The 44431-nt window shown below is 68.2% G+C and carries 36 protein-coding genes (1 of these 36 running past the window's edge); 21 read left to right on the forward strand and 15 right to left on the reverse strand.

What is annotated here, in order from left to right:
- The 10 genes from rpoC to priA form a co-directional block, all read left to right on the forward strand.
- On the forward strand, positions 1 to 1837 hold the end of the coding sequence (gene rpoC / locus SRAH_RS02975) for a DNA-directed RNA polymerase subunit beta' (RefSeq protein ID WP_029461865.1). Its footprint begins 2375 nt before the window's first position; the window shows 1837 of its 4212 coding nt (coding positions 2376–4212); its start codon lies beyond the left edge, outside the window; it ends in the stop codon at positions 1835 to 1837.
- Complete coding sequence (rsmB, locus tag SRAH_RS02980; protein WP_029461866.1) at positions 1834 to 3255, forward strand: 16S rRNA (cytosine(967)-C(5))-methyltransferase RsmB; 1422 nt, start codon at positions 1834 to 1836, stop codon at positions 3253 to 3255. The genes rpoC and rsmB overlap by 4 nt, the downstream gene beginning before the upstream one ends.
- Complete coding sequence (locus tag SRAH_RS02985; protein ID WP_082210038.1) at positions 3218 to 3907, forward strand: DUF4390 domain-containing protein; 690 nt, start codon at positions 3218 to 3220, stop codon at positions 3905 to 3907. The genes rsmB and SRAH_RS02985 overlap by 38 nt, the downstream gene beginning before the upstream one ends.
- A gap of 21 nt (positions 3908 to 3928) precedes the next feature.
- Positions 3929 to 6196, forward strand: a complete 2268-nt coding sequence (locus SRAH_RS02990) for a sensor histidine kinase (RefSeq protein WP_029461868.1) — start codon at positions 3929 to 3931, stop codon at positions 6194 to 6196.
- Positions 6197 to 6237: 41 nt separating this feature from the next.
- Positions 6238 to 6933 carry a response regulator gene (locus SRAH_RS02995; protein ID WP_029461869.1) on the forward strand — a complete coding sequence of 232 codons (696 nt, stop codon included), beginning with the start codon at positions 6238 to 6240 and terminating at the stop codon, positions 6931 to 6933.
- Between the two features lie 115 nt (positions 6934 to 7048).
- Positions 7049 to 9202, forward strand: a complete 2154-nt coding sequence (locus SRAH_RS03000; RefSeq protein WP_082210039.1) for a protein-disulfide reductase DsbD family protein — start codon at positions 7049 to 7051, stop codon at positions 9200 to 9202.
- 8 nt (positions 9203 to 9210) lie between these two features.
- On the forward strand, positions 9211 to 9603 hold the full coding sequence (locus SRAH_RS03005) for a rhodanese-like domain-containing protein (protein ID WP_045475972.1): 393 nt from the start codon (positions 9211 to 9213) through the stop codon (positions 9601 to 9603).
- Positions 9600 to 10037 carry a CoA-binding protein gene (locus SRAH_RS03010; protein WP_029461872.1) on the forward strand — a complete coding sequence of 146 codons (438 nt, stop codon included), beginning with the start codon at positions 9600 to 9602 and terminating at the stop codon, positions 10035 to 10037. The genes SRAH_RS03005 and SRAH_RS03010 overlap by 4 nt, the downstream gene beginning before the upstream one ends.
- Positions 10038 to 10193: 156 nt before the next feature.
- Entirely contained in the window at positions 10194 to 11312 is a 1119-nt protein-coding gene (gene hemE, locus SRAH_RS03015; RefSeq protein WP_029461873.1) for a uroporphyrinogen decarboxylase, read from the forward strand.
- A 331-nt stretch (positions 11313 to 11643) separates the two neighbouring features.
- Positions 11644 to 13815: a replication restart helicase PriA gene (gene priA, locus SRAH_RS03020; protein WP_045475974.1), complete on the forward strand. Its 2172-nt coding sequence runs from the start codon at positions 11644 to 11646 to the stop codon at positions 13813 to 13815.
- Between the two features lie 13 nt (positions 13816 to 13828).
- Here priA and SRAH_RS03025 read toward each other — a convergent pair whose 3' ends face one another.
- Positions 13829 to 14821 (reverse strand): AEC family transporter, encoded by a 993-nt coding sequence (locus tag SRAH_RS03025; protein WP_029461875.1) that lies wholly within the window; start codon positions 14819 to 14821, stop codon positions 13829 to 13831.
- A gap of 244 nt (positions 14822 to 15065) precedes the next feature.
- On the opposite strand from SRAH_RS03025, the gene SRAH_RS03030 reads away from it, so the two are divergent.
- The 3 genes from SRAH_RS03030 (at position 15066) to SRAH_RS03040 (ending at position 19641) form a co-directional block, all read left to right on the forward strand.
- The gene (locus SRAH_RS03030) at positions 15066 to 17165 is read left to right on the forward strand and encodes an ATP-dependent helicase (RefSeq protein WP_029461876.1); all 2100 of its coding nucleotides are present in this window, start codon (positions 15066 to 15068) and stop codon (positions 17163 to 17165) included.
- A 104-nt stretch (positions 17166 to 17269) separates the two neighbouring features.
- A complete protein-coding gene (locus SRAH_RS03035) occupies positions 17270 to 17788 on the forward strand; it encodes a putative pterin-binding protein (protein WP_045475977.1) in 519 nt (172 codons plus the stop codon).
- A complete protein-coding gene (locus SRAH_RS03040; protein WP_052369061.1) occupies positions 17785 to 19641 on the forward strand; it encodes an ATP-binding protein in 1857 nt (618 codons plus the stop codon). The genes SRAH_RS03035 and SRAH_RS03040 overlap by 4 nt, the downstream gene beginning before the upstream one ends.
- A 34-nt stretch (positions 19642 to 19675) precedes the next feature.
- Here the strand turns inward: SRAH_RS03040 and SRAH_RS03045 are convergent, their stop codons facing one another.
- Genes SRAH_RS03045 through def form a run of 4 tightly spaced genes read right to left on the reverse strand, consistent with a single transcriptional unit; the run spans position 19676 to position 22392 of the window.
- Complete coding sequence (locus SRAH_RS03045; protein WP_029461879.1) at positions 19676 to 20011, reverse strand: AzlD domain-containing protein; 336 nt, start codon at positions 20009 to 20011, stop codon at positions 19676 to 19678.
- Positions 20004 to 20771, reverse strand: a complete 768-nt coding sequence (locus tag SRAH_RS03050) for an AzlC family ABC transporter permease (protein ID WP_029461880.1) — start codon at positions 20769 to 20771, stop codon at positions 20004 to 20006. Before SRAH_RS03050 ends, SRAH_RS03045 begins: the two co-directional genes overlap by 8 nt.
- Positions 20771 to 21799, reverse strand: coding sequence for a methionyl-tRNA formyltransferase (gene fmt, locus SRAH_RS03055; protein WP_029461881.1), 1029 nt, complete (start codon positions 21797 to 21799; stop codon positions 20771 to 20773). Before fmt ends, SRAH_RS03050 begins: the two co-directional genes overlap by 1 nt.
- Before the next feature lie 14 nt (positions 21800 to 21813).
- Positions 21814 to 22392, reverse strand: coding sequence for a peptide deformylase (def, locus tag SRAH_RS03060; protein WP_045475979.1), 579 nt, complete (start codon positions 22390 to 22392; stop codon positions 21814 to 21816).
- Positions 22393 to 22608: 216 nt separating this feature from the next.
- Between def and SRAH_RS03070 the strand changes: the two genes are divergently transcribed.
- Entirely contained in the window at positions 22609 to 23883 is a 1275-nt protein-coding gene (locus tag SRAH_RS03070) for a LysM peptidoglycan-binding domain-containing protein (protein WP_082210040.1), read from the forward strand.
- Positions 23858 to 25072, forward strand: coding sequence for a DNA-processing protein DprA (gene dprA / locus SRAH_RS03075; protein WP_045475983.1), 1215 nt, complete (start codon positions 23858 to 23860; stop codon positions 25070 to 25072). The genes SRAH_RS03070 and dprA overlap by 26 nt, the downstream gene beginning before the upstream one ends.
- A gap of 7 nt (positions 25073 to 25079) precedes the next feature.
- Here dprA and secF read toward each other — a convergent pair whose 3' ends face one another.
- From secF to SRAH_RS03110, 7 genes are all read right to left on the reverse strand, one after another.
- Positions 25080 to 26033 carry a protein translocase subunit SecF gene (gene secF, locus SRAH_RS03080; RefSeq protein WP_029461885.1) on the reverse strand — a complete coding sequence of 318 codons (954 nt, stop codon included), beginning with the start codon at positions 26031 to 26033 and terminating at the stop codon, positions 25080 to 25082.
- Between the two features lie 19 nt (positions 26034 to 26052).
- A complete protein-coding gene (gene secD, locus SRAH_RS03085) occupies positions 26053 to 27948 on the reverse strand; it encodes a protein translocase subunit SecD (RefSeq protein WP_029461886.1) in 1896 nt (631 codons plus the stop codon).
- Positions 27949 to 28025: 77 nt separating this feature from the next.
- Entirely contained in the window at positions 28026 to 28343 is a 318-nt protein-coding gene (yajC, locus tag SRAH_RS03090; protein ID WP_029461887.1) for a preprotein translocase subunit YajC, read from the reverse strand.
- Between the two features lie 81 nt (positions 28344 to 28424).
- Positions 28425 to 29390, reverse strand: a complete 966-nt coding sequence (locus SRAH_RS03095; RefSeq protein WP_029461888.1) for a DMT family transporter — start codon at positions 29388 to 29390, stop codon at positions 28425 to 28427.
- A 48-nt stretch (positions 29391 to 29438) separates the two neighbouring features.
- On the reverse strand, positions 29439 to 33098 hold the full coding sequence (locus tag SRAH_RS03100) for an indolepyruvate ferredoxin oxidoreductase family protein (RefSeq protein WP_029461889.1): 3660 nt from the start codon (positions 33096 to 33098) through the stop codon (positions 29439 to 29441).
- Positions 33099 to 33281: 183 nt separating this feature from the next.
- Positions 33282 to 33971, reverse strand: a complete 690-nt coding sequence (locus tag SRAH_RS03105) for a dienelactone hydrolase family protein (protein ID WP_029461890.1) — start codon at positions 33969 to 33971, stop codon at positions 33282 to 33284.
- 46 nt (positions 33972 to 34017) lie between these two features.
- The gene (locus SRAH_RS03110) at positions 34018 to 34464 is read right to left on the reverse strand and encodes a universal stress protein (protein ID WP_029461891.1); all 447 of its coding nucleotides are present in this window, start codon (positions 34462 to 34464) and stop codon (positions 34018 to 34020) included.
- Between the two features lie 127 nt (positions 34465 to 34591).
- Here SRAH_RS03110 and SRAH_RS03115 point away from each other — a divergent pair, with 127 nt between their 5' ends.
- Entirely contained in the window at positions 34592 to 35887 is a 1296-nt protein-coding gene (locus SRAH_RS03115) for an MFS transporter (RefSeq protein ID WP_082210041.1), read from the forward strand.
- A 35-nt stretch (positions 35888 to 35922) separates the two neighbouring features.
- Here the strand turns inward: SRAH_RS03115 and SRAH_RS03120 are convergent, their stop codons facing one another.
- The 3 genes from SRAH_RS03120 to SRAH_RS03130 are packed head-to-tail and all read right to left on the reverse strand — an operon-like array spanning position 35923 to position 38512.
- Entirely contained in the window at positions 35923 to 36735 is an 813-nt protein-coding gene (locus SRAH_RS03120; RefSeq protein ID WP_029461893.1) for a metallophosphoesterase, read from the reverse strand.
- 20 nt (positions 36736 to 36755) lie between these two features.
- Positions 36756 to 37586: an ABC transporter permease gene (locus SRAH_RS03125; RefSeq protein ID WP_029461894.1), complete on the reverse strand. Its 831-nt coding sequence runs from the start codon at positions 37584 to 37586 to the stop codon at positions 36756 to 36758.
- Positions 37583 to 38512, reverse strand: a complete 930-nt coding sequence (locus SRAH_RS03130) for an ATP-binding cassette domain-containing protein (protein ID WP_029461895.1) — start codon at positions 38510 to 38512, stop codon at positions 37583 to 37585. Before SRAH_RS03130 ends, SRAH_RS03125 begins: the two co-directional genes overlap by 4 nt.
- Before the next feature lie 228 nt (positions 38513 to 38740).
- On the opposite strand from SRAH_RS03130, the gene SRAH_RS03135 reads away from it, so the two are divergent.
- From SRAH_RS03135 to SRAH_RS03155, 5 genes are all read left to right on the forward strand, one after another.
- Positions 38741 to 39628, forward strand: a complete 888-nt coding sequence (locus SRAH_RS03135) for a DUF4394 domain-containing protein (RefSeq protein WP_052369063.1) — start codon at positions 38741 to 38743, stop codon at positions 39626 to 39628.
- Positions 39625 to 40251 carry a methylamine utilization protein gene (locus SRAH_RS03140; protein WP_045475985.1) on the forward strand — a complete coding sequence of 209 codons (627 nt, stop codon included), beginning with the start codon at positions 39625 to 39627 and terminating at the stop codon, positions 40249 to 40251. The genes SRAH_RS03135 and SRAH_RS03140 overlap by 4 nt, the downstream gene beginning before the upstream one ends.
- The gene (locus SRAH_RS03145; RefSeq protein WP_232840972.1) at positions 40248 to 42608 is read left to right on the forward strand and encodes a putative bifunctional diguanylate cyclase/phosphodiesterase; all 2361 of its coding nucleotides are present in this window, start codon (positions 40248 to 40250) and stop codon (positions 42606 to 42608) included. The genes SRAH_RS03140 and SRAH_RS03145 overlap by 4 nt, the downstream gene beginning before the upstream one ends.
- 32 nt (positions 42609 to 42640) lie before the next feature.
- Positions 42641 to 43546 (forward strand): archaetidylserine decarboxylase, encoded by a 906-nt coding sequence (asd, locus tag SRAH_RS03150; RefSeq protein WP_082210042.1) that lies wholly within the window; start codon positions 42641 to 42643, stop codon positions 43544 to 43546.
- Between the two features lie 178 nt (positions 43547 to 43724).
- A partial coding sequence (locus tag SRAH_RS03155; RefSeq protein ID WP_171816020.1) for an efflux RND transporter periplasmic adaptor subunit occupies positions 43725 to 44431 on the forward strand: 707 nt, incomplete at its 3' end.

Here is a 44431-nt window from a genome sequence, read left to right on the forward strand (position 1 = left end):
GGGCTACCTGACGCGCCGCCTGGTGGACGTGACGCAAGACCTGGTGGTGACCGAAGACGATTGCGGCACCGCCAACGGCACCCTGATGCGCGCCATCGTCGAAGGCGGCGAGGTGATCGAGTCGCTGCGCGACCGCATCCTGGGCCGCACCACGGTCGATGACGTGCTCAATCCCGAAACCCAGCAGGTGGTGATTGCGGCCGGCCAGATCGTCGACGAAGACGGCTGCGACCTGATCGACGCCCTGGGCATCGACGAAGTGCGCGTGCGCACCGCCCTCACCTGCGAAACCCGCTTTGGCCTGTGCGCCAAGTGCTACGGGCGCGATCTGGGCCGTGGCGGTCCGGTCAACATCGGCGAAGCGGTGGGCGTGATCGCGGCGCAGTCGATCGGCGAGCCGGGTACCCAGCTCACCATGCGCACCTTCCACATCGGCGGTGCGGCATCGCGTGCGGCGGTGGCTTCCAGCGTGGAGGCCAAGTCGAGCGGCAGCGTGGGCTTCAACGCCACCATGCGCTACGTCACCAACACCAAGGGCGAGCTGGTGGTGATTGCGCGCTCGGGCGAAATCGTCATCCACGACGAACAAGGGCGCGAGCGCGAGCGCCACAAGGTGCCCTACGGCGCCATTCTGGCGATCCGGCCCGACCAGGCCATCAAAGCCGGCACCATTTTGGCCAACTGGGACCCGCTGACGCGCCCGATCATCACCGAATTCGCCGGCACGGTGAAGTTCGAAAACGTGCACGAGGGCCTGACGGTGGCCAAGCAGGTCGATGACGTGACCGGTCTGTCCACCCTGGTGGTGATCGACCCGAAACGGCGCGGCGCCACCAAGGTGGTGCGGCCACAGGTCAAGCTGATCGACGCCGCGGGCAACGAAGTCAAAATCCCCGGCACCGACCACTCGGTGACGATCGGCTTCCAAGTCGGCGCGCTGATCCAGGTGCGCGACGGCCAAGATGTGGGTCCCGGCGAGGTGCTGGCGCGCATTCCGGTCGAAGGCCAGAAAACGCGCGACATCACGGGCGGCTTGCCGCGCGTGGCCGAGCTGTTCGAGGCGCGCTCGCCCAAAGACAAAGGCATCTTGGCTGAAATCACCGGCACCGTCAGCTTTGGCAAGGAAACCAAGGGCAAGGTGCGGCTGCAGATTACCGACCCCGACGGCAAGGTCTGGGAAGACCTGGTGCCCAAAGAGAAAAACATCGTGGTGCACGAGGGCCAGGTGGTCAACAAGGGCGAGTCGGTGGTCGACGGCCCGGCCGACCCGCAAGACATCCTGCGCCTGCTGGGGGTCGAAGAGCTGGCGCGCTACATTGTCGATGAGGTGCAGGACGTGTACCGCCTGCAAGGGGTGAAGATCAACGACAAGCACATCGAGGTGATCGTGCGCCAGATGCTGCGCCGCGTGGTGGTCAGCAACCCGGGCGACTCGGGCTACATCGGTGGCGAGCAAGTGGAGCGCTCCGAAATCCTCAACACCAACGATGATTTGCTCAAGGCCGGCAAAACCCCGGCCAGCTACAACAACGTGTTGCTGGGCATCACCAAGGCCTCGCTCTCGACCGACTCGTTCATCTCGGCTGCTTCGTTCCAGGAAACCACGCGCGTGCTCACCGAAGCCGCCATCATGGGCAAGAAAGACGAGCTGCGTGGCCTGAAAGAGAACGTGATCGTCGGGCGCCTGATTCCGGCCGGCACCGGCATGGCCTTCCACCAGGCCCGCCACGCCAAAGAGCGCATGGACGACGAAGAGCGTCGCGCCATCGCCGAGGCCGACGCGGAGGCACTGGCCACCAGCCTGGCCGACGCGGGCGGCGACAGCAGCGCCGAGTGAAGCCTGCGCTGGCCGAGCAATTGGCTGGCGCGGCCCGCTTGCTGGCGGGGGTGGCGGCCGGTCGTTCGCTGAGCGAGACCTTGCCGGCGCTTCCTGCAGCCCTGCGGCCGGGGGTGCAGGCGCTGGTCTTTGATGCGCTGCGCCATTGGGGCTTGTCGATGGCGCTGCGGCGGCTGCTGTGCCGCCAGGCGCCCGCGCCGCTGGTGGCGGCCTTGCTTGAGCTCACGCTGGGCCTGCTCGATGCGGCAGCCTTGGCAGCAGAATCGCAACCAGCGGCTGCGGCCGAGTCTGTGCGGCCGACGCACGGGCCGCGCCCGCTCTACCCCGCCCACACCCTGGTCGATCAGGCGGTGGCGGCCTTGCGCCCGCTGCAGGCGCCGGCTGCACTGCGCGGCTTTGTCAATGCCTGCCTGCGCCGCTTTTTGCGCGAGCGCGCCGCCTTGCGCGAGCAGGTGCTGCGCGACCCAGAGGCGCGCTGGAACCACCCGCTCTGGTGGATCGAGCGCCTGCAGCGCGACCACCCCCAGCACTGGCAAGGCCTACTGAGCGCCAACCAGCGCGCCGCACCCATGGTGCTGCGCGTGAACCGGCGCCGTTGCCGCCGCGACGACTACTTGCAGCACCTGCATCAGGCCGGCCATGCGGCGCAGGCCTGGGGCACGGACGGCGTGGAGCTGGCGCAGCCGCTGCCCGTCGAGCAGTTGCCGGGCTGGGCGCAGGGCTGGGTGTCGGTGCAGGATGGGGCTGCGCAACTGGCGGCGCCGCTGCTGTTGGAGGGCTTGAGCCCGCGGGCGGGCGCGCCAGCAAGGGCGGCCCGCCCACGCCTGCTCGACGCCTGCGCCGCCCCCGGCGGCAAGACCGCGCACCTGCTCGAATGCGCCGACGCCGACGTGTGGGCACTCGAGCTCGACCCCGGGCGCTGCCCGCGCATCGCGCAAAACCTGCAGCGCCTCGGCTTGCAGGCCGAAGTGCGCTGCGCCGACGCCGCCCAAGCCGCCACGTGGTGGGATGGCCAGCCCTTCGACGCCATCTTGCTCGACGCCCCGTGCAGCGCCAGCGGCATCGTGCGCCGCCACCCGGACGTGCGCTGGCTGCGCCGACCCACCGACGTGGCGCAACTGGCGGCGCAGCAACAGCGCCTGCTGCAAGCCCTGTGGCCGCTGCTGCGCCCCGGCGGGCATTTGCTCTACGCCACCTGCTCGGTGTTTGTGGACGAGGGCGAGGGCGTGATGCAGGCCTTTGCGCAGCAGCACCGCGAGGCCGAGCGCCTGCCGGCTCCGGGGCAGTTGCTGCCCGGTTGTGGCGCTGAAGCCACAGCCATCCGGTTGGCAGGCATCGGCCAGGCGGGGGGGATCGGTGACAATCTGGCGCGTGAAACCGATGGATTTTTCTACGCGCTGTGGCGCAAGCCCGCCTGAGGCCGCTGGCCCCTTGGCCGGCCTGCGGGCACCGTGCCCCAAGCCCACGCCGGCGGCGCGGTGGCGCGCCCGCGCGTGGCGCCAACTGACGCAGTGGCTGCTTGGGCTGCTGTGCCTGGGCCTGGCAGGGGGCGCTTGGGCCGCTGGCCCGATCGATTTGCAGCGCGACGCCGAAGGTCTGCGCCTGAGCGCGCGGTTGGCGCTCGATTTCCCGTCCGACCTCGAAGCGGTGCTGCTGCGCGGGGTGCCGGTGCATTTTGTCTGGCAGGCCGAGGTGCGGCGCCCGCGCTGGTACTGGACCGCCGACTACATTGCCACGGTGCAGCGCGTGGTGCGGGTGGCCTACCAGCCGCTGACGGGGCGTTGGCGCGTCAGCGTCACCTCTGGGCCGCTCAACCAGCCCGCGCTGGGCACTGCGCTGCACCAGAACCTCGACAGCTTTGCCGACGCCATGGCGGCGGCCACCTCGGTTTCGCGCTGGCGCTTGCTGGACGCCCACGAGCTGCCCCAAGGCAGCGCCTTGCGGGTCGAGTTCGAGTTTCGGCTCGACGACGGGCTGCTGCCGCGCCCGTTCCAGCTCATGGCACCGCAAAACGATGCCTGGTCGGTGCTGCACCGCCAAACCCTGCGCCTGCCTGCGGGCAGCCATTGAGCCCCTGATGTCTGGCCGCGCATGAACCCCGTCACCGGTCGCCCCCTGAGTGCCGCCGCCCGGGGCTGGCTGGCGGCTTTGCTGGCGGTGATCGTTGGCGGCGTGGTGCTGGTGCTGTTTTTCATGCTCACCCTGGCCACCGACCACCGCGCCTTCGAGGCCGAAGGCTACGTCTATCTGGTCTGGCTCAATGTGGGCGTGGCCGCCCTGCTCGGCTTGCTGCTGCTGTGGCTGGCTTACAAACTGGCCAGCCGCTGGCGGCGCAAGCGCTTTGGCAGCCGTTTGCAGCTCAAGCTGGCCGCCATTTTTGCCTTGGTCGGCTTTTTGCCCGGTCTGCTGATTTATGTGGTGTCGTATCAGTTCGTTTCGCGCTCGATCGAGACTTGGTTCGACGTGCGCGTTGAGTCCGCGCTCAGCGCCGGGCTCAACTTGGGGCGCACCACGCTCGACACCCTAGCGGCCGATCTGGCCTCCAAGTCGCGCAGCGCTGCGCTGGCGCTGAGCGAGCAAGACGATGTGGCGGCCGCGCTCAGCCTTGAGGGCCTGCGCGCCCAGTTGCAAGCCGACGACGTGGTGTTGTGGAGCGCCGCCGGGCGCGCCATCGGATCGGCAGGGGAGTCGCGCTTTGAGCTGCTGCCTGCCCCGCCCGCGCCCGAATTGCTGCGCCAGGTGCGCGCCCAGCGTGTGTTTACCCGCATCGAGGGCTTGGAAGAGCTTGAAACGCTGACCGACCCGCAGCAGGTGCTGGGCCTGCCGGCGGCGCAACTGCCGCGCATGCGCGTGCTGGTGCTGGTCGAGCCGCACGGTTTTGGCATTGGGCACGAACCGCGTTACCTGCAGGTCTTGTCCAAGCTGCCGGTCGCCCTGATCGCCGACGCGCTGGCGGTGCAACTGGCCAACCGCGAATACCAGGAGCGGGCGCTGGCGCGCGACGGCTTGCGCAGCATGTACATCGGCACTCTGACGCTGGCGCTGTTTCTGGCCACCTTTGGCGCCGTGCTGCTGGCGCTGCTGCTGGGCCAGCAACTCATGCGCCCGCTGCTGGTGCTGGCCGAGGGCATGCGCGACGTGGCGCGCGGCGACCTCACGCCCAAGCAAGCCCTGCCCGCCAAAGACGAACTGGCCGGCCTGACGCGCACCTTCGCCCACATGACGCAAGAGCTGCTGGAGGCGCGCCAGGCGGTGCAGCGCAGCATAGGCCAGGTCGATGCCGCGCGCGCCAACCTGCAAACCCTGCTCGACAACCTCAGCGCCGGGGTGGTGGTGCTGGACGCGCAGCAGCGGCTGGTGAGCGCCAACCCCGGGGCCACGCGCATCTTGCGCGCTCCGCTGGCCGATTACATCAGCCAAGGCATGCAGGCCGTGCCCGGTCTGCACGGCTTTGCCGAGTTTGTGCAGCAGCAGTTCGACCGCTTCTTGGCCGATCCGGCGCAGCAAGAAGGCCAGCACTGGCAGCAATCGGTGGATTTGCATCCCGGTGTGGGGGCGACCGCTCCCTCTGAAAGCCAGCGCCCGGGCCTGACCCTGATCGCCCGTGGCGCCTTGCTGCCCAGCGGCGAGCAGTTGCTGGTGTTCGACGACGTCTCGGAAATCATCTCGGCCCAGCGCGCCCAGGCCTGGGCCGAAGTGGCGCGCCGGCTGGCGCACGAGATCAAAAACCCGCTCACCCCGATCCAGCTCGCGGCCGAGCGGCTGGCCATGAAGCTGCAACCCAAGCTCGAAGGCAGCGAGCGCGCCTTGCTCGACAAATCGGTCAAGACCATCGTCGATCAGGTCGATGCCATGAAGCGGCTGGTCAACGAATTCCGCGACTACGCCCGCCTGCCCGCCGCGCAACTGGAGCCGATTGACCTCAACACCCATGTGCGCGACATCGTGGCGCTCTACGAGGCCGCCGAGGTGCCGGTGCGGCTGGACCTGCAAGCCAGCCTGCCGCCGGTCTTGGCCGACGCCCAGCAACTGCGCCAGGTGGTTCACAATCTGGTGCAAAACGCGCAGGACGCCACCCCACCGGGTGCCCCGGCCGTGCTGCTGCGCACCCGCGCCTCAGAGGGCGGGCGCTGGGTGCGGCTGCAGGTGCTGGACCATGGGCCGGGTTTTTCCGAGGCCATCCTCAAGCGCGCCTTCGAGCCCTATGTCACCAGCAAGGTCAAGGGCACCGGCTTGGGGTTGGCGGTGGTGAAAAAAATCACCGACGAACACGGCGGCCGCATCGACATCGGCCACTGGGAAGATGAGGACGGTCAGGGCGGGGCGCAAGTCTCGCTATCATTGCGGGTTGCAAATTAGCAACAAAATCGGGCATGACACGGTAAGACTGGCGGGGCAGCATGGCAAACATCTTGGTGGTTGACGACGAGCTCGGCATACGCGAGTTGTTGTTCGAAATTCTGAACGACGAGGGGCACGCGGTCGAGTTGGCCGAAAACGCCAGCAGGGCACGCGAGCTTCGGCAAGCCGGCTGTCCGGACTTGGTGTTGCTCGACATCTGGATGCCTGACACCGACGGCGTGACCCTGCTCAAAGAATGGGCCAGCGCCGGTCTGCTCACCATGCCCGTGATCATGATGAGCGGCCACGCCACCATCGAAACGGCGGTGGAGGCGACCCGCATCGGGGCCATGGCCTTCTTAGAAAAGCCCATCACCCTGCAAAAGCTGCTGCAAACGGTGGAGAAGGGCCTGAGCCGGGCCCAGACCCGCTCGGCGCCGCCAAGCAAGCCAGCCAGCGCAACCGGTGCCGGCGGCATCAGCGCACCGCTGCCGAGCCCGGAAGCCGCCGCCCCCCCCCAAGCGGCAGGCCGCTTGCCCGATGAGGTGCCGGGTCTGCAGCGCTTCAATTTTGAGGCGCCACTGCGCGACGCCCGCGACGCCTTCGAGAAAGCCTATTTCGAATTTCACCTGAGCCAGGAAAACGGCTCCATGACCCGCGTGGCCGAAAAAACCGGGCTCGAACGCACCCACCTGTACCGCAAACTCAAGCAGCTGGGGGTGGATTTGAGCAAGCCCAAGCGCGGGGCAGAGTAGCGCGGGCCGGTGCACCGCTTGGCCCGACCGGTCATGGGCGTCAATCCCCCTGGGGGTACGGGAACTTTGCCCTTGGGCGCTTGCTCCCTACTGGGGAGTGTTTACACTGATTCGCATGTTCAAAATTTTCTGGGTTTTTCTGCTGGGTGCCTATCTAGGGCTGGGCGCGCCGCTGGCCGGCGCCCAGGTGTCGGAGCCAGTGCTCACGCCCGAGTCGCGCACGTCGTTGTTGGTCCATGCCCCGCAGGGCGTGGCGCCGGGGCAGCCGCTGTGGCTGGGTTTGCAGATCGAGCACGCGCCGGGCTGGCACAGCTACTGGAAAAACCCCGGCGACTCCGGCTTGCCGACCGAATTCGAGTGGCAGTTGCCGGGGCACGTGGTGCCCGGCTCCATCGAGTGGCCGACGCCGCGCAAATTTCCGCTCGGTGAGCTGGCCAACTACGGCTACAAGGACACGGTGCTGCTGCCCATCCCGCTCGAGGTGCGGCCGGGTTTTGCGGCGGCGGCGCTGGAGCTCGAGGTGCTGGCCACTTGGCTGATCTGCCGCCAAGAGTGCATCCCGCAAGAGGCGCGCTTTCAGGTGCGCATCCCAGCGCAAATGGCCACGGTGGCGCACGCGGCGGCCTTCGAGGCCGCTTGGGCTGCGCGACCGCAGCCGCTTGTGGCTGGGGCCAGCCAGTTGGCGGTGCGTGAGCAGGCGCTGCAAGCCACGCTGCACGGCCTGCCCGCCGCTTGGCAGGGGCGTGCGCTGGAGTTTTTCCCCGAAATCGGTGCCCTGATCCAGCCCGGTGCCGCTTGGCAGCAGCGCTGGGAGGGAGGGGTCTGGCACGCCAGCATCCCACTCAACCCCTATCGCTCTGCCTCGCCCGAGCAACTGGCGCTGGTGCTGGCGCTGGCCGACCCGCCGCCCGGTGCGGCCGGGGTGCGGCTGGAGCTGCCGGTGCCCGGCGGCTGGCCCGCCGTGGCGGCCCCGACCGGGGTCTCGGACGCGCTGGCCGCAGCCCTGGCTGCCGAGGCGGCGCGCGCCACGGCTCCGGCTCCGGGTCTGACGCTGTGGGCGGCGCTGCTCGGGGCCTTGATTGGCGGCATGATTCTCAACCTCATGCCCTGCGTGTTCCCGGTGCTGGCGCTCAAGGTGCTGTCGTTTTCGCAGCACGCCGAAGACCGGCGCCGCCTGCGCCTGGGCGGGCTGGCCTACACCGCGGGCGTGGTGCTCTCGTTTCTGGCGCTGGGCGCCCTGCTGCTGGGGCTGCGCGCTGCGGGCGAGCAACTGGGCTGGGGCTTTCAGTTGCAAAACCCGGCCGTGGTGGCGGCGCTGGCCGCGCTCTTTACCCTGATCGGGCTCAACCTGGCCGGTCTGTTCCAGTTCGGCCCGATGTTGCCCAGCGCGCTGGCCAGCCTGCGCGTGCGCAACCCCAATGCCGACTCCTTCCTCACCGGGGTGCTGGCCACGGCAGTGGCCTCGCCCTGCACCGCGCCCTTCATGGGGGCGGCACTCGGGCTGGCGGTCACGCTGGCCCCGGCGCAGGCGCTGGCGGTGTTTGCCGCGCTCGGTTTGGGCATGGCGCTGCCCTACTTGGCCGCGACTTGGGTGCCGGCGCTGGTGCGCGCCCTGCCGCGCCCCGGTGCGTGGATGGAAACGCTGCGCCAGTGGCTGGCCTTCCCGATGCTGGCGACCGTGGTCTGGCTGCTGTGGGTGCTGGGGCATCAGGGCGGGGTCGATGCCGCTGCGGGCCTGCTCATGCTGCTGCTGCTGCTGGCCTGGATGCTGTGGGCCGTGGGCCGTGGCGGCCTGATGCGGCGTTGGATGGCCCCGCTGGCGCTGCTGGCGCTGCTTGGCGGGCTGTGGCTGCTGGGTCCCATGCTGCAGGCCCAGGCGGCCGGCCAGCAGCCCAGCGCCGCGCTCAACACCCCGAGCGCCGTGGCCGGGGCGCAGTGGGAAGCCTGGAGCCCGCAGCGCGAGGCCGAACTGCTGGCGCAAGGGCGGGCGGTGTTCGTCGATTACACCGCCGCCTGGTGCGTGAGCTGCCTCTACAACAAGCACAACGCACTGGCCGACGAATCCTTTTTGCTCGACGTGGCGGCGCGCAACGTGGCGCTGCTGCGCGCCGACTGGACGCTGCGCGACCCCGCCGTCACCGCCTCGTTGGCGCGGCTGGGGCGCAACAGCATTCCGGTCTATGTGCTGCACGCACCGGGGCGCGCGCCGCTGCTGCTGTCCGAAATCCTCAGCGTAGAAGAGCTGCGCGCCGCACTGGCGCAACTTTGACCCGTCTTATGTTCACCCTCCTCAAAGCGGCCTTGCTGGCCCTCACCCTCATGACCCTCAACGCCTGCTCTCCCACCAATTCCGCCCTCGAAGTGAGTCTGGACGAAGGCCGTGCGCTGCTCGAATCGGGCCGCGCCGTGCTGGTTGACATCCGCGAGCCCTCTGAGCATGCGCACGGTGTGGCACCGGGCATGGTGCTGCTGCCCATGTCGCAACTGGCCAGCCGCATCAACGAGCTGCCGCGCGACCCGGCCCAGCCGCTGCTGCTGATCTGCAACACCCAAAACCGTTCGGCGCGCGTGGCCGAGCAACTGCACGCCGCGGGCCTGACGCACGTGCGCTTCGTCGATGGCGGCATGAGCGGCTGGGCGCGGCGCGGCTGGCCGATGGTGCGCCCATGAACGACACCGAACTGCGCGCCTTGCTGCGCCACAGCCACACCGTGGCCGTGGTGGGGTTCTCGCCCAAGCCCGAGCGGCCCAGCCACAGGGTGGCGCAGTACCTGCTGCAGCAGGGCTACCGGGTGCTTCCGGTGAACCCGGTGCTGGCTGGGCAGACCATTTGGGGCCAGCCTTGCCACGCCAGCTTGGAGCAGGCCGCCGCCGCCTTGGCGGCCGAGGGGCTGCGGCTGGACATTGTGGATGTGTTTCGCCAAAGCGCCGAAGTGCCGCCGCTGGCCGAAGCCGCGATCGCGCTCGGGGCCGCCACGCTGTGGCTGCAACTGGGCGTGGCGCACCCCGAGGCCGAAGCCCGCGCCGCCGCTGCGGGCTTGGCGGTGGTGAGCGAGCGCTGCATCAAGATTGAACACCAGCGGCTGCTGGGGGCGGCCAGCTAGGCGCTTGGTCTGACCCGCAAACCGTGATCAGACGCCACGCTATGCAGCGGGCCCTGCAGCGGGCCCTGCAGCAGGCCCTGCGGGGGCATTGAGCCCCAAGCGATGCGCCCCCAAGCTGTGCGGGCATCCACCCGCCGCTGCGCGACAATCGACCCCATGAACACCGCCTACGCCCCTTTGCAAAACGACACCTTCCTGCGCGCCTGCCTGCGCCAAGCCACCCCACACACTCCGATCTGGCTCATGCGCCAAGCTGGGCGCTACCTGCCCGAGTACCGCGCTTCGCGCGCGCGTGCCGGCAGCTTCATGGGCTTGGCGACCAACCCCGATTACGCCACCGAGGTCACGCTGCAGCCGCTGGAGCGCTACGCGCTGGATGCGGCGATCTTGTTTTCCGACATCCTCACCGTGCCCGACGCGATGGGGCTGGGCCTGAGCTTCACCCAGGGCGAGGGGCCCAAATTCGAGCGCCCGCTGCGCACCGAGGCCGATGTGGCGGCGCTGGCGCTGCCCGACATGGAGCGGCTGCGCTATGTGTTCGACGCCGTGACGTCGATCCGGCGCGCACTGGCCGGCCGGGTGCCGCTGATCGGTTTTTCCGGCAGCCCCTGGACGCTGGCCTGCTACATGGTGGAAGGCGGCGGCAGCGACGACTACCGGCTCGTCAAAACCATGCTGTACCGGCGCCCAGACCTGCTGCAGCGCATTTTGGAGCTCAACGCCGACGCGGTGGCGCTGTACCTGCGGGCACAGATCGAGGCCGGGGCGCAGGCGGTGATGATTTTCGACAGCTGGGGCGGGGTGCTGGCCGACGGCGCGTTCCAGCGCTTCAGCCTGGCCTACACCGCGCGCGTGCTGGCGCAACTGCCGCGCGAGCACGCCGGGCAGCGCATCCCGCGCATCGTGTTCACCAAGGGCGGCGGGCTGTGGCTGGCCGAGATGGCGGCGCTGGACTGCGATGTGCTGGGGCTGGACTGGACCGTCAACCTCGGCGCGGCGCGCGCGGCGGTGGGCGGTGTGGCCGGCGGCCCGGGCAAAGCGCTGCAAGGCAACCTGGACCCGAACGTGCTCTTTGCCGCGCCCGAGCAGGTGGCGGCCGAGGCGGTGCGGGTGCTGGAGCAGTTTGGTGCCCCGCACACCGACCCGAGCCGCCCCGGCCCGACGCACATTTTCAACCTCGGGCATGGCATCAGCCAGCACACCCCACCCGAGAGCGTGCAGGCGCTGGTGCAGGCGGTGCACCAGCACTCGCGCCAAATGCGCCAGCGCGGCTGAGTGGCCCGCATGCCAAGGGGGAGGGCAGGAGCTAACACAAAAATGGGGCATGAAACAGCCGGGTGGCGCGCCTTATGCACAAATTTTGTGAGCGCTGCAAGGGCCGGTTCAACTTCCCCCTGCTGCCCCCCGCATCCCCAGTATGCCACGCAACTCATTGATTTGAATGGCTCTTGATCGGCTGCCTGTTTTCTGGGCAGTGCAATCAAGGCATTGATTTTCAAGGTCTTGGCGGCTCGATTCAAGGGCTATCCACAAAGTTATCCACAGAAGCGCTGAGCAACTGTTGCAACCCCAAGGGAATCAGAGACTTGGCCTCGTTTTCAACGCCATGACTGAACTGTCGCCGCCAATTGCAGCTTGTTGGGTCGAGGTGGTGCTGGCTACCCCGGCCCACAGTGGGCTGGGCGATAGCCTGAGCTACTGGAGCCCGGAGCGGCTGCAGGAGGGGGCTTTGGTGCGCGTGCCCTTGGGGGCGCGCGAGCTGCTGGGGATCGTTTGGCGGGTGCGCTTGCAGCCACCCGAGGGCTTGCTGCCCGACTCCCTGCGGCCTGTGCTGGAAACCTTTGCGGCCTTGCCGCCCTTGTCGGCCAATTGGCGTGTGCTGCTCGAGTTTGCTGCCCGTTACTATCAGCGCGCGCTGGGTGAGGTGGCGCTGGCGGCGTTGCCGCCCCAGTTGCGCGAGCTCGACGCCGCCGCCTTGCAGCGGCGCTTGAAGAAGCTGGAGGGTGCCGGCTTTAAAGTGGGCGCGGCCCCGGGTGGCGGCCCGGGCCCTGCTGCGTTGGAGCCCAGCCCGGCCCCGTCTTGGGCCGCTCCCATGCCCGACTTGAGCCCCGAGCAGGCCGCCGTGTTGGCCGCGCTGGAGCAGGGCACGCAGCCGGTGCTGCTGTTTGGGGCCACCGGCAGCGGCAAGACCGAGGTCTATTTGCGCGCCGCGCAAACGCTGCTGCAGCGCGACCCGCAGGCGCAGGCGCTGGTGCTGGTGCCCGAGATCAACCTGACGCCGCAACTGGAGGCGCGCTTTTGTGAGCGCTTTGGCGCGCACACGGTGGCCTCCTTGCACAGCGGCCTGACCCCGGCGCAGCGGCTGCGCCACTGGCTGGCGGCGCACAGCGGACAGGCGCGCATCGTGCTGGGCACGCGCATGGCCATCTTTGCCAGCCTGCCGCGCTTGCGCCTGATCGTGGTCGATGAAGAGCACGACCCGAGCTACAAAAGCCAGGACGGCGCCCGGTATTCGGCGCGCGATCTGGCGGTGTATCGGGCGCAGCTTGAATCGCGCACGGCGCGCTGCCAGGTCATCTTGGGCTCGGCCACGCCGGCGCTGGAAAGCTGGCACGCCGCCGAGCAGGGGCGCTACCAGCGACTGCATATGCCTGGGCGAATCGCCGGGGCGGTGCTGCCTAGGCTGCGTTTGCTGGACTTGAACCAGCAGCCCAAGCAGTGCCTGATCGCCCCGCCGCTGCTGGCGGCGCTGGCCGAACGGGCCGCGCGCGGCGAGCAAAGCCTGGTGCTGCTGAACCGGCGCGGCTATGCCCCGGTGCTGGCCTGCCACGCCTGCGGCTGGAAGAGCGACTGCCCGCACTGCAGCGCGCACGCCGTGTTTCACAAGATCGACCGCAGCCTGCGCTGCCACCACTGCGGCCACGCCAGCCACGTGCCACGCGCCTGCCCCGCATGCGGCAACCTCGACATCGCCCCGGTTGGGCGCGGCACCGAGCAAGTGGAGGAACACCTGGCTGAGCTGCTGGCCGAGGCGCGCCGCCCCGACGGCGGCCCGGTGCGGGTGGCGCGGCTGGACGCTGACAGCACGCGCGCCAAGGGCAGCCTGCACCAGCGCCTGAGCCAAATGCACGAGGGCGAGGTGGATGTGCTGGTGGGCACCCAGATGGTGGCCAAGGGGCACGACTTTAGGCGCATCACGCTGGTGGCGGGCCTGAATGTGGACAGCGGCTTGTTCTCCAGCGACTATCGCGCCCCCGAGCGCCTGTTTGCGCTGCTGCTGCAAGCCGCTGGGCGCGCCGGGCGCGACGCCGCTTTCGTGGCCGCGCAGCAGGCCGCGGTGGAACTGTGGGTGCAGACCTGGTACCCGCAGCACCCGCTGTTTGCGGCGCTGGCGCGCCACGACTACCCGGCCTTTGCGGCGCAGCAACTGCGCGAGCGCGCCAGCGCCCAGATGCCACCCTTTAGCTTTCAGGCGCTGCTGCGCGCCGAAGCCCGCAGCCAAGCCACGGCGCAGGCGTGGTTGCAAGCGGCCCAGGCCGCCGCGCAAGCCGCAGATCTGCCCGGCTTGGCGCAGCTCACGCTCTACCCGCCGCTGCCGCTCACGGTGCAGCGCGTGGCCGGCGTCGAGCGCGCCCAGATGCTGCTCGAGAGCCCCTCACGCCCGGCGCTGCAAGCATTCCTGCAGGCCTGGCAGCCGCTGCTGCACGCGCTGCGCCGCCAGCCCGCCGGGCGCGGCCTGCTGCGCTGGGCCATCGACGTGGATCCGGTCAGCCTGTAGCCGCACCGGCGCCCTACGGGCTGGCCGGCCCCAGCCACGCCACCGCCGCCGCAAAGCTGAGAAACGAGAGCGCGGTCGAGAGCAAGATGATGCGCGCGATGCGCCCACTGTCGGCCCCGAAGCGCTCGGCCAGCAGCACCACGTTGCTGGCGCTGGGCAAGGCGGCCACCAGCACCATCACCGTCAGGGCAAAGGGGTCAAGCGCTAGGCCCAGCGCAATCGCCCCCGTGCCCGCCAGCCACACCAGCAGCGGGTGCAGCAGCAGCTTGAGCAAGGCCAGTTGCAGCGGCTCGACCAGCGCTTGCCACGGTCCCTGCGTGGGTTGCGCCTGCTGCACCGCAGCCGACTGCAGATACGCCCGCGCCAGAACGGCGCCCAAGGTGAACAGCGCCACCGGAGTCGCCGCATCGGCCAGCAGCCACACCGTTTGCTGCAGCGGACCCGGCAACTGCACGCTGTAGGCCGAAGCCAGTGCGCCGAGCACGATCGCCCACGGCATCGGGTTGGCCAGCACCCCGCGCAGCGCCTGCCCGGCTGCCGCCAGCGCCCCGCCAGCCTGCCCGCCCAGGCGCGAGAGCGCTATGCACAGCGAGCTGGTGAGCACCATGTCAACCACGATCAGCACCATCACCGTGCCCACGCTATGCGGCCCCAGCAGCGTGGCCAGGAGCGGCACGCCCATGAAGCCGGTGTTGGGGAAGGCCACCACCAGCGCGCCAAAGGCGGCGTCGTTCCAGCCCAAGCCGCGCCGGCGCGACAGCCACACCACCAGCGCCACCAGCAGCAGCGCCACCAGCAGATAGACGCCAAACACCGCCGTGTCCAGCAGTTGCGCAATGGGTGTGGTGGAGCCAAAGCGAAACAGCAGCGCCGGCAGGGCGAAATAGAGCACGAAGGCGTTCAGCCCCGGAATCGCCTGCAGGGCCAGCCAGCCCCGGCGCGTGGCGGCGTAACCGGCCAGCACCAAGGCAAAAAAGGGAAAGGTGACGAGCAAAATGTCAAACACGCGGCTGATTGTCGCTGCAAGTCGCGGTGCTTGGTGCTTGGTTGCCCTTCGACAAGCTCAGGGCGAACGGATCCAGGGTTGGACTGAGCAGCTTGGTGCGCCGATGCTGATGCCGGGGCTGGGGCTGGGGCTGGGGCTGGGGCTGGGGCGCATATGATCGCCGCTCTTGCCTGTCCGCCCTGCGGGCTCACCCATAATCCGCTTCCGCTGCCAGCTTCACGCACCCCGCCACCCCGCCCACCCCATGTCCTCCGGCCTCAACCCCGCCCAACTCCAGGCCGTCGCGCACCACGGCGGCCCGTGCTTGGTGCTGGCCGGGGCCGGTTCGGGCAAGACGCGCGTGATTACGCACAAGATCGCGCGCCTGATCCAGCACGGGCTGGCGCCGGAGCGCATCGCCGCCATCACTTTCACCAACAAGGCCGCCGCCGAAATGCGCGAGCGCGCCCGGGCGCTGGCCGGCCGTGCCGCGCAGCAGGTGCTGATCTGCACCTTTCATGCGCTCGGGGTGCGGCTGCTGCGCCAAGACGGGGCGGTGCTGGGCCTCAAGCCCCAGTTCTCGATCCTCGACAGCGACGACGTGGCCTCGCTGCTCAAAGACTGCGGTGCCAGCACCGATTCGGTCACGGCGCGCCACTGGCAGTGGACCATCAGCGGCTGGAAAAACGCCGGCCTCGATGCCGCGCAGGCGCTGGCCCAGGCCAGCGACGAGGCGCAGCGCCAGATCGCCCTCGTCATGGCCAAGTACCAGGAGCGGCTGGCGGCCTACCAGAGCGTGGATTTCGATGATTTGATCGGCCTGCCGCTGCTGCTGCTGCAGCGCCACCCCGAGGTGCGCGCGCGCTGGCAGGCCCAACTCGGCCACGTGCTGATCGACGAATACCAGGACACCAACGCCACCCAGTACGAGCTGCTCAAGCTGCTGGTGGGTGCGCGCGCGCACTTCACCGCCGTGGGCGACGACGACCAATCCATCTACGGTTGGCGCGGCGCCACGCTGGACAACCTCAAGCGCCTGCCGCAGGATTTTCCGGCGCTGCAAGTGATCAAGCTGGAGCAAAACTACCGCTCCACCGGCGCCATCTTGCGCGCCGCCAACCACGTCATCGCCCCCAACCCCAAGCTCTACCCCAAGCGGCTCTGGAGCGATCTGGGCGAGGGCGAGCCGGTGCGGGTGCAAGCCTGCGACCACGAGGAACACGAGGCCGAGCGCGTGGTGGCGCGCATCCAGAGCCTGCGCGGCCCGGCATCCGACAGCCTGCACAAGGCTTACAAAGACTTTGCCGTGCTCTACCGCGCCAACCACCAGTCGCGCCCGATCGAAACCGCCTTGCGCAAGGCGCAGATTCCGTATCAGGTGTCGGGCGGCACCGGCTTTTTTGAGCGAGCCGAAATCAAAGACCTGTGCGCCTGGCTGCGCCTGCTGGCCAACCCCGACGACGACCCGGCCTTCCTGCGCGCCGCCACCGCACCCAAGCGCGGCATCGGGCACCAGACGCTGCAGCAGCTCGGCGCCTTTGCCAGCCAGTACAAGCTCAGCCTCTACGAAGCCCTGTTTGCGCACTCGCTGGGGGCGGCGGTGGGCGCGCGCGCCATCGCCACCTTGCACGAATTCGGGCGCTGCCTGTCCGATTTGCAATACCGCGCCCGCCACTGCCACGGCCAAGAGGCGGCGACGGCCTTGTTGGCCGACTGGCTGCAAGGCATAGGCTACCAGCAGCACCTGCTCGACCACGCCGACAGCCCGCAGCAAGGCAGCGCGCGCTGGAGCAACGTGCTCGATTTTTGCGACTGGATGGCGCAGCGCTGCGCCACCCCAGTGTCAGAAAACGAAGCCCCGAGCAGCGCCAGCGCCGCCAAGGGTGCCAAGCAGCGCGCGCAGCAAACCTTGCTCGACGTGGCGCAGACCGTGGCCCTCATCACCACCTTGCAAGAGCGCCAGCAAGAGCAGGACGTGGTCACGCTCTCGACCCTGCACGCCGCCAAGGGGCTGGAGTGGCCGCATGTGCAGCTGGTGGGCGTTAACGAAGGGCTGCTGCCCATGCGCCCTGAAGACGACGACGCCGCCGCGCTGGCGCTGCGCCTAGAGGAAGAGCGGCGCCTGATGTATGTGGGCATCACGCGCGCCCAGCACACCCTGGTGGTGAGCTGGCTCAAGCGGCGCAAAAAGGGGCGCGAAACGGTGCCAGCGCAGCCCAGTCGCTTTATTGCCGAGATGCAGCTCGACGCCGCCAGCGCACGCGAAGACCCGCGCGCCAAGCTGCGCGCGCTGCGCGCCGAGTTCGCCCTGCGCGCCCAAGCGCCAGCCAGCGCCAGCGCCGCCCAGCCGCCGGCGCCTACCTAGGCAGACTCTGCTATATCCGTGCCATGAACCAAGGGGTACAACCGATAGCAAGCGCAGCAAAGCCTGACTAAAATAACCCGCGTCTTCAATTTTGCACACCCGCCATGAAAATTTTTATCACCCAGTGCGTTCGATTTTGTGTGGGTTTGAGCTTGCTGGCGGCCAGTGCGCTGCCCGCGCTGGCCTTGGAGCGGCCGCGCGAGCGGGTGGTGCTGACCATCACCGGGCAGATAGCCGTGAGCAACCAGGGCGGGGCGGCGGTGTTCGACATGGCCATGCTCGAAGCCCTGCCGCAGCACCGCTTTGCCACCCGCACCCCGTGGGAGCCGGGCGTGGTGCGCTTCAGCGGCCCGCTGCTGCGCGACGTGCTGGCGCTGGTGCAGGCGCGCGGCCAGCGGCTGCATGCCACCGCCCTCAACGACTACCGCATCACCATCCCGCTGCAAGATGCGCGCGACTTCGACGTCATCATTGCCACGCGCATGAACGAGCAGCCGATGCCCGTGCGCACGCGCGGCCCCTTGTTTGTGATCTACCCCTTTGACTCCGATCCGCAGTTGCAAAATCCGCGTTTTTACGAGCGCTCGATCTGGCAACTGCGGTCGATCGAAGTCATCGAATGAGCGTGGCGGCCGGTTTGGCAGGCCGTTCGGGCGGCCGTCGCTTCGTTTTTTGGCTGGCCCTGACCACATTCATCATGGCGGTCGGTTTGGCCGTCATGATGGCGGTTTTTGTGCGCCAAACCCAGGCGGTCGAAGACACCGCGCGCCTGCAGGCCGACTCCATCACCGCCCTGACGTTTCAACTTGAGCGCGAGTTTTTGCGGCTGCGCCATCAGCTCCACCTGAGCCTGGCGCAACCCGAGCAGGCGAACTGGGAACAGTTGCAACTGCGCTACGAGATTTTTGCCAGCCGCGTGGGGCTGTTACACGGCGGGGCCACCATCGACGTGCTGCGCCAGCGCCCCGAGTTTGACGCCACCGCCCCCCAGATCAAGGCCTTGTTGGAGCGCGCCGACCCCTTGCTCGCCGATCCGGCGCGCCACCCCGCCGAGCTGCACCAGGTGCTGCTCAATATGGAGGCGCTGGGCCCCGAGGTGCAGGCCCTGAGCCTAGCCGCCGACAGCCTCATGACGCACCTGATGCAAGACAAGCTGGCCCAAGTGCGGCAGCAGCAGCGCTGGCTCAATCTGCTGATGGGCTTGCAGGTGCTGCTGCTGCTGCTGGCCGCCGCTGGCTTGTGGCTGCGGCACGGGAGGCAGCAGCGTGAGCGCGCGCAGCTGGAGCGGCTCAACGCCGAGTTGCAAGGGGCCAAGACCGCTGCCGAGCAGGCCGATCGCGCCAAGAGCCTGTTTTTGGCCAATATGAGCCACGAATTGCGCACGCCACTCAATGGGGTGCTGGGCCTGCTCGATTTGTTGCTCGACGGCCCGCTGCCGCCGGCGCAGCGCGACCAACTGCACACGGCACGGCAATCGTCGGCGCATTTGTTGTCGATTTTGAACGATCTGCTGGATTTGTCGGCCTTGGACGCCGGGCAGATCAGGCTGCAGCCGGAGCCGGTCGATGTGGCCGCGCTGGTGCAGCAGTGCCACCGCTCGCTGCGGGCCATGGGAGAGGGCAAGCAGCTGCAGCTGCCCCTGAGCTTGGGACCCGACTTGCCGCCGTGGGTGCTGACCGACCCGACCCGGGTGCGCCAGGTCGTGCTCAACCTGCTGGGCAATGCGATCAAGTTCACGCCCAGCGGAACGGTGGCCGTGGCGCTCGAGTGCCAGCGCCACGGCGCGCTGGCGCATTGGCGCCTGGTGGTGCGCGACACCGGGATCGGCATCGACCCCCAGCTGAAAGAGCAAATTTTTCACCGCTTTGCCCAAGTCGATCGCAGCAGCACCCGGCCTCAAGGTGGCAATGGCTTGGGGCTGGAGATTTCGCGCACGCTGGCGCGCCTGCTTGGGGGCGACATCGCGCTCGACAGCACGCCCGGGCAGGGCTCGGTGTTTTGCTTTCACTGGGTGGCCCCGGTGTGCGAGGCGGCGCAGGCCCCCGCTGCCGCCCCCGCCGAGGTCGGCGTCGGTACGCCCGCCACGGGCCGGGGCCGGCGCGTGCTGGTGGCGGAAGACCACCCGGTCAATCGCAAGTTTGTGGCGCTGTTGCTGGAACGCATGGGCTTGCAGCCGACCTTTGCCGAAAACGGGCTGCAAGCGCTCGAACTGGCCCAGCGGCACGATTTTGATTGGGTGCTGATGGACATCCACATGCCCGAGATGGATGGTTACGCCTGCACGCAAGCCATTCGCCAGTTGCCCGGTGCGCGCGGACTGGTGCCCATCATCGCCGTTTCGGCCGACGTCATGAACGGGGCCGAGGAACAGGCGCTGGCAGCCGGCATGGACGGGTTTTTAAGCAAACCGCTGCAGCGCCTAGCCCTTGAGCACACGCTGACGCGCCTGCTGGCCTGCCGCACAGCCAGGGGCTGACCCAATGAATGGTGTCGCAGCGCTTGGCCAGGTCTTACCAGCCCAGCGCCAGGCGCAGCGGTAAAAACACCGCCATGCCGCAGACGATGGTGCCCAGCACCCCGCCGCGCCAGAAAAACCAGGCCACCCCGGCGGCGGTGGCAAACAGGCGCGCATCCTGCCAAGTGTCGATCAACTGGCCTTGCGTCATCACCACCTCGGGCGCCACCACGGCGGCCAAGGCGGCGATGGGGGCGTATTGCAGGCCGCGCTCGGCCCAGTGCGGCAGCTTCCAGTCGCGCTCGCTGAGGAAGAAAAAGCCGCGCGTGAGCACCGTCACCAGCGCCAGCGCGACGATGGCCAACAGGGTGCGCCAGTCGAGTTCAAACACGGGGCGGCTCCGGTGTCGGCCCCAAGCCGGTGGGGCCACGTGGCCCGCGCGGGCCGTGCGCTTCGAGGATCAGGCAAAAAGCCACCGCCGCCGCAATCGCCACCACGATGTTGAGCTTGAGCGGCAGCGCCCAGGCCGCCACCGCCGCCGCCCCGGCCACCCCGGCCGAGACCACGCGCAGCTTGGAGGTGGCGAGCGAACACCCTACGCCGATCAGCGCCAGTATGCCGGCAAAACCCAGCCCCCATTCGATCGGAATGGTGTGCGCCAGCACCACCCCGAGCAGGCTGGCCCCCATCCAACTGGCGTAGTTGACGCAGCAGTGTCCGGCCAGATAGGCTTGCTGGCGCTGTTTTTCTTCTAGGCTGTGGCCCACCTGGTGGTAGCGGCGGGCAAAGAAGACGTAGCTCAAGTCGCCCGTGAGGTAGCCGGTGAGCAGGCGCTGGCGCAGCGGCAGGTGCATCACGTAGGGCCGCAGGTGCGCCGAAAACACCACGAAACGCAGGTTGACGCAAAACGCCGCCGCCAGCACCACCCACAGCGGCGCACTGGCGCTCATCAGGGGCACCGCCGCCAGTTGCGCGCTGCCGGCATAGACCAGCAGCGTCATGAGCACCGCTTCGAGCTGGCTCAGGCCGGCCGTGACCATCGCCACCCCGGTCATCAGGCCCCAGGCCGCCACCCCAGCGGTGACGCTGGTCTGCTCGCGCATGCCCTCGGTGAACTCGGGCCAGCGGCGGAGGTCGGCGCGCCAAAACATCAGTGAACCGGGGGGGTGTCGGGGCCGGGGTCACCCAGCACGGTGCCCACTGGCAGTGCATGGCCGGCCAGGAACGCGGCTGCGGGCAGGCGCTTGCCGCCGGGGCGTTGCAGTTCGGTCAGCAGCAGCACCCCGTCGCCGGTCTGCACCCGCACGCCGTGGGCGTCGGCCGCCAGCACGGTGCCGCAGCTTGGGGCGGGGGCCACCGCTGATGCCATCTGACCCGGCACCCGTTCCGGCTCTGGCCATGCCCGCGCCGCCCAGACCTTGAGCGGCTCACCTCGGCACAGCGTCACCGCCCCAGGCACCGGGTCGAAGGCACGCACCCGGCGCCCGATCTGCTCGGCGCTGGCGCGCCAGTCGATCAGCGCCTCGGCCTTGTCGATCTTGGCGGCGTAGGTCACGCCCTGCTCGGGTTGCGGCTGCGGCTGCAAGGCGCCCGATTGGCCTGCCTCGGCCTGCTGCAGCGCCTGCACGATCAGGTGTGCGCCCAGTTGCGCCAGCCGGTCGTGCAGACTGGCGGCGGTTTCATGGGGCGCGATCGGCAGCGCCTGGCGCAGCAGCATGGGGCCGGTGTCAAGCCCGGCGTCCATTTGCATGATGGTGATGCCGCTCTCGGCGTCGCCGGCTTCGAGGGCGCGCTGGATTGGGGCCGCACCGCGCCACCGGGGCAGCAGCGAGGCGTGAATGTTCAGGCACCCCAAGCGCGGCAGCGCCAGCACCCAAGGCGGCAGCAGCAGGCCGTAGGCGGCCACCACCGCCACGTCGGCGTCGGCTTGTTGCAGCGCCGCGCGCGCTTGCGCGGCATCGTCGGGGTACTTGCCATCGAGGCGCAGGCTGCGCGGCTGCGCCAGCGCCAAGCCGTGCTGCAGCGCCACCTGCTTGACCGCCGAGGGCTGGGGCTTGAGGCCGCGCCCCGCGGGGCGGTCGGGTTGCGTGAGCACCAGCGCCACATCGTGCCCGGCAGCGAGCAGGGCACGCAGCGCCAGCGCCGCAAATTCCGGCGTGCCGGCAAACACCACTCGCATCGGCGCTCCGGTGCTCAGAGCGGCTGCGCAGCGTGGCGCCCCGCGCGTTCCCTGCCCCCGCGTTCGTTGCCGAGTTCGCCCTCGGCTTCGCGCTCAGCCTTGAGCAGCTTGGATTTGATGCGGTTGCGCTTGAGTGGCGAGAGGTATTCGACAAACACCTTGCCCACCAGATGGTCCATCTCGTGCTGAATGCACACCGCCAGCAGCCCCTCGGCCTCGATCAGGCGGCTTTGGCCCTGGGCATCGAGGGCGCGCACGCGCACCGCCAAGGCGCGCTCCACGCCGTCGTAAATGCCCGGCACCGACAGGCAGCCCTCGTCGCCTTTGCGTGTTTCGGGGCTGGCCCATTCGAGTACGGGGTTGATTAGCACCAGCGGCTGCTTGCGCTCCTCGCTCACATCGATGACGATGACGCGCTCGTGCACATCCACCTGGGTGGCGGCCAGCCCGACGCCTTGCGCCGCGTACATGGTGGCGAACATGCGCTCGGTCAGGGCCCGCACGCGCTCGTCCACCGCCGCCACCGGGCGCGCCACGCGCAACAGGCGCGGGTCGGGGTACTTGAGGATGGGCAAAGGTTCGGCAGGGTTCATGGTCAAATCTAAACGAGGTCCGCAGAGCAAGCCACGAATTTTAGATATTTTCGGCACTTTCTGCTGTCGCTGCACGCGACATGCGGCTATTATCATTGCTGGAGCTGGGGCTCGCCCGCACAGTGGGCCCAAAGCGCTTTTTTTGCCATTATTTCCACCCAAAAGCCACCGTGCCCTGCATGGGCGGCTGGCGGGTTTGCCAACGGGGCTTCAAACATGCGAACCAAACCCGCACCCGCCGCCTGCCACCGCACCATCGACCCAACGGGTCGTCGTGCCACCGATCCAGTGGGCTTGCGCCATCTCGTTCCTGCGCTCACCTTGCTGCTGACGGGTGCATGGGCGGGCGCACAAACCTTTCCCAACCTGCCCATCAGCCCGGCGCAACGCGACACCGCGCAGCAAGTGGCGCAAGCCGGCGTGCCGCTGTCTGCCTTGGCCCCCAATGCGCCCGAGCGCCACACGGTGCGCCGTGGCGACACGCTGTGGGACATTTCGGCGTTGTTTCTGCGCCAGCCTTGGCGCTGGCCCGAGCTGTGGGGCATGAACCTAGAGCAAATCCGCAACCCGCACCTGATTTTCCCGGGTCAGGTGCTGGTGCTGACGCGCGTGGGCGACCGTGCTTTTCTGGCGCTCGAAGCGGGTGGGGCCCCGCCCACGGTGCGCTTGTCGCCGCGCATCCGCGCCGAGAGCTTGGCCGAAGCCGCCTTGCCGGCCATCCCGGCGCACGTGATCGCCCCCTTTCTGACCGACTCGCTGGTCTTGAGTGAAGACACCCACGCCCGCGCGCCGCGCATCGTCGCCGCCACTGAGGGGCGCACCTTGTTCAGCCGGGGTGATCGGGTTTACGCGCGGGGCCAGTCCGGGCCGCTCGATGCGCCCGAAGGCCGCCCGCTCTTGAGCGCCGAGCAAAACCAGACGCAACGCATTTACCGCAACGCCGTGCCCTTGCTCGACCCCAGCAGCGGCGAAAAGCTGGGCTACGAAGCCAAGCTGATCGGCAGCGCGCTGCTGGTGGGCAGCGAGATCCTGCGCCCCCACACGCGGGCGGATGGCACGACCGAGCAGCGGGTAGAACCCGCCAGCGTCGACATCAGCGCGGCGATCGAAGAAATTCGCATCGGTGATCGGCTGCTGGCCACGCCGGCGCTGCCCCAGCCGGCCAGTTACGTGCCGCGCGCTCCGCAGATGCAGCTGGCGGGTCGCATCGTGCGCACCCACGGCCATGCGCAGCGCCTAGCCGGTCAGTACCAGGTGGTGGTGCTCAACCGGGGCAGCCGCGATGGGCTGGAAGCGGGCCACGTGCTGGCACTGCACCGCAGCGCTGCGGTGCTCACCGACCGCACCGACAGCGCGCGCGCCACGATGCAACTGCCGGCTGAGCGCAACGGCTTGATGATGGTGTTTCGCACCTTTGATCGGGTCTCGTATGCGCTGGTCTTGAATGTGGCCGATGCGGTGCGCAATGGCGACCACTTTGCCACCCCCTAGGAGCCTTGGCATCGATGCCGATGTGGCTGAGCTGGCCGCTTGGCTGCGCCTGACCAACACCGCGGGAGTGGGTGCGGCCACGGCGCGCAAGCTGCTGGCGGCTTTGGGATCACCCCAAGCCGTCTTTGCCGCCGACGTGCAGGCCCTGCAGGCGCTGGTGGGCGAGCGGCTGGCGGCTGCCTTGCGCAGCGCTCCGGTGCAAGGAGGCCGCCTGTTGGAACACGCTGGGGCTTGGTTGGCCGCTGCGCCGGACCGGCATTGGCTGCCCTTGGGGCACCCCCATTACCCGGCTGCGCTGCTGCAAACCCCCGACCCGCCGGTGCTGCTCTATGTGCAGGGCCAGTTGAGCGCGTTGGCGCAGCCTTGCACGCTGGCCATGGTGGGCAGCCGCAACCCCAGCCCGCAAGGGGCTGAAAACGCCCGCGCCTTTGCCCAGGCGCTGGGTGAGCAAGGGTTTTGCATCGTGTCTGGGCTGGCGCTGGGGGTGGATGGCGCGGCGCACCGGGGTGCGCTGGAAGCCGGTGCACCCACGGTGGCGGTGGTCGGCACCGGCTTGGATCGGGTCTACCCAAGGCAGCACCATGAGCTGGCGCAACGCATCGCCAGCCACGGCGCATTGGTGAGCGAATACCCGCTCGGTACGCCGCCGCTGGCGCCGCATTTTCCGCAGCGCAACCGAATCATCGCCGGCCTGAGCCTGGGCACACTGGTGGTGGAGGCGGCGCTGGAGTCGGGCTCGCTCATCACGGCCGAGTTGGCGGCGCAATACGGGCGCGAGGTGTTTGCCATTCCGGGCTCGATCCACGCGCCGCAGTCGCGCGGCTGCCACGCCCTGATCCGCCAAGGGGCCAAGCTGGTGGAGTCGGTGCAAGACGTGCTCGACGAGCTGCGCCTGCAACACGGCGCAGCGCAGCCGGTGCAGGGTGAGTTGGCGCTGGGCGAACGCGGCGCTGCGGCGCAGCCAGCGGCCCGTGCCCGCATGGGGCAGGGGGTTCAGGGGCGGCCACCCGTCGAGGCCGAGGGCGCGCTGTTGCAAGCGCTGGGCTACGACCCGGTCGGGCTCGACGCCTTGCAGGCGCGCTGCGGCCTGCCGACGGCCGAGCTGCAAGCGCAGTTGTTGGAGCTTGAACTGTGCGGCAGCGTGCGGCGCTTGCCCGGCGGCCTGTTTCAGCGCCAGGCGCTAGGCTGAAAGGGCCTCAAATCTGCGCCCCGGCGTTGGGGTCGTCCGGGTTTTCCACTGCCTGCGGCTGGGGCTTGATCAAATCTTCGCGCTTGATGCCCAGCCACATCGCCACCCCGGTCGCCACGAAGATCGAGGAGTAGATGCCAAACAAAATGCCGATGGTCAGCGCCAGCGCAAAGTAGTGCAGCACCGGGCCGCCAAACAGCAGCATCGAGATCACCATCGCCTCGGTGGTGCCGTGGGTGATGATGGTGCGGCTCATGGTGGTGGTGATGGCGTGGTCGATCACCTCGGGCGTGCTCATCTTGCGCTGGCGCTTGAAGGTCTCGCGGATGCGGTCGAAAATCACCACCGATTCGTTCACCGAGTAGCCCAGCACCGCCAGCACCGCGGCCAGCACGGCGAGCGAGAATTCCCACTGGAAGAAGGCAAAAAAGCCCAGGATGATGACCACATCGTGCAAGTTGGCCACAATGGCGGCGATCGAAAACTTCCACTCGAAGCGAAAGGCCAGATACACCGTGATGCCGACGATCACGAACATCAGCGCCAACAGGCCGTCGGTGGCCAGCTCCTGTCCCACCTGCGGCCCCACAAATTCGGTGCGGCGCAGCTCCACCGTCGGGTCGTGCGCGCGCAGCGCCTCCAGCACCGCCTGGCTTTGCTCGCCCGAGCCCACGCCGGGCAGCGGCGGCAGGCGCATCAGCACGTCGCGCGCGGTGCCAAAATTTTGCACCGTCACCTCTTCATAGCCCAAACCGGCCAGGGTGCTGCGCACCTGCTCCAAGTCGGCCGGCTGCTGGTAGGCCACTTCGACCACCGTGCCACCAGTGAACTCGACCGACAGGTTGAGCCCGCGCGTGACGAGGAAAAACACCGCCAGCGCAAACACGGTGAGCGAAATCGCGTTCAACAGCACCGCATGGCGCATGAACGGGATGTCTTTTTTGACGCGGAAAAATTCCATGGCTACAGCCCCTTGGGTATCAATTGGCGGATGGTGAGCCGGGTTTGGCCGCATCCGCCGCCGGCGGCTGCCAGACCGTGCCGATCGAGATGGTTTTCAGCTTCTTTTGCCGTCCGTACCAGGCATTGGCCAGCCCGCGCGAGAAAAACACGGCCGAGAACATGCTCGTCAGAATGCCGACGCAGTGCACCACCGCAAAGCCGCGCACCGGCCCGGAGCCAAAGGCCAGCAGCGCCAGCCCGGCCAGCAGCGAGGTGACGTTGGAGTCCAGAATGGTGCCCCAGGCGCTGTCGTAGCCGCTGTTGATCGCCACCTGCGGCGAGGCCCCGCGGCGCAACTCCTCGCGGATGCGCTCGTTGATGAGCACGTTGGAGTCGATCGCCATGCCCAGCGCCAGCGCCATGGCGGCCATGCCGGGCAGGGTGAGCGTGGCTTGCAGCATCGACAGCACCGACACCAGCAGCACCAGGTTGAAGGTCAGGGCGATGCTCGAAAACACCCCAAACAGGCGGTAATAGACCGCCATGAAAACCAGCACCACCAGGAAGCCGTAGAGCACGCTCTCAAAGCCCATGCGGATGTTCTCGGCCCCCAGGCCCGGGCCGACGGTGCGCTCCTCGATGATCTCCATCGGCGCCGCCAGCGCACCGGCGCGCAGCAGCAGCGCGATGCTTTGCGCCTCGGTGGTGTTCATCTGGCCCGAGATCTGCACCCGGCCGCCGCCGATCTCGCTGCGAATCACGGGCGCCGTCACCACCTCGCCGCGGCCGCGCTCGAACAGCAAAATCGCCATCCGGTTGCCGATGTTTTCGCGTGTCACGTCGCGGAAAATGCGCGAGCCGCCCGCATCCAGCGACAGGTGCACCGCCGGCTCTTGGGTCTGGCCGTCGAAGCCAGCCTGCGCATCGGTGAGGTTTTCACCGGTGAGCACCACTTCGCGCAGGGTGATCACGGCGCGCCCTTCGCGGTCTAGGTGGCGCTCGGAGCCCAAGGGCACCGGCCCTTCGCCGCGCTCGGCGGCGCGCCCAGCGGGGCTTTCATCGACCATGCGCACTTGCAGCGTGGCGGTGCGGCCCAGGATGTCTTTGGCGCGCGCGGTGTCGAGCACGCCAGGCAGTTGCACCACGATGCGGTCTGCCCCTTGCTGCTGGATCACCGGCTCGGCCACCCCGAGCTCGTTGATGCGGTTGCGCAGCGTGAGGGTGTTTTGCTTGATGGCCTGCTCTTGGATGCGGCCGCTGGCCTCGGGGCTCAGGCTGCCGACCAGCTTGAGCTGCTCGCCCACAAGCTGGCGCTCGAAGCTCAGGTCGGTGAACTGCGGCCGCAGCAGCGCCTGCGCCGCCTCCAGCGTGGCATCGTCACGAAAACGCACCGCCACCGCCTGGCCCTCGCGCGTGATGCCGGCGTGGCGGATGTTTTGCTCGCGCAAGGTGGTGCGGATGTCGCGCGCCATGGCCTCGGCGCGCTGGTTGAGCGCGCCGGGCATATCGACCTGCATCAGGAAATGCACCCCGCCGCGCAAATCGAGCCCGAGGTACATGGGCGCCGCGTTGATGCTTTGCAACCAGATCGGGGTCAGCGGAACCAAGTTGAGCGCCACCACGTGCGTGGGTTGGGCCGGATCGGTGTTGAGGGCGCGGTCGATGGCGTCGCGCGCCTGGAGCTGGTTTTCGGCGCTGTCAAACAGGGCCTGCATGGTCTGCTCTTGCAACAGCAGCGACTTGGGCGTGATCTGGCGCTCTGCCAGCGCCTGCTCAATGCGCGTCACGGTGCCGGCGTCGATGCGCACCGCATGCTGGCCAGACGAGACCTGCACGCCCGGCGCTTCGCCAAACAGGTTGGGCAGCGCGTAGAGGGAGGCAATGAGCAGCGCCACCACGATGGTGACGTACTTCCACAGCGGGTATCGGTTCATGAGCGGGCGGCTCCGTTAAAGCCAAGCGGCCGGGCGTGTGGGCCCGGCCAATCGAGAAAAGACCACGACAATGTCGTTTACTGGAAGGTGCCCTTGGGCATCAACTGCATCACGGCGCTGCGCTGCACTTGGATTTCGACGCCACTGGTCAGTTCCAGGGTGACGAAATCGTCGCCCAGCTTGGTGATGCGGCCCAGCATGCCGCCAGCGGTGACGACCTCATCGCCCTTGGCCAAGGCGGCAACCATCAGCTTGTGCTCTTTGGTGCGCTTCATTTGGGGCCGGATCATGATGAAGTACAGCACCACGAACATCAGCACCAGCGGCAGCAGGCTGACCAAGGTGCTGGTGGTGTCGCCGGCGGCGGCCTGGGCGTAGGCAGGGGAAATGAACACGGCAGTTTTCCTGTGAGAGGGTCGTTGGAGGGGGCGGGCCACTTGGGGCCCCATGTCAATCGCGCATTCTAAACCCTAGGCTCAAACTTGCGCCGGGCGCGGTGCCGCCACCGGTCGGATGCGCAGCGCCAGCCACACCCCCAGCAGCAGCAAGGCCATGCCAGCGATGGTCAGGCCCTGCGGCCACTCGCCGCGCCACCAGAAAATGTAGATCAGCGCGGCCACGGTCTCGAACACGATCAGTTGCCCGGCCAGCGCCGTGGGCAGGCGCTTGCTGGCCTGATTCCAGCACAGGATGCCGCACCAGGAGGCGAACAGCCCCAGCGCCAGCATGAGCGAGAGGAAAAACAGCGGGTCTGGGCCGAAAGGCATGGGGAAGGTGCTGCCGCTGAGCGCCATCCAGGCCCACACCAGCGCAAAGCCGCACAGCGCCATGGGCAAGGTAGCCAGCCCCTGCGCCGTGGCCCAGACGCGCGGGTTGCGGTCTGGGTGCTGGCGCAGCCAGTCGGCGTTGCGCAGCGGGTACCAGGTCCAGCAGGCCAACGCCCCCAGCGCCAGCAGGGCGCCCAGCGCGTAAGCGGTGAGCGAGGCATCGGGTTGCTGCAGCAAGCGCGTCATCTCGGCCTGGTTCACCAGCCCGATGCCCAGCAGCATGATGCCCAGCGGCAGCATCAGGCGCCGCCACGGCAGCAGGCCGTCGCGTTCGGCGTTGCGCTGGTTGGCGGCAATGGCGATCAGCACCGGCAGGGTGCCGATGATGAGCGTGGTCAGTGGCCCGCCGGTGCCTTGGATGGAACTGGCCAGCAAGGTGTAGTAGGCCAGGTTGCCCACGGCGGCCAGCTTGAGCGCGGTGAGCCAGTCGGCGCGCGTGAGGCGGCGCAGCGCGCCCCAGTCGAGCCAGGCCAGCGGCAGGCACAGCAGCCCAAAGGCGAGGTAGCGCGCCATCGCCAGCAAGGCGGCCGGGTATTCGGGCAGCAGCAGCGGCACCAGAAACACCAAGCCCCACAACATCCCTGCCAGCAAGGCAAAGCCCACCCCTAGCCACATACGGCACCCCGTTGAATCAAAGCAGGGAGTGTAAGGGTGGCGCTAGGCTCAGCCCCGGTCTGCAGTCGAGTTTTGCGCGCCGGCTTGAGCTGCGGGCTGGGCTGCGGCCCGCCACTGCCCCAGCAGCTCGCTCCAGCGCAGCCGCACCGCCTGCAAATGGCGCGCCTTGACATGGCCAAAGCCCTTGATGCCCTCGGGCAGCGCCGCCAGTTGCAACGCCAGCGCCTTGCGTTCGGGGTGCAGGCCCGGCAGCAGTTCTTCGATCAAATCCTGGTACTCGACTATCAGGGCGCGCTCGCTGCGCCGCTCGGCGCTGCGGCCAAAGGGATCCAGCGCGCTGCCGCGCAGGCCCTTGAGACGGGCCAGCCATTTGAAGGCCGTCAGCATCCACGGGCCAAAAGACTGCTTGATCGGCACGCCGCGCTCGTCGTGGCGCGCCCACAGCGGGGGTGCGAGGTGAAAGCGCAGCGCAAAATCGCCTTCAAACTGGGCCCCGATCTGGCGCAAAAATTCGGGCTCGCTGTGCAGCCGCGCCACCTCGTACTCGTCCTTGTAGGCCATGAGCTTGAACAGGTTGTGCGCCACCGCCTCGGCCAGCGCGCTCTGCTTCGGCCCCAGCGCGGCGGCCTCGGCCTGCTGCACCCGGCGCACGAAGGCGCTGTAGCGCTGCGCATAGGCCTGGTTCTGGTAGGCGCTCAAAAAGGCGCTGCGCCGCTGCAGCAGGGCCTCCAGGCCCGTGCGCGGCTGCAGCGCGATGGTTTGCGCCGGGGCCAGCAGCGCTTGCAGCCGGGCGCCATCGTGCGCGGCCCAGCGGCCCCACTCGAACGCGGCCTGGTTTTTTGCCACCGCCACCGCGTTGAGCTCGATCGCCCGCAGCAGCGACTCGCGCCGCAGCGGCAGCCAGCCCTTTTGCCAGGCAAAGCCCAGCAGCAGCGGGTTGATGTAGAGCGCATCGCCCAGCAAGCGCGTGGCCAGCGCGTCGGCGTCGCACGCCGCCACCGCCGCGCTGCCCAACACCCGCGCCAGCGTGGCCTGACACTGTGCCGCCGGGTTTTGCCAGTCGGGTTGGCGCACAAAGGCCGCCGTCGGGCTGACGTGGCCGTTGAGCGCCACCCGCGTGCGCCCCGGGCTCAGGCGGGCTAGGCTTTCCTTGCCGGCGGCCACGATGGCGTCGCAGCCCAAGATCAAATCGGCCGCTGCGGTGCCGACGCGGGTGGTGCAGATCTGCTCCTGCTGCTCAGCCAGCAGTACGTGGCTCCAGGTGGCGCCGCCCTTTTGCGCCAGCCCGGCGGCGTCTTGCGTCACCACGCCCTTGCCTTCTAGGTGCGCCGCCACCCCCAGCAGCTGGCCGATGGTGATGACCCCGGTGCCACCCACGCCAGCCACCACGATGCCATAGACGCCGCCGGGGCTGTCGGTGCAGCCGGGCAAGCTCGGTTCGGGCAAGTCGCCCAGCGACTCGGGCGCGGGCAAGGCGCTGCCTAGGCTGGCCTTGCGCGGCCGCCCGCCTTCGACGGTGACGAAGCTCGGGCAAAAACCCTTGAGGCAGGAAAAATCTTTGTTGCAACTGCTCTGGTTGATCTGGCGCTTGCGCCCGAACTCGGTCTGCAGCGGCTCTACGCTCAGGCAGTTGCTCTGCACCCCACAGTCGCCGCAGCCCTCGCACACGGCGGGGTTGATGAGCACGCGCCGCGCCGGGTCGACCAGCGTGCCGCGCTTGCGCCGGCGCCGCTTTTCGGTGGCACAGGTCTGGTCGTACAAAATCACGGTGGTGCCCGGCAGCAGCCTAAACTCGCGCTGGATGCGGTCGAGCTGGTCGCGGTGCGCCACCGCCACCCCTTCGGGCAGGCGCAGCGTGCTGCCGCCCACGGTCTGGTGCAGCGCGCCCCGGTATTTTTCGGGCTCGTCGGTGACCACGGTCAGGCGCGACACCCCTTCGGCGCGCAGGCTGTGCGCGATTTGCAGCACGTGGTGCCCTTCGGCGCGCTCGCCCAGCGGCTGGCCGCCGGTCATGGCCACGGCGTCGTTGTAGAGCAGCTTGAAGGTGATGTTCACATTCGAGGCGATGCACTGGCGTATCGCCAGCAGGCCGCTGTGAAAGTAGGTGCCATCGCCCAGGTTGGCAAACACGTGCGTTTCATGGCTGAAGGGCTGCTGCCCGACCCAAGGCACGCCCTCGCCGCCCATTTGGGTAAAGCCCACGGTGGCGCGGTCCATCCAGATCGTCATGAAGTGGCAGCCGATGCCGGCCATGGCGCGTGAACCCTCGGGCACCCGGGTGCTGGTGTTGTGCGGGCAACCGGAGCAAAACCAGGGCTGGCGCTCGGCCAGCGGCGTGTCGGCGCGCAGCACCTGCAAGGCGAGCGCTTGGCCCTGCAAACGGTCGAGGTGCGACTGCACCCGCGCCGCCACCTCGCTGCCCTCGGGCAACAGGCCGTGGCGCGCCAGCCGCCGCGCCAGCGCGTGCGCGATCAGCGCCGGTGTCAGGTCGGCGTTGGCGCGCAGCAACTGGCTGGCGCTCGGATTCGGCATCGACCATTCGCCGCCGCTGTGGTCGGCACCGACTTCGTCGAACTTGCCCAGCACGTCCGGGCGCACGTCGGCGCGCCAGTTGTAGAGCTCCTCCTTGAGCTGGTATTCGATCACCTGGCGCTTTTCTTCCACCACCAAAATTTCGCGCAGCCCGGTGGCGAACTCGCGCGTGGTCTGCGCCTCCAGCGGCCAGACCACGCCCACCTTGTGCAGCCGCAGCCCGATGTGGCGGCAGGTGGCGTCGTCCAGCCCGAGGTCGCTTAGCGCCTGCCGGGTGTCGTTGTAGGCCTTGCCGCTGGCGATCAGGCCGTAGCGGTCGTGCGCGCTCTCGATCGCGTTGTGATTGAGGCGGTTGGCGCGCACGTAGGCCAGCGCGGCGTACCACTTGGTGTCCATCAGACGCGCTTCCTGCTCCAGCGCCGCATCGGGCCAGCGGATGTGCACGCCACCGGGGGGCAGCTCGAACTCGGGTGCCACGATGCGCACCCGATCCGCGTCGATCTCGGCCACGGCGCTCGACTCCACGATCTCCTGGATGGTTTTCATGCCGGCCCAGACGCCGGCAAAGCGGCTCATGGCCCAGGCGTGCAGCCCGAAATCGAGGATTTCCTGCACGCTGGCGGGGAAGAACACCGGCAGCCCGCAGGCTTTGAAGATGTGGTCGCTCTGGTGCGCGGCGGTCGAGCTTTTGGCCACGTGGTCGTCGCCCGCGACCGCGATCACGCCGCCCCAGGGCGTGGTGCCAGCCAGGTTGGCGTGCTTGAACACGTCGGCGCTGCGATCCACACCCGGCCCCTTGCCGTACCAGAGCCCAAACACGCCATCAAAGCGCTGGCTGCCCGGCGGCGCAAAGCCGAGCTGCTGCGTGCCCCATATGGCGGTGGCGGCCAGCTCCTCGTTCACGCCGGGCTGAAACACGATCTGCTGCGCCGCCAGGTGCGCTTTGGCTTTCCACAGGGCTTGGTCGTAGCCGCCCAGCGGCGAGCCGCGGTAGCCGCTGATGAAGCCGGCGGTGTTGCGGCCTAGGCGCAAGTCGCGCTGGCGCTGCAGCATGGGCAAGCGCACCAGCGCCTGCACCCCGCTCATGAAAGCGCGCCCGTGGTCGAGCGTGTATTTGTCGTCCAGACTGACGCTGGCAAGGGCGCGCCGAACCGCTTCGGGCAAGGGTGCGTTCATGGTGTGGTCTCCTGTCGCCAAGGCGGGCCGGGTAGGCCGCCAGTTTCCGTTCACCCGCTGCGGCAGCGGGTGCGCTGCGGCCGCTCACAGGATCGCTGCTTGCTGCCGATTGCCACAGATTGTCGCCAAAAAAAGCCGCCCCACGGGCGGCTAGGCTTAGGCGTTTACCCTTGCCTTTTGGGTTCAGCCCAGATGCTGGGCCAAGAAGGCCAGCGTGCGCTCGCGCGCCAACTCGGCCGACGGGCCATGGTGCGCGCCGCGCTGGTCGCAGTTGAAGCCGTGGTGCGCCGCGTAGGTGTGCACCTGCACCTGCGGATGCCGCTGCTGGAAGGCCCGCACGGTGTCGAGCGGGATCCAGTGGTCTTGCTCGGCAAAATGGGCCAGCACCGGGCATTGGGGCTGCAACTCGGCGTCGGCCCCCACCGTCATGCCGCCGCCGTAGTAGGGCACCGCCGCCGCCAGGCCCTGGAGCTGGCAGGCGCTGCGCCACGTCAGCAGCCCACCCCAGCAATAGCCCACGATCCCGACCTTGACCCCGGCCGCCAGCCCCAAGGTGTCGATGGCGGCTTGGATGTCGGCCATCACGCCCGGCGCCGGCAGGGCATCGACTTGCAGCTTGATGGCAAACCCGGCCTGCATGTCGGCGTCGGTATAGCCCAGATCGACCCCGGCTTGCACCCGGTGAAAGGTCGAGGGCGCCAAGGCCACGTAGCCGGCCGCCGCGTAACCGTCGGCCACCGCGCGGATGTGCGAATTGACGCCAAAAATCTCTTGCAGCACCACCACGGCGCCGCGCGGGGTGCCCTCGGGCTGGGCCAGGTAAGCGGGGCAGACGAAACCGTCGGCGGCTTTCAGTTCCAAGTATGCGCTCATGCAAGTCTCCTGTGAGGGTGGGGTGCCCGGGCGGGCGGGGCGGTATTCAGTCGGCTTCGGGTGCTGGGGCGGGCTTGACAAAGGTCACCGGCACCGGGGCGTGCTGCAACATCTGCTGCGACACCGAGCCCAGCAGCGTGCGCCCGATCAGGCCACGGCCGTGGCTGCCCATGATCACGCCCTCGCAGCCCTCTTCTTCCAGCACCTCGAGCAGCAGGGCCACCGGCTCACCCATGCGCACGTGGGTGCTGCAGGGCAGCCCGGCCGCTTGCACCCGCTCCAGCGCCACAGCCAGCATATCTTGCCCGGCGGCTTGGGCTAGGCGCTCGATCGCCTCGGCGTCGTGCAGCGTGACCAGCTCGTAAAAGGTGGCCGGCTCTTGCACATTGACCAGCACCAGCTCGCACGCCAGCCCGCCCTGCGCCATGCGCAGGGCGTACGCCACCGCCTCGATCGACAACTCCGAACCATCCACCGGGATCAGCCATTTCATGCGATGCGCTCCATTGATTTGTTGGCCTCAACTGTAGCGCATCGCTGGCCGGTGGAACGCTGCTTGGCAAGGCGGAAATGGCAGCGGGTCCTGGCACGTTGGAGTCAGTGCGGCGACAATGCACCCGATGCCCGAACCCACTGCGCCCAGCGCACCTCCCCCCTTAGGCTTGGCCGCTCTGGCCCCGTTGCAGCAGCGCCCCTTTGCCCTGCTGTGGATCACGTGGCTGACGGCCAACATCAGCCTGTGGATGAACGATGTGGCCGCCGCCTGGCTCATGACCACGCTGACCACCTCGCCGGCCTGGGTGGCGCTGGTGCAGACCGCCGCCACGCTGCCGGTGTTGCTGCTCGGGCTGCCCAGCGGGGTGCTGGCCGATGCCTTGGAGCGGCGCCGGCTGTTGTTGTTCACCCAGGTCTGGGCGGCGCTGGTGGCGCTGACGCTGGTGCTGGTGGTCAAGCTCGATGCCCTGACCCCGGCGCTGCTGCTGGCGCTGGTGTTTGCCAACGGCATCGGGCTGGCACTGCGCTGGCCAGTCTATGCCGCGCTGATGCCGCACCTGGTGCCGCGCCCGCAATTGCCGGCTGCGCTGGCGCTCAACGGGGTGTCGATGAACGTCTCGCGCATCATCGGGCCGCTGTTGGCCGGATTGATCATCGCCAGCCTGGGCAGCGAGTGGGTGTTTGTGCTCAACGCGGTGTTGGCGCTGGGGTGCGTCGCCCTGATCTGGCGCTGGCGCAGCCCGCCGCGCGAGGAGCCGCTGCGGCGCGAGCCCTTTTGGAGCGCCTTGGTGGTGGGGGTGCGCTTTGTCGCCCAATCGGCCCGCTTGCGGCTGGCTTATCTGCAGGTGGGGCTGTTTTTTTTCCACTCGGCCGCGCTGATCGGGCTGCTGCCGCTGCTGGCGCTGCGCTACGAGGGCGCCAGCGCCAGCACCTTTACCTGGCTGCTGGCCGCCATGGGCAGCGGTGCCATCCTGTCGGCCTTGTGGTTGCCGCGTTTGCGCCAAGGGCACAGCCGCGCCTTCATGGTCTGGGCCGGCATGGTGCTGCAGGCGCTGACGATGCTGGTCGTCACGTGGGCGCCCTGGCTGTGGGCGGCGCTGCTGGCGATGTTCGTGGCCGGCATGGCGTGGATTGCGGTGGCCAACACGCTCAACGTGGCGGCCCAGCTGGGGATGCCGGACTGGGTGCGCGCGCGCGCCATCTCGGTCTACCAGATGGCGCTCATGGGCGGGGCCGCCCTGGGCGCTGCGGCGTGGGGCAAGCTGGCCCATTGGGTGGGGGTGCCGCTGTCGGTCTCGCTGGCGGCGCTGTCGGCGCTGTGCCTGGCCAGCCTGACCTTGCGCTGGAGCCAGCGCTCGCGCCTGCTGGAAGACCCGGGGCTGGAGGACGAGGGCCGGCAAGCCGAGCCGCCGCTGCAGTAAACCAGCGCTGCCGCTGCCTTGCAGGCGGTCAACATTCACAGGCTGTCAAAATCCTGCGCCGCGCCAAAGTCGCCCACCACCACGCTGTGCGTGAGCAAGCGGCCGCCGTGCCAGCGGTGCAGCAAATAGCCGGGCGGCTCCAGCCGGTAGCGCGCCGCTTGACCGACTCGCAAATCGAGCGCGATCTGGTGCGCGGTCGAGGGGGCGCTGAGCGCCAGCGCGTGCGCCACCCGCGTCACCGTGAGCCGGTGCAAATGGCCGCATAGCAGGGCCTGCACCTGCGGGTGCTGCCACAGCAGCGCTTCGAGTTCGGCCGCGCCCTGACGCAGCGCCATGCCGTCCATCTCGGCCAGGCCGGTGGCATAGGGTGGGTGGTGCAGCAGCAGCAGGGTGGGCTGGCTGCTGGCCGCCAGCGCCTGTTCCAGCCAGCGCAGCCGCTCGGGGCACAGCTCGCCGTGCGCGCAGCCCTCGGCCGCGGTGTCGAGCGCCAGCAGGCGCAACGTCGGGTTGTGCCACACGTACTGCACAAAGGTGGGGTGCAGACCTTGGCAGGCTTGCAGCCAGTCGGCGCAGGCGTGGCGCAGTGTGGCGCGCCGGTCGTGGTTGCCGGGCAGCGGCAAGATCGGCACCCCCATGGCCTGCAGCGGCTGCACCAGTTGGCGCAGCAAGGCGTAGTCGGCGGCGCTGCCGCTGTCGCTCAAGTCGCCGCTGAGCAGCAGCAGATCGGGGCCGGGGTCGCGCGCGCACAGGTCTTGCACGCAGGCGCGCAGCAGGGCGGTGGTGTCCACCCGCGCCCCCGCAGGCGGCGTGGCGCGCAGGTGCAGGTCAGAGAACTGGGCGATCAGCATGGCGCTGCACCGGGCTGGCTTTAGCGCGCAAAGCGCCTGCGCGTGAGCGCCAGCGCGATCCAGAACGCGACCACGGCGTAGCCGGCCAGCACCGCCAGGTGCAGCGCGGCGTCGGCGGGCCACTGGTTGAGGAACAAGGGCCGCACCAGCGCCACCCCGTGCGTGAGCGGCAGCAGCTCGGAGACGGCCTGCACCAAGGCGGGCAGTTGCTCGCGCGGGAAAAACACCCCGCTCAAAAACATCATGGGCGTGAGAAAGAGCGTGAAGTAGTAGGTGAAAAAGTCGTAGCCCTGGGCCAGCGCGTTAAAGATCAAGGCCAGGCAACTGAAGGTGATGCCCAGCAGCAGCAGCACCGGCAGCGCCAGCCAGAGCTTGGGCGCCTGGCTGATGCCCAGCACCAGGATCACGCCCAAAATCGCGCACACGGTGAACAGCGCCTTGAAGGCGGCCCAGAGCATTTCGGCCAGCACGATGTCGTCGAGCGTGACCGGGGCGTTGAGGATGCCGTCCCAGGTTTTTTGCACCTGCATGCGCGAGTAGGCCGAGTACAGGGCCTCGAAGCTGGCGGCGTTCATGGCGCTCATGCAGATGGCGCCGCTGGCCAAAAACAGCAGGTAGGGCACGGCCAGCGCCACCCCGTCCGGGCCCGTCACCGTGACCTGCCCGACCAGCATCCCCATGCCGTAGCCAAAGGCCAGCAGCCAGATCAGCGGTTCGGCGATGTTGCCCACCAAACTGGGCAGCGCCAGCTTGCGCCAGACCAGCAGGTTGCGCTGGAACACCGGCCAAAAGCGCCACGACAACTGCGGCGCGCGCCAGTGGTGGGGTGGTGTGCTGGGCAAGGCATTCATCCTTCTTGCCGGATCTGGCGTCCGGTGAGCTTGAGGAACAGGTCTTCGAGGTTGGCGGGCCGGTGCAGGGTGTGCAAGTGCGGCCAGTCGTTGAGCGCGGCCAGCAGCGGGCGCGCGTTCTGGGTGTAGAAAAACACCGTTTCACCGCTCACTTCGACCCGCTGCGCCAGCCCCGCCAGCGCCGACTGCGCCAGCGCCTGCACCTCCTGGTTTTGCTGCGCATAGACCTCGACCACATCGGGCTCCAGGTGCTGCGCGATCAGTTCGCGGGGGCGGCCTTCGGCGATTTTGCGCCCTTGGTCGATTACCACCAGGCGCTGGCACAGGCGCTCGGCCTCGTCCATGAAGTGGGTGGTGAGCAAAATGCTCTTGCCCTGCTTGAGCAACTGCTGCAGCCGCTCCCACATCAGGTGCCGCGCCTGCGGGTCGAGCCCGGTGGTGGGCTCGTCGAGCAGCAGCAGCCGGGGGTCGTTGATGAGCGCGCGCGCCAGCGACAGGCGCCGCTTCATGCCGCCCGAGAGCTCACCCGGCTTGGCCTGCGCCTTGTGCGTCAGGGCAGCGAATTCGAGCAGCAGCGGTATGCGCGCCGCCAGCGTGGCCGCATCGAGGCCGAAGTAGCGCCCGAAAACGCGCAGGTTCTCGGCGCAGGTGAAATCCGGGTCGAGCGTGTCGAACTGGCTCACCACGCCCATCTGCGCCTTGATGGCTTGCGCCTGCTGCGGCATGGGCAGGCCAAAGGCCTCGACGCGGCCGCTGTCGGCGTGGGTGAGCCCGAGGCAGATGCGCAAGGTGGTGGTCTTGCCGGCGCCGTTGGGGCCGATCAGGCCCAGGCACTCGCCGGGTTCGAGCGCAAACGAGAGCCCATCGACCACCGTCGTGTCGCCGTAGCGCTTGCAAAGTTGGTCGGCGTGGAACAAAGGGGTCATAGGTTGCGCATTGTGCCGCCTTTACACTGCGCTTTGGGCATTGGGCGCCAGTTGGCGCAAAAGCCTGGCTAGCGCACGCAAGGGCCACCGCATAGCCCAAGGCTGTGCCAAAATAATTGCCCGTCCAAGCGATGCTGATACCCAAGACTTGGTGCTTGGTTGTTGCCGTTGAGAGTGGTTTTTCACGTACAGGGTTCTGGCATGACGAGATCGAGGTATCGCTGCACCATGCGGCCGCTCAAAATGGCCGCGGGTCTGTTCCTGCTGGGTTTTGCTTCGCTGCTATGGGCTCAACTCCCGCAGTGGCCGCCCCGCCCCGAGTTGCCACCCTCGGTGTGGCTGTTGACGCAAGCGCAGCAACTCATTCAAATTAATGCCGCTCAACCCCGGATTGCGCTGCAGCAGCGCCCTATCCGCGGCCTGCAGGCGGGCGACGAACTGGTGGGAATCGACTACCGGGTCGCGCAGGGCCGCTTGTATGGCTTGGCGCGCAGTGGGCGGCTCTACGTTTTGCAGCCCCAAACTGGTCAAGCGCGCCTGGTCAACCCGGGGGCCACTTGGCTGGCGCTGCAGCCTGGCCCAGTCGGTTTTGACTTCAACCCTGCGGCTGACCGCATCCGGGTGGTGCAAAGCAGCGCCCAGAACCACCGCCTGCACCCCGACAGCGCCGAGGTGGTGGACTTCGAGCCAGCGGCCCCAGGCACCCAGCCCGACCCCAAGCTGCGCTTTGTCAGCAGCGACCCACATGCTGGGCACGCCCCCGATGTGGTGGCGGCTGGTTACACCTACAACACCCAAAACGAGCGCCTGACCAGCAACTACGCCATTGAGCGGCGTTTGGGTCTGCTGGTGTTGCAAGGCTCACGCGAAGGCGTGCAACCAGTGGTTTCCCCCAACACCGGCTTGCTCAGCACAGTGGGCAGTTTGGGTTTGGGGGCCTTGAACGAGGTGCAGTTCGATATTTCGGACATCGGCAACGTGGCGCTGATTGCCGCCACCACGAGCACCTCGGCGTTGCCGCGCTTGTATCGCATTGATTTGACTACTGGTTCGGCCCGCTTGTTGGGCACCTTGGCTGGCGGCCAGCCGCTGGTGGGCATGGCGATCGAGCCATGAGCAAGCGCTGGACCCTGGGCGCACTGGCTGCGGTTTGGCTCACGTTCAGTGGGTTGGCTGTCGGCCAAACGGGTACGGCCAGCGTCACGGTGCAAGTGCTTGACGCTGCCGGCCAGCCACTGGCCCATGCCGTGGTGCAATTGGATTCGGCCGCTGCGGCGCGCGCCAGTCGGGCGGGTTCACCGCAACGCATCGTGCAGCGCCAGCGTCGCTTCGAACCCGATCAAATCGTGGTGACGGTGGGCACGGCAATCAGCTTTCCCAACCAAGACACCGTGCGCCATCACGTCTATTCGTTCTCGCCCGCCAAGCGTTTTGAACTCCAACTCTACACGGGCACTCCGGCCACCCCCGTGGTCTTTGATCGGCCCGGGGTGGTGGTGTTGGGCTGCAACATCCACGACGAGATGCTGGCTTGGGTGCATGTGGTGCGCACGCCCCATTTTGGCCAAACCGGGCCCGACGGTCGGCTAGTCTTGCACGGCGTGCCCTTGGGTGTTTACGAGCTTGCGGTCTGGCACCGCCGCCTGCCCGAGGGGGTTGTGGTGCCACGCCAAAGCCTGCGCGTGCTCGCCAGCACACCAACCCAAGTTGTCACCCTCGGCACCTTGTTGGCACCGTGAAACGCATAAGCAATCTGTTTGCGCACCCGCCCTTGGTGCTGCGCATTGTGTTGTTGGCTTTGTTGCTGCTGCTGCTGGTGCAAGCGGCGGGTTTTATGACGGTGCGCGTGGCCGTGCAGCAGCAAATTGACGCCCAGTTGACCAACGACCTCGACGTGGCCGACCGCGTCTGGCATAAGCTGCTGCAACAAAACGCCATTCGCCTGCGAGAGGCCTCTGGCGTGCTGGCTGCTGATTTTGGCTTCCGCGCCGCAGTCGCCTCCGGCGACGCCGATACGATGGTGTCGGCGCTGCAAAACCACAGCCAGCGTATCGGGGCCTCGATGGCGGCCTTGCTCGACCCGCAACTTAATTTGGTTGCCTCGACTCTCGAGGAGCCCAGCAAAACAGCCATGCTGCAGGCCATGGTGCCAGGCCTGAGTGCCGAATTGGCGCAAGACCCACAGGCTGGAAGGCTGGCTATTGCGGGCAGCGACGTGTTTCAGTTCGTGCTGGTGCCGGTGCGGGCGCCCCTGACCGTGGGTTGGGTGCTGATGGGCTTCCCAGTCGGGCGGGTTCAGTTGGATGACATGCAGCGCCTGACCGGCACCCACATCACCCTGACCGTGTACCAAGCGGCGGGAGGGGCGCCCAACACGGTGTCGTCGCTGGGCGATTTTTCCTCTGACGTTTACGCGCGTATCCGCACCCAAGCCAGCGAGATTCGCTACCAAGAAGGCATGTGGAAGGCGCGCCACTTGCAGCCTCCCACCCATGGCGGTGTGCTTCGGGTAACGCTGCTGCGCTCCTACGACGAGGTGGCGCTGCCGTTCAAAAACCTGCAGTGGCTGTTGGGCCTGATTGCCTTGGTGGGCTTGCTGCTGTTCGCCTTGAGCAGCGCTTGGGGTGTGCGCTACATCACGCAGCCGCTGACGCATCTGACCCGCGTGACACGTGAACTGCGCCGGGGTCAATTCCAGATTGAGGTGCCCGGCACCGATCGGCGCGATGAGGTGGGGGAGCTGGCGCGAGGTTTTGACCTCATGCGCACCAGCATTGCCCAGCAACGCGAAGCCATCCTCCAGCTGGCGTATTGGGACCGCCTGACCGAGCTACCCAATCGGGAGCAGTTTCGGCGCAGCCTGCATGAGGCCATCGGGCAAGCACCTTCGGACGGATTGGAGCTGGCCGTTCTCACGCTCAATCTGAACCGCTTCAAACACGTCAACGACGTGCTAGGCTACGGATTTGGTGATGAACTGCTCAAGGCCGTGGCGCAGCGCCTGCAGCAACAAGTGGGGGCGGCTGAGGGGCTGGTGGCGCGCCTTGGAGGCGACGAATTTGCTTTGCTGTTGCGCGGCTGTGGCCAAGTGGGCGCCGTTGAGGTGGCGCAAAGGATTTTGCAGGCCTTCGAGGCCCCGTTGGCGCTGGGTGAGCAGTCGGTGGATATGGATGCCAGCTTAGGCGTAGCCTGCTGGCCCGCCCACGCCAGCCAAGCCGATGAGCTGCTCGGCCGCGCCGAGATTGCCATGCACGCGGCCAAAACCACCAACGAACCGGTGCTGGTCTACGCCCCACGGCTTGACAGCGCCAGTGCCGAGACGCTCTCGCTGCTGGGCGACCTGCGCCACGCACTGGCGCACCAAGAATTGCGTTTGTACCTGCAGCCTAAGCTGGATTTGCGCAGTGGCGCCATTGTGGCGGCCGAGGCGCTGGTGCGCTGGCAGCATCCGCAGCGCGGTCTGGTGCCGCCGGTGCAGTTCATCCCCTTTGCCGAGCAAACCGGTTTTGTTCGTCAGCTCACGCTCTGGATGTTCGAACAGGCGGCGCTCTGGCTGGCCGCACATGCCAGTGCGCAAGCGCCACTGCGCGCGGCCATCAACCTGTCGACACGGGATTTGTTGGATCCCCAATTTCCAGCCCGACTCACCGATTTGATGCAAAGGCATGGGGTGGGGGCGAGCCATTTTTGCCTTGAAATCACCGAGAGCGCCATCATGGACGACCCCCAGCGCGCCGAGCACACGCTCAACCAACTGGCTGCGCTTGGGTTTAAGTTGTCGATCGACGATTTTGGTACCGGTTATTCCTCGCTGGCTTACCTCAAGCGCCTGCCCGTGCAGGAGCTAAAAATCGACAAATCCTTCGTGATGGGCATGAACGACGACGAAAGCGACGCCAAGATTGTGCGCTCCACCATCGATCTGGCGCACAACTTGGGCCTTACCGTGGTCGCAGAAGGCGTGGAGTCGCAAGCCATTTTGCAGCGCTTGCAGTCCATGGGCTGCGACGAGGCGCAGGGCTATCATATTTGCCGCCCCATGCCGGCTATCGCCTTTGCAGACTGGGTGCGGCAGTGGGCCAAGCCTGCAGTCTAGGCTTAGAATCCGGCCCTTTTGGCTCAGCCCCCATGTCCGCACCACATACCCCACCCAGCGGCCCGCTGGCGGCGCCACCTCCTTATCACGCTTGGCTTCAGCACGCATTGCCCAAGCAGGCACTGACCGAGCTCGCCGGGGCTTTTGCGCGGCGCCCGCTGGGCGCGCTGACGCAACTGGCCATGCGCCGCTTTGCCGCGCGCTACCGGGTGGACATGAGCGAGGCCTTGCAGCCCGACTTTTCTGCCTACGCCACCTTCAACGATTTTTTCACCCGCGCCCTCAAGCCCGGGGTGCGTCCGCTGGCCGAGTCCGGCCTGCTGTGCCCGGTCGATGGCGCCATCAGCCAACTGGGCCGCATCGAGGGCGACCGCATCTTTCAGGCCAAGGGGCAGCACTACCGCAGCATCGCGCTGCTGGGTGGCGACGCGCAGCTGGCGGCCAGTTTCGAGCACGGCGACTTTGCCACCCTGTACCTGAGCCCGCGCGACTACCACCGCATCCACATGCCCTGCGCCGGGCGCTTGAAGCGCATGATCCACGTGCCAGGCGCGCTGTTTTCGGTCAACCCGGCCACGGCGCGCACGGTGCCGGGGCTGTTTGCGCGCAACGAGCGCGTGGTCTGCGTGTTCGAGGGCGCGCACGCCGGGCGCCGCTTCGACTTTGCGCTGGTGCTGGTTGGGGCCACCATCGTGGGCAGCATGGCCACCGCTTGGCATGGCGTGGTCAACCCGCCACGCCCGGGCCTGCTGCAAGACTGGCGCTACGAGGAGCGCGCCATCACGCTGGAGCGCGGGGCCGAAATGGGCCGCTTTTTGCTCGGCTCCACCGTGGTGCTGCTGTTTCCGCCCGGCCTGCTGCGCCTGAACCCGCAGTGGGCGGCGGGGCAGCCGGTGCGCTTGGGGCAGCAGATGGCGGACTGGGTGGCGCCCGCCTGAGGGCGCCCGCTTTGCCCGGCCGCCCTTAGTGCCGGCCTTGAGCGGCGTTTTGGATGCACCCGGGGGTAGGGATAAGCCACTAGAATGGGCGGCCATCGACTGCGTCGGTCCAGCCGCTGGTCACACCCTCAATCAGGATGCCATGATTGCCTACACACTCAGGGCCGCGTTGCTCGTCTTGACGCCCCTCGTTTTTTTGACGGCCTGCCAAGGCCCCGCTGCGCCCGCCGCCGAAGCCGCACCGCCCTGGGTAAAAACGGTGCCGATCGAGACCTCGGCCCCCGGTGAGCGCCAGTTTTCGGGCACGCTGCGCGCGCGCCACGAAACCCCGCTGGCCTTGCAGGTGGGCGGCCGGGTGCTCACGCGCCCGGTGCAGGCTGGCCAGAGCGTGGCCGCTGGCCAGACCCTGCTCACGCTGGATGCGCACGACCTGCGGGCCAACGAAGCCAGCGCGGCGGCGCAACTGGCCAGCGCCGAAGCGGCGCAGCGCAACGCCGAGCGCGAACTGGAGCGCCAGCGCCAGCTGGTGGCGCAAGGCTTTGTGAGCGCGCAAACGCTGGAGCGCTTCGAGCTGGCGCTGCGCGAGGCCGGTGCCCGCGGGCAAGCGGCGCGCTCGCAGGCGGCGGTGGCGCGCAACCTGCGTGGCCATGCCGATCTGCGCGCCCCGGCGGCCGGGGTGCTGCTCGACCTGGTCGCCGAACCCGGCCAGGTGCTGGCTGCGGGCCAGAGCGTGGGCACGCTGGCGCACGCGGGTGAGCGCGAGATCGAGCTGTTTTTGCCCCAAGGCCTGAGCGCGCCGCGCACCGGCCACGCCCTGCTGCCCGACGGCACGCGCCAGCCGCTGCAACTGCGCGAAGTGGCGGGCGCGGCCGATCCGCTCAGCCG

This window comes from Serpentinimonas barnesii (assembly GCF_000696225.1).
GTDB classification, from domain to species: Bacteria; Pseudomonadota; Gammaproteobacteria; order Burkholderiales; family Burkholderiaceae_C; genus Serpentinimonas; species Serpentinimonas barnesii.

Excerpts from the sequence above, each read along its gene's own strand:
- SRAH_RS02985 (WP_082210038.1), top strand. The coding sequence starts at position 3,218 with ATGGATTTTTCTACGCGCTGTGGCGCAAGCCCGCCTGAGGCCGCTGGC.
- SRAH_RS02990 (WP_029461868.1), top strand. The coding sequence starts at position 3,929 with ATGAACCCCGTCACCGGTCGCCCCCTGAGTGCCGCCGCCCGGGGCTGG.
- SRAH_RS02995 (WP_029461869.1), top strand. The coding sequence starts at position 6,238 with ATGGCAAACATCTTGGTGGTTGACGACGAGCTCGGCATACGCGAGTTG.
- SRAH_RS03000 (WP_082210039.1), top strand. The coding sequence starts at position 7,049 with ATGTTCAAAATTTTCTGGGTTTTTCTGCTGGGTGCCTATCTAGGGCTG.
- SRAH_RS03005 (WP_045475972.1), top strand. The coding sequence starts at position 9,211 with ATGTTCACCCTCCTCAAAGCGGCCTTGCTGGCCCTCACCCTCATGACC.
- SRAH_RS03010 (WP_029461872.1), top strand. The coding sequence starts at position 9,600 with ATGAACGACACCGAACTGCGCGCCTTGCTGCGCCACAGCCACACCGTG.
- hemE (WP_029461873.1), top strand. The coding sequence starts at position 10,194 with ATGAACACCGCCTACGCCCCTTTGCAAAACGACACCTTCCTGCGCGCC.
- priA (WP_045475974.1), top strand. The coding sequence starts at position 11,644 with ATGACTGAACTGTCGCCGCCAATTGCAGCTTGTTGGGTCGAGGTGGTG.
- SRAH_RS03030 (WP_029461876.1), top strand. The coding sequence starts at position 15,066 with ATGTCCTCCGGCCTCAACCCCGCCCAACTCCAGGCCGTCGCGCACCAC.
- SRAH_RS03035 (WP_045475977.1), top strand. The coding sequence starts at position 17,270 with ATGAAAATTTTTATCACCCAGTGCGTTCGATTTTGTGTGGGTTTGAGC.
- SRAH_RS03040 (WP_052369061.1), top strand. The coding sequence starts at position 17,785 with ATGAGCGTGGCGGCCGGTTTGGCAGGCCGTTCGGGCGGCCGTCGCTTC.
- SRAH_RS03050 (WP_029461880.1), bottom strand. The coding sequence starts at position 20,771 with ATGTTTTGGCGCGCCGACCTCCGCCGCTGGCCCGAGTTCACCGAGGGC.
- fmt (WP_029461881.1), bottom strand. The coding sequence starts at position 21,799 with ATGCGAGTGGTGTTTGCCGGCACGCCGGAATTTGCGGCGCTGGCGCTG.
- def (WP_045475979.1), bottom strand. The coding sequence starts at position 22,392 with ATGAACCCTGCCGAACCTTTGCCCATCCTCAAGTACCCCGACCCGCGC.
- SRAH_RS03070 (WP_082210040.1), top strand. The coding sequence starts at position 22,609 with ATGCGAACCAAACCCGCACCCGCCGCCTGCCACCGCACCATCGACCCA.
- dprA (WP_045475983.1), top strand. The coding sequence starts at position 23,858 with ATGGCGACCACTTTGCCACCCCCTAGGAGCCTTGGCATCGATGCCGAT.
- secF (WP_029461885.1), bottom strand. The coding sequence starts at position 26,033 with ATGGAATTTTTCCGCGTCAAAAAAGACATCCCGTTCATGCGCCATGCG.
- secD (WP_029461886.1), bottom strand. The coding sequence starts at position 27,948 with ATGAACCGATACCCGCTGTGGAAGTACGTCACCATCGTGGTGGCGCTG.
- SRAH_RS03095 (WP_029461888.1), bottom strand. The coding sequence starts at position 29,390 with ATGTGGCTAGGGGTGGGCTTTGCCTTGCTGGCAGGGATGTTGTGGGGC.
- SRAH_RS03100 (WP_029461889.1), bottom strand. The coding sequence starts at position 33,098 with ATGAACGCACCCTTGCCCGAAGCGGTTCGGCGCGCCCTTGCCAGCGTC.
- SRAH_RS03105 (WP_029461890.1), bottom strand. The coding sequence starts at position 33,971 with ATGAGCGCATACTTGGAACTGAAAGCCGCCGACGGTTTCGTCTGCCCC.
- SRAH_RS03110 (WP_029461891.1), bottom strand. The coding sequence starts at position 34,464 with ATGAAATGGCTGATCCCGGTGGATGGTTCGGAGTTGTCGATCGAGGCG.
- SRAH_RS03115 (WP_082210041.1), top strand. The coding sequence starts at position 34,592 with ATGCCCGAACCCACTGCGCCCAGCGCACCTCCCCCCTTAGGCTTGGCC.
- SRAH_RS03120 (WP_029461893.1), bottom strand. The coding sequence starts at position 36,735 with ATGCTGATCGCCCAGTTCTCTGACCTGCACCTGCGCGCCACGCCGCCT.
- SRAH_RS03125 (WP_029461894.1), bottom strand. The coding sequence starts at position 37,586 with ATGAATGCCTTGCCCAGCACACCACCCCACCACTGGCGCGCGCCGCAG.
- SRAH_RS03130 (WP_029461895.1), bottom strand. The coding sequence starts at position 38,512 with ATGACCCCTTTGTTCCACGCCGACCAACTTTGCAAGCGCTACGGCGAC.
- SRAH_RS03135 (WP_052369063.1), top strand. The coding sequence starts at position 38,741 with ATGCGGCCGCTCAAAATGGCCGCGGGTCTGTTCCTGCTGGGTTTTGCT.
- SRAH_RS03140 (WP_045475985.1), top strand. The coding sequence starts at position 39,625 with ATGAGCAAGCGCTGGACCCTGGGCGCACTGGCTGCGGTTTGGCTCACG.
- asd (WP_082210042.1), top strand. The coding sequence starts at position 42,641 with ATGTCCGCACCACATACCCCACCCAGCGGCCCGCTGGCGGCGCCACCT.